The following is a 47,409-nucleotide window of genomic DNA, read 5'->3' as shown; positions in this document are numbered from 1 at the left end:
GTGAGAGGTCGGGGGTTAGTCACCCCCTCCTACTCGATTGGCATGCACCAAAGACCAGACGATGCAAGGATAATAGAATCAAAAAAACAGTTGCCTTAGCAACCAATTTCTGATTATACTTTAAACAGTTGCCATGGCAACCAATATGTCTGAGGAGCTGATGGTCATGGTTCAGGATGCGTATTATTTGAAAAGTGATGCAAGACGGTTTGCCGAGTGGAACGGAAGCGATTCTTTGTCACTTGCCTACCAGAGCTTCTTGCAAGAGTCATTTGTCCCAGGAAATCTATCCAGGAAGCAAAAGGCATTGATTGCAACGGCGGTTTCGATCGTGCTCGGTTCTGCGTATAGCATCCAATGTCAAGCCGATCGGGCAAAAGAGGAAGGCGCGACGAAAGAAGAACTAACCGAAGCGATGTTTGTGGCTACCAATGTAAAAGCGGGCGCTGCGGCCAGCCATGGCGTCAATATGCTGAATGCATACGATGGGCAGGGTGGAGAGGAATTGTACCGGTCGTCATATCTCCGGCGCCTCAACGAGTTTTTTGTAATCAATAAGAAAAATGCGCAATCCTTCATGCATTTTCATCATACGGCCATGAGCGAAGGAGTCCTTTCGGCTAAAGACAAAGAGCTGATTGCGATTGCTTGCGCGCATACGACCAGATGCCCTTATTGCATCGAAGTACATGTCCGGGCAGCAAAAGAGGCAGGGGTAGAAAAGGAAGCGATCAGTGAAGCTGTTTTCGTGGCGATTGCCGTTCACGCAGAAGCATCGCACATACACCTGCAAAGTGCCCTGGAGCTTTTTCAAATGTAAGCATGCAAGGAGAATAATGAGTACAGGCTGTATGTAATGGTATAGTAGGAGTAATACCGAGTAGCAAGGAGCGTTCATGCATGTCACAAGAGCAAGCAGCCCGCGAGCAGTTGCTGAGGGATTTTACCCTCGAGCAAGGGGTTCCGTATAAGGTGTACCGTACGTGGAGGCTGATCCGGCAAGTGTTTTTCAGTTTGGCGCAACAAAAAGGGTATGATCTGAATCCCGAACAATTTTTCCTGTTGATTCGCTTGCATGAAAAAGACGGCATTTCGCAAGTGGAGCTTGGAGATAATCTGTTCAAGGATAAGGCCAATATTAAAAGGATTCTGGATGCGCTGGAGAAGAAGTCCTACATCGAGCGCACCTCCGATCCGGATGACAAAAGAAAGCACAAAATCTTCCTCACTCCCTTTGGCCGTGAAGTCTTGGGCCAGATCATCCCCATCGTAGCGAATGTCCGCGAGAATCTGTATGCGGGAATGGAGGAAACTGAAGTCTCACAACTTTTCCATCTTTTAGAGAAAATTGATAAAAATATTTTGCTACACTACGCGGATGCATTCCCTTCTGGGGAAGCAGACAAAAAAACGTCACGCAATCACGCGTGACATTTTTTCTTCCACGTAAGAAGGATTCGGCTGCATCATGAAAAAGCTTCAACCGAGCTTTTTTTAATCTTTCGACTTGTATACGCTTACTTTTCGCTTTGCGGTGCATACATCAATGCTCTTTCCAGAGTCACCCGATTTTTTTCGGAAATCTCCTTGCGTCGCGGGATGACAGGCAGATCCGCGAGGTTATCAAACAAGCGCGCAGGTAGCTGTTCCTCGCTTTTGTCCTGCCAACGCTGCAGCCACTCGGCAGGAAGGGGCCTATCGCTCAGCGGCTGATCGGTCATTTCCGACCAGAGCAGCGTCCAGGCACGTGGTACGACGCGCCAAATATCGTAGCCGCCACCACCGACAGCGATCCATCGGCCCTGACACCATTCATGGGCCAGCTGATGAGCCAAGCGGGGGATTTGCTGGTAGATCTGCATCGAACAGGAAAGATGGGTCAGCGGGTCGTAAGCATGGGCATCACAGCCGTTTTGCGTCAGGATGACATCCGGTTTGAAGCCGCGGATCAGCTTGGGAAGCAAGTCACGATAGACCTCGAGAAACGATTCATCCTCCGTAAAAGCGTCCAGCGGGACATTGACCGAATAGCCGTAGCCTTGCCCTGTTCCACGCTCGGTAATCTCGCCAGTGCCGGGGAATAAAAATTTGCCCGTTTCATGGATCGAGACGGTGAGAACGTTGGGATCGTCATAAAACGCCCACTGTACGCCATCCCCGTGATGGGCATCCGTATCGATGTAAAGGACGCGGGCATTCCATTTTTTCCGCAGGTAGGCGATCGCAATCGAGCAATCGTTGTATACGCAAAAACCGGAAGCACGACCGTTAAACGCGTGATGAAGACCGCCGGCAGGGTTGAACGCATGCTCCGCCTCCCCATTCATCACGAGATCGACCGCTTGCAGCGACCCGCCCACGATCAGGGAAGAGGCCTCATGCATGTTGGGAAAACAGGGAACATCCTCCGTTCCGAGCCCATAGCTCGCAGATTGGGGCAGCAGCTGTTTGCTGTGTCCTTGCTTGCGAACCGTCTCCAGATACTGGCGATCATGGACAAGAGCGATTTCATCGTCGGTCGCGTAGCGCGGAGGGGTGACATCTTCCTTCCGAAGCAAGCCGAGTGCTTGCATCAGGTCGTAGGTCAAGAGCAGCCGCCGTTGGTTAAAGGGATGCTCGTCATGAAAATAGTAGGTAGCATAGTCTGGCGAATAGATCAGACGCGAGCGACGGCTCAAGACTGGACGCCTCCTTCTGTAGGAGCAACCACATGAAACCCATGCTCGCGCAGCTTGGCGACCAGCGGACGGGTGTCGATGGTCTGGACGCGGAACAGCAAAATTTTATGTCCAGGCTCTGCGGTGGGAGTGATCACCATGCTGCATACGTTGACGCCAGCCTCACGAAACACGCCGCTTACCTCGGCCAGTGTGCCGGCACGGTCTTCGACTTTTACCTCCAGTACTGAGCTAGGCCGATTGACGCCGAATAATTCCACCAGACAGTTTAATATATCCGACTCCGTGACAATCCCGACCAGACGGCCGCCTTCCAAGACCGGTAGTGACCCCACTTTGTAATCGTATATGGTCTTGGCAGCATCTTGAATGAAATCAAGGGGATGAGCCGTAATGACCTCTCGCTTCATAATGGCGCTAACACTCTTTTTCAAGACCTCGCTGTCGTCATCATGAGCCAGGAGCGATGAGGGGAGGGCGTCGCGTAAATCCCGGTCGGAGACGATTCCGACAAGCTTATCGCCAGCCAAGACGGGTAGGTGGCGAATACGATTTCCCCTTAGCAATTGCAGCGCATCTCCAATCGTTGTCTCTGCAGCGACGGTTACGACCCGCCTGCGCATGATCTCTTCGATTCGCATGAAATCCTCTCCTTAATAGAAAAAGCGATTCTGGAACCGCATCGCATCAAAAGCCGCGATACTCTCTGACGGGACTCTTTTGCCGATCCGGGCCATCAGGCAATTGGCGGGATGGGAGCAAATCTCAGGATCATCAGTAGCCATCCAGCTCAGACCAACACTTCCCATCACCTTTTCCATCACCTTTCGATACTCCCACACATCCAGTCCGGTACCTTTTAAGTCCCAATGCCAGTAATATTCGGTCGTGATGACGATATAATCTTCCAACGCATCATCAAGAAAGGCGACATGGAGCAGTTGCTTGGCAACTCCGCCAGCCCGGACTTTCGCGCTGACTTCGATGCCGCCGAGTTCCAGCAGATCCTCCATCTGCGCCTGCGACCACCGTTCCATCGGATCCGGATGCAGGAACGTGGCGTAGCCGAGAACCAGATCGCCATCCCGGGCGAGAATAATTCTGCCTTCCGGTAATCCTGCAATTTCAACGAGTGCTTTCTGCTGTTGATCCGGAGGACGAAACGCTTTCAGCCCCTCGTCAAACCGCATCGCGGCCAGCTGCTCTGGCTGGACAGGCCCTTCGATCACCAGAGTTCTTCCAGCAACCGCGATCTCGCGTTGATAAAACTGCTTCTTGTGAATCATAAGGTGAATCCACCTCGTTTTAGTCAGTCATATTACTTACCATTATAACGGACTGAGTATCGATTCAGCCGCGATTGATATGACAAATTTTTGCCGGGTGCGTGGACGGAGCTAAACGACAAAAAAAACCACACGGCGCAAACATGCCGTGTGGGGGAAGGAAAGGCTTAATCAGCTGATATTCCGTTGAGCTGCTGGCCTTGCGGAGATTCGCCATAGCTGTTTACCGCAGTGACATAATACCAGCCATTCTGGTCTAGCACTTGATGGGTGTACTTGTTATCCGTGACGGTTTCTAATAGCACAAAGCCATTGACCGGATCCGGGGTGTAGTAGACTTTGTAGCCGATTATCTGTTCATCGGAAGGATTCTCCTTCCACTGCAGCCTGATGCCGCCGTCAACCTTCTTCAGCCTGAGATTCTGGACAGTGGAGGGTGCAGACGCTTGCGGTTCCGAGCCAGATGTTGATGAATCTCCAGGTTCTTCTTGTCCATCAACCTCGGGTGTCGGCGTCAGGTCCCCGGCCGGATTGCCAGGTAGCGTTTCCGGAATCGTCCAGCTGCTTGTGCCTGCTGTAGAGGCGATGGCAGATGGGGAGGATTCCTGACCGGCAACATCCACCGCAGTGATGTAATAGCCTGATTCAGTCGGTGATGCGGCATTATCCGTGAACGTTAAGGTCAGTGGATCTTTGACGGTTGCGAGATGCACAAATCCATTCTCTACGCTTGCACGATAGATGCGATAGCCCAGGAGATCGGGCTCCGCTCCGGATTGCCAGGTAAGCACGATATTGTTTCCGGTGCGGCTGATGGCGATGTTTGTCGGAGCCGCCGGCGCACCCGGCTGATCCGTGCGGGGATCTTCCGTTTCCGGCAGGCGCTGATCCCAGTCGGGAGGTCTAGTCCCTGCCTTGCTGTTCTTGCTCTTGATCTGTTCCGTCGTAAGCGTCAGCGGCTCCGGACTCTTGAAGAAAATGCCTTCCGAGACGAAATCCGCTGGCGTGGACTCTTTCGCCAGATAACGGTTATCGCCTACGACGACCACCCTGGCCTTTTGGTGGGTGTCGTCTGTTTTCGTCGGGATAAATTGACGATTGAACAGATCCGTTATCAAATGATTCGCTTGCTTAGACAGCTCGCTGGGCAACAGGCCAGACTTGCTGTCAACAGTCATCGTCGTAATCCCTTCCGGCTTCTGAAACGTTGCCGTTGGTGAAGAGAGATCCGGCCTTTTCTCGATGACCTGCTGCATGACTTTCCCCCATACCGCCATCGGTCGGTATTTCTCCGAATCGGGCATTGGGTAAGGCTCGTCAAACCCAACCCAGACGCCCATGGAAAGCTCTGGCGTATAGCCTACGAAGACAAGGTCGTTGGAACCGTTTGTCGTTCCGGTTTTCCCAGCGACATCGATGCTTCGTGGCACGTACTTGCGAATATGCGCACCAGTACCCGCGTTGACAACCGTACGCATCATATCGGTGATGAGGTAAGCGGTTTGCTCGCTGAATACAGGGACAGGCTGAACCTCATGCTGGTAGATCACTTTCCCCGTGCTGTCCTCGATTCGCTCGATCATATAGGCATCGATGAAGGAACCGTGGTTGGCAAACGTTCCGTAAGCGTTGGTAAGCTCTTCGGTCGTCAAGCCGTAGCTGAGACCGCCGATCGCACCGGTCGCCGCATAGTTGTCGCTCTCGACGAGGGTGGTGATCCCCATTTTCTTCACGTATTCTAGCGCGGTTGGAATGCCGACTTTCAAATACGTCTTGATGGCAGGGACATTCCATGATTGCCGCAATGCTTCACGAGCGCTGATGATCCCGTGATACTTGTAGTCCCAGTTAACCGGCAGATGGCTTCCTTGTGTGCCGTCAGCAAGCAAAAGCGGTGAGTCATCGATCGGTGAACCCGGCTGCAGAATCCCAAGCTCCAGCGCCGGAGCGTAGGCGGCAATCGGCTTCATCGAGGAGCCAGGCTGACGCGGCGCAGTCGCATGGTTGGTCTGCTCCACATTAAAATCACGTCCGCCAATCATTCCTAAAATGGCGCCGGTCTTGTTTTGAATCAGCATGGAACCGACTTCTTCCAGTGCATTTTCGATCTTTTCCGTTTTGCCGTTGGAGCGGCGTACCGTATAGGTTCGGTTTTTCCCAAAGTTTTTGGGATCGCTCGCGACTCCGGTCATGATCTGCTGAACGTCCTTGTCGATGGTCGTGTAAATCTTGTAACCATTGCGCAGGATTTCGCGGCGCTGATCCTCGAGCAGCTGACGGTATTCATTCTTGCCGACAGTCGACTTGTCGCGCCCTTCTTGTTCCAGCTGCGTATCGACCAACGCGGTAGCGGCACGCTCCTCGATCTCCATCATGAGATGGTCGACGGTTCGGGTCGATGGCGGTTTGGCCAATGCCATCTTCAAATCGGCATGGAGCGCTTCGTCATACTGGGCTTGGCTGATGAAGCGGTTTTCCATCATCCGGTCCAGCACCATCTTTTGCCGTTCTTTTCCGCGTTCATAGCCGGCCTTGGAAAACGGATTATAATTTCCAGGGTTTTGAATCATTCCGGCCAGATAAGAGGCTTCACCAAGCGAGATATCCTTTACATCCTTGTCGAAAATTCCTTTGGCTGCCGCTTGGACACCATAAATATTGGAGCCGCTGGCGCTTTTTCCGAAATAGATTTCGTTCATGTACGCTTCCAGGATCTGATCCTTGGAAAACATCCGCTCGATTCGCAAGGCTGTAAAGATTTCCTTTGCTTTCCGTTTGTGGCTCACTTCCGGTGACAGAATCGTCAGCTTCACGAGCTGCTGCGTCAGCGTACTCCCCCCGGTCACGACGGGCTGATTCGTAAAATCCTGATAAGCCCCGCGCAGGGTAGAAGTCGGCGACACACCCTTGTGCGTGAAAAAATTCCGGTCTTCAGTCGCGATGATCGCATTGATGAGATGAGGAGAAACATCCGCGCGTTTCACCAGGCGGCGATCTTCATCGGGTGTACGCATCTGGGCAAGCAGGGTGTTGTCCTTGTAATAGACAAAGCCCGTCAAGTCAAAGCTGAAAATCTTCTTATGTATCTCGTCATAGCTGCGTACAGGCTCGTCCCGTACGAGAGAGGCGACATATCCAGTCAGGATGCCTCCAGCAGCAAAGATGCCCATACCTCCAAACAACAGCGCCACTTTCAGAAGCAGAAAAAATGCACTTCTCCGATTTTTGCGGCGACGTTTCGTTTTGGAAGAATCCGAGGCAGGCGATTGGTTGTTTGTCATATAGAGTACGACCCCCCATTTATCGACCCAATTATACCATATCTGCCAAAGGCGGGATACAAGAACTGACAAGTGGAGAGGCGTCCAATTGACACGGCTGTGACGAGTATGTTACAAATAAGGCTAGTATGTGAAAATGAAGAAATTGGCATGGAAAGATGAGAGTAGCGGGGCATGATGCAGGGTATGGAAAGAGAGCTGGTGGTCGGTGAAAACCAGCGCTAGTGCTTGCGTGAAATACACATCTCGAGCTGCCGGGTGATGCCGGACGGAACAGGCCGTTATCCTGACGAGCGGAAAAGGCGCTTTCTTGCCTTTTCAACTAGGGTGGTACCGCGAGAAACATCTCGTCCCTATTGGGGATGGGATTTTTTTTATGCCATTTTGACGAAGAAAAAGGAGTGGAAACAGGCATGGAACAAGAAAAGAAGTACACACTGACCCCGGAGCAAACCAAGGAAGTTGAGCGTCAACTCTCCATTTTGCGCCGCGGCACGGTAGAGATCATTCCAGAAGAAGAGCTGCGCAAAAAGCTGGAACGCTTTGTCGTGACAGGAAAACCGCTGAAAATCAAGCTAGGACTGGACCCATCCGCACCGGATATCCATGTGGGACACACGGTTGTGCTGCAAAAAATGCGCCAGTTCCAAGAGTTGGGACATCATATCCAGCTCTTGATCGGGGACTTTACCGGTCGAATCGGCGACCCTACCGGAAAATCGGAAACGCGCAAGCAATTGAGCGAAGAGCAAATCCAGATCAACGCGAAAAGCTATGTCGAGCAGTTCGGCAAAGTGCTGGATACGGAAAAAGTGGAGGTTGTCTTCAACTCCACCTGGCTCGCTCCGATGACGTTCGCGGATGTCGTGCAGCTGGCTGCGAAAACGACTGTGGCACGCATGATGGAACGTGATGACTTTGAGAAACGGTTCAAGAATGAACAGCCGATCTCGGTCCATGAATTCTTCTATCCGCTCATGCAAGGCTACGATTCCGTCGCGCTCGAGTGTGACGTGGAGCTGGGCGGAACAGACCAAAAGTTCAATCTGCTGATGGGCCGCCAGCTGCAAAAAGAATACGGCCAAGAGCAGCAAGTGGTAATGATGATGCCGCTGCTCGAAGGTCTTGATGGTGTGCAGAAAATGTCCAAGAGTCTGGGCAACTACATCGGTGTCAATGAACCGCCGAATGAGATCTATGGCAAATCCATGTCCATTCCGGATGAACTGATGATGCGTTATTACGAATTGGCGACGGATCTTTCGCAGGAAGAAATCGAGGAGCTGCGCAAAGGCCTGGTGGACGGTACGGTCCATCCGCGCGATGTGAAAATGAAGCTGGCCAAGACTTTTGTCCGCATGTTCCACGGCGAAGCGGAAGCGGAAGAAGCCGAGAACTATTTCAAGACGGTGTTCCAGCAGCGGGCGCTGCCTACCGATCTGCCGGAAGTCACGCTTGAAAAGTCGGCTTATGAAAATGGGGAGGCCAACATCGTCAATCTGATCTTTGATTTGAAGCTGGCTGATTCGAAAGGCGATGCGCGCCGCAGTGTGCAGCAAGGCGCCGTCAAGGTCAATGAAGAGAAAGTCGCGGATATCAATGCAAATGTAACGCTTGCTGAAGACATGGTCGTGCAGGTAGGGAAGCGAAAGTTCGCGAAAATCAAGCTGAGCTAAAAGGAAACAGGGCACATGCAAAAGAAAGTCCGTATCTCTTTTTACATGGAGATGCGGACTTTCTTTACATATTTTCCCTCCGCGTTATAATATACAAAAACCATTCTGCAAGGGAGCGGATCGCATGAAAGCATTGATTGATGCCTATTTGCAAGGGGAAGAGCGGCTGCGGGCAGCCATCGCAGGACTGACGGAGGAAGAGCTGCGCTTCAAGCCGGCGCCGGGGAAATGGAGCATCCATGAGATTATCGTCCATGTTGCGGATGCCGAAATCGTCGGGGTTCAGCGCATGAAAAAAGTGCTGGCAGAGGAGCGCCCCTTACTGACTTCCTACGACCAGGATCGATGGGCCAATACGCTGCATTATGACAAGCAAGATCGTGAGCAGAGCTTCATGTTGTTCAAATTGCTGCGAGAGGGCATGCGGCCGATTCTCGAGCAGGTGACGGATGAACAGGGGCAGCGCATCGGGCTTCATGATGAAGCGGGGGAACTGAGCTTTCGCCAATTGCTGGAGCGCTATGTCAACCATGTCGAAGAACATTTGGCCCAAATTGAACATGTCAAAAACGCCTGCCAGCAAAGCAAGGCGTAAGCAAGTACGTATGTAGAAAAAACCTAATCGTTCAGAAAACTCTGTAACCGTTCTTTTGCCAGATGCTCATCTCCGTTAATTTCAAAGAGGATGCTCAGATGACTCTTCTCGGGCAATGACAGCCTTGTTGCATGGTAGAGCTTTGGCTTTTCCGACTGAAGGGTAATCATGACCTCTGAGATGGGGGGCGTGATCACACGGATACGGAGCAGTCGGTGCAGATGAATGGCCAATTGTCGAATCAACGGAAGTTCGTCTGTATTCGGCATTTCCATAATCGTATGGATGAGCTCTTTCACTTCCATTTTCTTTTCCGTGATCGGATCCATAATGGAGTCTTTCATTTTTTATCGCCTCTATGCCAGATTCTGAGTCTTCGCTTTACTTCTATCGTTATATCATACTCTAGTGACAATTTGAATGGGAAAGCAGGAATTTTGATGCAATTTGCAGATTTTTGTCTACTAGATGGGCTTTCTCCTGCTGGATGTGGCCAAATGGGATGAATGGGAAGAAACCAAGGCTAACGTGGAGAATACTCTTGGCCAGTGCGGCTGCAGCAGGGATGCTGCTCATTGCTTTACTCGCTCACTCAATCTGGACGTACTCATCCATCAATCAACTGGAGAAAACGGATGCGGCCATCGTGCTGGGGGCTGCTGTCTGGGGGGATCAGCCATCTCCCGTACTCCGTGAGCGGCTTCATCACGCGATCTGGCTGTATCAGCAAGGCTATGTGGAACATTTGATTTTTACCGGAGGAACAGGAGAGTTACAGGCCTACGCGGAAGCCGAAGTGGCGAGGAACTATGCGCTTGCGCATCAAGTGCCGGAGGATGCCATTCAAATCGAGACCAAATCCACGATTACGGAAGAGAACTTGCAGTATGCCTTGGACATTGCGCATGCACATGGCTGGAAAAGCTTTACGATCGTGAGTGATCCCTTGCATATGAAGCGTTCGATGATGATGGCGGAGGATATGGGGATGAAGGCCTTTGCTTCGCCGACTCCTACGACGGTCTATCGAAGCTGGCGCACGACTTTGCCCTTTTTTGCGCGAGAAATTTTCTTTACGGCGGGATATATCCTGACCAAGCCATTCCGTTGAGAAACGAAAAAAAGGTAGAGACCAAAACGGCCTCTACCTTTTTTGCTATGATTAACGGCTGTAGTACTCAACGATGAGTTTCTCGTTGATTTCAGCTGGCATCTCTTCACGGTCTGGCAGACGAGTGTAAGTACCTTCGAGTTTGTTGTCATCGAAAGATACGTAGTTTGGCAGGAACGTGCGAGCTTCCACGGATTCTTTTACGATAGCCAGGTTGCGGGATTTCTCACGCAGGCTGATCACATCACCTGGTTGTACGCGGTAGGAAGGAATGTTTACCTTCTTGCCGTTTACGAGGAAGTGGCCATGGTTAACCAATTGGCGAGCTGCTGGACGAGTAGGAGCAAAGCCCATACGATATACCAAGTTGTCCAGACGGGACTCGAGCAATTTCATGAAGTTTTCGCCGTGTACGCCTTGCATTTTGGAAGATTGATCGAACGTGCGGCGGAATTGTTTTTCGTTAATGCCAAACATATGGCGCAATTTTTGCTTCTCTTGCAACTGGATACCGTACTCAGACAGTTTGCGGCGGTTGCTGTGGCCGTGTTGTCCTGGTGGGAAGTTGCGTTTGATGTCTTTGCCTGTACCGTCCAAAGAGATACCGAGGCGGCGAGCCAGTTTGTGACGAGGTCCTGTGTAACGTGACATGGATTCATTTCTCCTTTAAATTAGATTCGCAGGTGTTTACTTCCAGAAGGGTAGTTCCATCTTTCCCTACACGAACTTCGGACGGTAGCGTTTCCGCATCGTGCTCCTCATGGGTATTCAGCCGCTGCCCATCAAGGGATGTAACTAAGAGGGTTCACCTTCTGTTTTTACCTACAATCGTTTGCTACCCTGCACACATACAGTCAATAATATATGAATTCCTAGCAAAAAGTCAATAACCGTTGCTAGTATAGATTTCGTTCATTCTGCAATTCTGACCGTTTTTCCAGAAACTTCACAAAGGAAAGAGCCGCCTCTGCCCGCGAGACCTTCGCTTTCGGATGGAAGGCATGACCGTCCGGCTGCATGATTCCGATTGTCGTCACGATGATGATCGCGCCCCTTTCCTTGGCATCCTTGAGATCGGTCAAGTCGGATTGGAACATCTCATCATATGCAGAAAGCTGCTTCAGACCGAGTGCGCGTACAATCATATCAGCCAGTTCTTCTCGGCTAATCGGTTCGTCAGGTTTCAGGGAGGAAGAGGACTTATCCAGGAGTCCGCGATCGACGGCAGCTTCTACAGATGCGAAATACGGAGAGCTTTTGGAAACATCCGCATAGGAAGCTGTGCGCAGCGCATAGGCACCCGGATTAATGCGCCCCTGATTCATCGAGACCATGAGCATTTCGATCATTTCACCGCGGGTAATCGCCCGATCAGGCAAGATTTTTCCGTCAATCAGGGAAAGAGCGTCGTATTCGTACATGAGAAGCAAAGCCTGCTCCGCTTGATGTCCGCGGATATCGGATGGAGCCGGACGGTGCAGCTCAACGGTTTTCCCGTCGGCCTCACTCCGCCATTCGCCTGTAACCGCATCAAAGCTGTATGGCTGCTCAAACGGTTCATCCGATAGACCAATTTGGCTTCACGCGCAGGTATGGTGGCGGTGCCGCTTTTGGCAGAACTGGCCAGCGCAGGATCAATCTGTTCAAACTGATAGACAAGCTCCACTTCCGATTCTTTCAGCCATGCATCGATGGCTTCTTGCTCGGAAAGGTGCTTTTCCAGCTTAGCGGGATAGCTTTCCTTGCCGATGTCGACATAATACGTAAGGAGCTCGCCTGTGATCGCATCGAAGGCTATCGAGGCATTGCCGGTCGCCGCGGGTACGCCGTTTACCAAGCGCTGGAACTGGTAGGTGAGCCGCGGGGAACGGGGATCCATGATTTCGCCGTCCGCTGTATCGATCAGGGCAAAGGAAGAAGCAAGCGATGGTGTCCACCTGCGCAAGCTTTCAATGGCTTTCACCTTGAGATCATCCTTGGTCCAGCGAGGTTTGGCATTTTCCGACAGGGCTCTGATCTCCTTGGAATATTGAAAGACATCCCCGTTGCTCGCATCAATCGTCAAGATCAAGAAGCTGGGGGAAATGCCTGAATTTTTCGCCCGAAATTCAAGATTCCAGATCTTCTTGTTGCCTCTGAAGTCTTTGTCGCTGTAATTGGCGCCCTGCAGCTCATATAAGGAAAGGTCAAACAGCTTTTGGGCATAGCGTACGGCTTCGTCCTGGCCAAGCGGTTTTCCCTGATAGAGGGCGGGCAGCGGTGTTGTGCTGACCGGAATCGGCTCAGAGCGTGTGTCCAATGGCTTGAACGACTGCGTCAAGGGCTTGCCGGTACCCGCATCGATCAAAAACGTGAAAGGATTACGGTAGGTAAGAAACGGCTTTTGCTCTGCATGATCTCCGTTTTCCCAAGGCAGCAAATAGGAGAGTTTCGCATTTGCATGGGTCCGGAATTGCGCGGCTGCCTGAGCTGCTGAGAGTGAGCTGCCTGCTTTGGAAAAGGTGATCCGGTCATTCCATTCCGTCTGCATATTGATAATTTTTCCACTGCTGTCCACGGTAATGTCGATATAGTTTTCCGGGAGCAAAATGCCGTTTACCACGCGTACGTAGTGAAAATTATAGGAAGTTTGCGAGGTGAGCGGCGTCTTTGGCGTAGGTTGTGAGCGATTGTAAAGCTTCACTTCGGACCGTTTCGAAGCCAGTGATGCGGTCATGAAACGCTCCGCTGCCTTTTGTGCCTCCTCGCGGGTAATGACAGAGGCATAGGCGGTCGGTTTTGGTGTCTGCTCATAATGGGAATAAGCGGTAAGCTCCCCTTTGTCCGCATGGATGCTGGCATTGATGGTGATCGCATCCTCATTCCCGCGCTCTCCCTTTTTGCGCCAGCTGAAGGACCATTCCGGAAACGGACGCCATACCTCCATGCTGCGGAAGGAACTGTTTATCAACTCCGCATCGGCGGGGATCGGCAAAATGCGTGTTGCGATTTGTAAAGCTTGCTCTTTTGTTAATTTTGCATTCACCGCAGCCGTTGCGGCAGTATAAGCAGCGACGGATTTGGCGTCAACCGCTGCTGGGTATACAGGCAGCAGCAGACTGGCCGATAATAGCATGAAGCACGATTGTCTAGGGATAAATCTCATGGTCGGGTCCCTCCGTGAACGTTGAATGTTTACCTGCTGTGACGACGAAGATGGCAGAGATGTTTCAGTGCTGAGCATCAAATCTGCTAAAAAAGAGAAAACTCGTGTGATAATGGATATGGTTCGCGAAGAAGATTATGGCATGATGAACAGATATCATTTATAATTGTACTTATCGAGTCTAGCTGGGGGGAGGGAATCTACACATTATGGAGACCATCCTCTTTTTAATTCGCCATGGTGAAACCGAATGGAATCTGGCAAGACGAATTCAAGGACACAGCGATATCCAATTGAACGAATTGGGGAAAGAGCAAGCCAAAAAATTGGCCGCATGGTATCAGAATCATCATTTTGATGCCATTTACTCGAGTGATTTGTCACGTGCTCATCGTACAGCTTTGCCTTTGGCTTCCTTACACGGACTTGAAGTGCAGAGACTTTCTGCTCTGCGCGAACGGTGCTATGGGGATTGGGAAGGACTTACATACGAAGAGATACGTGAGCGATTCCAAGATGTTGATCCTGAACAATCGATTTACGGCATCGAACCTTTTGTGAAGATGCAACAAAGAGCCGATGCTGTATTGACGGATATAGCCTCCCGCCATCCTGGACAAACTGTTGCAGTTGTCAGTCATGGCGGTTTCATTAATTCGTTTCTTCACTGGATCACCGAAGGAAAGCAAGGAACAGGAATATCCCGGATCGATAACACGGGAGTGAGTTTGCTCCGCTTTGAAAGCGATCGTTGGGAAGTTCTGAAGGTAAACGACACAGCGCATCTACAATCATGAATAAAGGAGAGGGATTTATTACGTGGCGAGTAAAATGCTGGGTAAATTAGAGACTGTTTTTTCCTACATGGCCCACTTTTTTCTGCAATCATGGCCCGAACATCGCCCAGGATTCCTTTTCTTGACAGATGATGAAGGATGCTTGCTAAAAGTCATACCCTTGCATATCGGTCAAAACTGGGGTCCACACTCCTTTTCCTGCCAAGAAGGAGAGCTGGTCAGAAATACTCCGGGATACGAAGCTGCCATTCAGAACGGAAAGATCGTCGTAACCGAATGGCGTGAAGACGATACAGACATTCTCTACGGGATCTATCCGATTTTGGAAGCGGATGGTACCGTGCGTGCCGTAGTTGGACTTTTGGCTCCGAAAGATGAGATTCATTTTGATCTCGCTTCCTATTTACATGGGCTGGAACCCTTGGTGCTCATGGGATACGATGCCTTCATACAGCATGCATCGAGCGAGATCGTCATGAACGTGAACAAATACGATAACGTCAGAAGCCTGATGAACAGTTTGATTCAGCAAATTTCTGCGGTCATCGATAAAGGATATTGCTCTGCTGTTATGCTTGGAAAAGATGGGACACTGCTATCGCAGGCGCGCTTTACCACGGAGGATCGGGAGAAGGACGAGACGCAACTGTCCCAGCTTCTTGGACGGTTGATGCATACGGTCATCAAACCGATGGTCCTGGATGATGAGCACCTGATTGTCTTCCCGATTTATTGCGAGGGACGTCCGCTTGCAGCGCTTCTGCTGCATCTGTCCCCGGAAGATCCACTTAGTAAATACGATGTTCGTGACGTTGCCTTTTTGCAGGAGGTAGGGGAACGGTGTAGCTACTCCATCCTGAGGGCCATCGTAGCAGATGAGCTGCGTCAGGATGCGCGCAAGAAAGACCTGCTTTATCAATTAACGAAGAAAATCCAAGCATCCATTGATGTGAATGATGTTTTGGAAGAAATCATGAACAGCATCCACCAGCTCTATCCGTATCTGGATGCAGAGCTGTACCTGACCGTTGAAACCAACACCACGCTTCCCGTTAAGCCGCTGACCTTTCAACCGGGAGAAGCGGAAACGAGCACACAGGCTTATTTGGAAGGAAGATTGGTGATGGACAGGCTGGAGGTAGACGGCGAGCACAGGATCGTCATCGCAGCTCCTCTTCTCGGCAAGCAGGGGATCTATGGCGCTTTGCAGCTGACAACAAATGAGCTGGCAGCCATGAACGATCATGAAATGACCTACATCTCCAACCTGGCGGAAACTGCGGGAACCGCTTTTGAAAATGCGCAGCTGTATCAGCAATCGCGCAATTTGATCCGCGAGCTGCGTCTGATCAATCAAATGGCGCAGCAATTGAATCGGAGCTTGAATCTCGGCGAAATCCTGCAGTTTGTGACCAAGATGCTCCTGGAAACCTTTGAGGCGCAATACTGTGCCATTCTGCGTACGATTCCGGATTCAGATCGGCTCGAGGTCCTGCTGTCTTCCAATCCGGAGCATGTGGGAGCGACGGTTTCTTCGACGGAAGAGCCTTTTGCGGACATGTTCCGCAGCAAGCAAGCATTAATTTTGACACAGTCGGATATTGCTTCCATCGAGTTGATGCCGTATTCCTCCATGATGGGGGTTCCGCTGCTCCAGGACTCCAAAGTGAGCGGTGTTCTCCTCGTGGCCGATACGCGCCCGCATTTTTTCAGCTTTGATGATTACAAGCTGCTGGAGATTTTCGGGCAGCATACCAGCCTGGCGATTACGAATGCAATGCTCCATAACGAAGTGGAGCGCATGGTGATCACGGATAATTTAACGGGGCTCTACTCCCGCCGTTATCTGAATGAGCGGGTGCAAAAATCGTTGGAAGCGGATCCGTTTGGGTCCCTGATCCTGATCGATATCGATTACTTCAAAAAGATTAACGACACATACGGGCATCAGGTAGGGGACGAAGTGCTGGTCCAAGTATCCAATCTGATCCGCCGATGCATTCGTGAATCCGATATCGCGGCTAGATGGGGCGGGGAAGAGCTGGCCATTTATCTTCCACGGGTGGATATTCCCACTTCCTTGGCGATTGCGGAGCGTATTCGCACCAATGTGGAAGCAGAAACCGTGCCTGCCGTGACCATTTCCAGCGGTTTGGCCAAATGGGATCGGGATCAAAATCAAAACATGAGCGTGGAAATGCTGTTCCACGATGCAGATATCGCTCTTTATGACGCGAAGCATAGTGGACGCAATCAGGTGAGATTAGCGTAGGAAAAAAGGGGCATTATGCCCCTTTTTTCTGTATATATGCGAGAAAAGGAAAGGCAGGGAAGACCGATGCATGAACAGAACAAAACGACGCAGCTCGCACGCAGAGCTGCCGAAGGGATCTGGCAGTTCGAAATCCCGACGCCCTTTGCGGTGGGACCCGTCAATATTTACCTGATCGAGGGAGAGCATCCTACGCTGGTCGATGCCGGGCCGTTAACAGAAGCAGCCTGGCATGCGCTTGAGCAAGGACTGCAGGAAGCAGGCTATTCATTTGCTGATATCCGGCAAATCATTTTGACTCATCATCACGTGGATCATATCGGTTTGCTGGAAAAAGTGAGAATGGCCTCGGGGGCTATCGTGTATGCCCATCCGCAAGCCGCGCCGTATGTTGCCCAGGACAAAGATTTTTTCAGTTTTCACGATCAATTTTTCCTCGATTTGTATCGGGCATGCGGCGTACCGGAAGAGAAGCTGCTGATCATCCAAAAGTACCATCAAAAGATGCTGACCTTCGCCGAACCGAGCCGGATCGATGGCCATTTGAAGCATGAAGCGGCCGTTCCCAATCTGGATGAATGGCAGGTTCTCTATACGCCCGGCCACTCGCAAAGTCACGTCTCCTTTTACCGGGAAAAAGACAAGTGCATGATCGCTGGAGACCATATCATCAAAAACATCTCTTCCAATGCGTTTATCGAGCCGCCGCGCAATCGGTCTTATACACGTCCGCTCACGCTTGTCCAGTATCGGACCGCCTTGGAGATGTGCGCCAGCAAAGAAATCGAGCTGATCTTGCCAGGTCATGGCGAGCCCGTGACGCAGCATCGGGAATTGATCGCGCAGCGCCTGCAGCGAAATTGGGAACGCACGAATACGCTGCGCCAATTTCTGCGCGATGGGGCGAAGACTGCGTATGAATTGACGGCCCTGTTATTTCCCAAGATTTATGAAAAGGAATTGCCGCTTACGCTGTCGGAGACCTTGGGACATATTGATCTGCTCCTGATCGTGCATCAGCTGGAAACGCAAGAACGCGACGGCGTGATCTACTACTCCTTGTAACGCCTGGCTATAGCGGAATAAGCCTTTTCTTCCTCGGAAAACCTAACGGGGAGGAGGAGGGAAATGAATGAAACGGATATCTCGTGCCCTAATCAGTTCGTGTCTTCTGTTGGTGCTTACCGCTGCTGCGGGATGTACGAGGGATAATGCCCAGCAATCCGCGGCAGGGAGTTTTGAACAAGTACGTGACCGTTTTTTTGCCCAGCAAGCCTATGAATTTCATGGGAAAACCAGTCTCCTCGCTGGAAATACAGCGAATGGAAACTTGGTGAATTTCTCTGGCGTAAAGCAAGGAAACCAAACGGCGATGACCGTCTCGCTATCCGTTCCTGAGAAAAATCAGGTCAATACGCTGTCGCTGCTTTCCAAGAATCAGCAGCTGTATGCCAAGTTCAATGAAAGGGAATCCTGGCAATCGGTTGAGGGCGACCCGTCCTTCCAGCAGGAGTTTGCCAACTGGGATCCTGTTTTCAGCTTTGAACAGATGGACAGCATGCGCACCAAAGTCATCCCGCTGGCTGACAATAACAAGGAAGACGGGCGAAAGTCATTTCGCGTTTTGCTGGATTCCAACAAGCTAAAATCATGGCTTGCTGAACAGATGAGGGCGCAAAGCAAAGGGGGCGGCAGCAGGATCCAATCTACCCGGGCCCATGCTCCGAACCTGAAGGCCGCGATGCTCCTCTCGGAAAGCCAATGGTACAGAAGGCCGGAAGGAGCCCGCATCCAGTCTTCAGAGCAAAAGAACAAAATCAATGAGATTATCGATCGGATGGAAGTAGAAGCGGAGTACACGGTCTATTACGATGAGAAGCGAATGCTGCCGACGAATGTCATCATGAATATCCGCTCGGAGTATGATATGCAAAACCAGCGGGTCTTCGAGCATTCCAAAGTAGAAACCTATTTGAATAACTATGGCCGCAAAAATGCAAGACAGCCATAGACAAAAATGATAAAAGCGCTCATCCGCAGGTTGGATGAAGCGCTTTTTCATTTCCACGCATCCAGCTCCACACGCATGCTCACTGGAAAATGGTCAGAGCGGCCAAAAGACGGTGCGTACGCATAAAGATCATGCAAATGCGGAGACAAAAATATATGATCGATGGTCCCATAAGTCACCTTCCCGCTGATTGTCACCAGGCGCTGCTTCCGTTTGAAGAGCGGGTCCTGAAGCAGCGTGCGGATGGGCGTAAACAAAGGGTCATCGGCTCGTGTATTAAAATCGCCCATGAAGACGACGGGTTTTCCGGTGTAGTCCTCCAAGTAATCATATAAAAATTCAAATTGTTTGATGCGTTCTGACTTTTTAAGACCTAGGTGTGTCGTAAATACGATGAGCTTCTGCCCGCCGAGATCCATTTCGACCTGCAGCAGGCTGCGAGGCTCCAGCAGGTAGGGTAGATCCACGGAGGTGGAGGAAAGAATCGGATAACGACTTAATAAGGCGTTTCCATACGTACCGACCAGAAAGTTGATGGCTGGTGCGAACACGTAGTTCATGCCCAGCTTTTCCGCAATGATTTTCGCCTGATCGCCAAAATCGGATCGAGGAAGACCATTGTCCACCTCTTGCAAGGCGATAATGTCCGCGTTGGTCATGCGAAGCTCGTCCGCTATTGCCACCGGATCGGCCTCGCCAGCATCGTCGCGGGCACCACGAATATTATATGTAACCAGGGTGAGCGTCTTATCGTCTTTAGGGGGAGGTGAGGGCAGCATGGCAGTTTTAGACTCAATCCGTCCTTGAATGAGGAAGACAGCCCCCAGAATCATGAAAAGTGCCAGCGTGAAAACGGTTTTTTTCTTCATGAAGTCCTCCTCTCATCTCTCTTCATCATACTTCTTTGCGATGGGGAGGAATACTGGAAAACACTGTCGAATTTACCGGATAGACCGCTTTTTTTGCCAGGTAATCTGTACTATAATGTATGGATGTGAGCCAGTTGGCTGTCTGATTTTCCTCGCAGAGGAGTGAAAATCGTGAGTGAACAGGAACAAGGGAAGTCTGCGCAGCAAACCAGACAGCGAATACTGGAAGCTGCCGCCAAACTGTTTGATGCCAATGGATACGATGGTACCTCTGTTCGCCAGATCGCCGTGGAGGCCAAGGTGAATCTCGCTTTGATTTCCTATCACTTTCAAGGGAAGCAAGGCGTCCTCGAGGTGCTGATCGCTCATTATTACGAGACGTTTTTTCGGCTGCTTGCGGAAGAAGCAACCCGCCAAGATGACAGTCAGACATGGATGGACAAGCTTCTCCATGTGGTGCGTCTCTATGTGTATTTCCAACGTGATCATTCTGCGATTACCCGTCTGATTCAGCGCGAGCTAAGTGTGGAAACCATGCTTGCGCGGGAAGTCATGACGCTCTATATTCATCGCTGGAAACATGAATTTGCAGTCATTATGGAAGAGGGAATGAACCAAGGGGAATTTGTGAGAGTTCCGGTTGACCAAGTGTTGCTGGCAATGTCCAGCTTACTGATATACCCCTATTTGAATCCGCAGTCTGTTCGTGAGGTCTACTATTTGGAACCAGCTTCCGATAGCTTCTGTGAATGGTTGATCGAATCCGTAACCGTGCTGCTGCGCTCCATCCTATTACCCTCTCAACCTTGAAAGTAGAAATTAAAGGGGATGTCCTACTGTGAAGAAGAAAATGTTGCTGCTGTGCATGGCCGGATTGCTTTGCTTTGCCAGTCCTGCGGGCGCTGTACCTTTCCCGGAAAAGACCGACGAAGTCGTTCAGGATAATGATGATTATTTATCAGATGAGGCCAAAACGCATTTCAACGAGTTTGCCAAGCAATTTACGGATGTGACGTATAAGCTGGTCGTGGTTGAAAGCACGCAGCCCGAAGCCCAGACACCAGATGAATACGCGCAAAAGCTGTATGACAATTATAATTTGAACGAAAATACGATGATGATCGTATTGGATATCAATTCGCAGCAAATCGGGGTCTACCCGGGAAAAGCGTTGGTCGAAAAAGGCGCCAAGCTGGAAATGCTGCATGAAAAGATCGTTTCCTTTTACGATCCATATCGGAATCAAAAGGAATACGCCAAAGGCATCGAGATGTTCATCACCGAGACCAATAACGAATTGACCCGCATCGCTTCCCAAGGCACAGCGGCGGGGGACAAGGCACCGGCTGCACCTGCAACCACGACCACAACGCAGACAGATGCAAATGGCAGTAAGCCATTCTGGCTGAGCCTGCCGTGGTGGCTGTATTTGATCGGGTTTTTGTTTATCGGCATGCTTGGCTTGCTGATCTATTCATTTATCCGCCGGCGTCAGGTCTTTGCATCGGTAGACCGTGTGGAAGACTGGAAAGATCAATTGGTAGAAAAACTGCACATGATCGAAGTGGATAAATCCTTGCGGAGATCATCCGGTACTACCGAAGAGCGTTACGTCCAGTTGGCCAATCGCAAGGAGCACATCCTGCGCGTGCGTGTCCCTGACGTGGAGATGATCATTTTGGAGGCGGAGGAAGCCTGCGACCGTTTTCGCTTTCAAATGGCGACTGGCCTGCTGGAGGAAGCAGAGGAGCTGCTTGAGCAGATTGAAACGGAAATGTCCGAGTTAAAAGCGGACATGACCATGGTTGTCCAAACCAAGAAGGAGAGCAAAGCGGTTCTGCCGGAGATTGGCAAGCTGTTTGAAACCGTTGGCCGCAAGCTGGATCATGCTCGCCTGGAATACGGTCTATCCTTTCATGAGCTGAAAACGAAGCACGATGAAGTCGAGCGGATGCGGGCAAGCGTCAAATCGGCCCAAGCGTCCGGGGATGATGTAAAAGCCTATGAGACGACGATAAATGCCCAAGCCATCCTCACTGAACTGGCGGAAGGATTGGAAAAAATACCTGCACTGGTGAAAACGGTTATGTTTGAAATGCCGGAAGAGTTGAAAGAGATGGAAGAAGGGATTGCGGCGGTTCTCGGAGACGGCTATGATCTTAGTCAAACCACATTGGATGCAGCCATGCTGCAAGCCCGTCAATTGCTGACAGCTGCCAAAACCGCTTTGGAGGAAGGGAATCTGGAAACGGCAGCCACCCATGCAAAGGCTTTCCGAGTCAAGCTGGATGGGACCTTTCAAAGCATAGAAGAAGCTGTGCTCAAACAAAGAGAAGCAGCGGCGCAAAAAGTCGAACCGGCTGAAATGCCGCAGATGGAAGCAGCGCTTGAGCAAGTGAAGGAATACGACCACCAACAAACAGGAGAAGGGCTCGCGTGGGCCGGAATGGCTGAGGCTGCTCCAGCAGCCGCGGCTGTGGTGGAACTTGCAGCTGAGGTGGTGCCGACAGAGGTTAAAGAAAGTAATAATGGCATGCTTCCTGAGGAAATGTATGAAGAGGAGTATCCGGAAGAAGATCCGGCTGCTTCTGATGGTAAGAAAATAGAGATTCCTGTGGATGATCGCCAGGAGCAATGGGCACAAAAGAAACGACAGTACGAAGAGCAGATGCGCCTCCAGCAGATGAGCAAGCCAGAAGAACCTGATGACGTATACGAACCTGATGACGTATACGAACCGGAAGAAGTGTACGCACCTGAAGCAGCGTACGAACCGGAAGAGGTGTACGATGAACCCGAGAACAGGTACGAACCGGAGGAAGAGTACGAGCTCGTCATACCAAGGCGTCAAGCTATGGAGGAAGAGGAACCAAGCAAGAATTACCTGCCGATCATTGAAACCGAGGATGACGTGCTCGATGAGCTTGAACGCATCTCCGGCGTCCTGGTGAAAGTGCGGCAGCAAATCAAGCGCAGCTATCTCCCCGGAATTCCCGACCAGCTGAAATATCATTTTGAACAATCGGTTCAGCTGTTGGCGACGATCAAGTCCACGATGGAGCAGTACCGCTATGAACTGGCTGAAGTAGCAGTATTGCTGGAAGAAGTAAATGAGTTTGTCATGGAGACGGAGAATTTGACGGAAAAAGTGATCGCCAACTGCCAGCTTGCGGAGGGAGCGATTCAGTACACCAACCGTTATCGCCGTCAAAATCGGGAAGTGAATGTATTGCTGCAAAAAGCGGAGCAAGCATTCCGCCAATTGTCTTTCCAAGAAGCGTATCAGTTGGCGGAAGAGGCCCGACTGCTCGTGGAAGGTGAGCCGGAAGAACCGGAAAGCCGCTGGATCTTGCGGAAGAAGAAAAAAGGATAGAGAGGGAACGCCATGGGATTCTCTTTGTTCCTGATGGCAATGGGGCTGCTCGTGATGTGGCAGCCCCGTACAGCCCGATGGAAGAAACGACTGCTGAAACACTTGCACGGTGACGAGAAACGGCTCAAGCAACGGGCCAATACGTTCTTCCTGTTGGGCTTTGCTTTTTTTCTGGCAGGACTCTCTTTGCTTTATCGCGTAACGACGCAATGAGAATTCTCATGAAGGAGAAATAGAAAAAGGGAGCGTCGTACGGACGACGCTCCAAAGGATAAAGATAAAGGGAGTAGAGGTGTGAGAATCAGCAACCTACTACTAGGGGGAGTAGGGTTCTGAAACACTCTTTACGAAAAAGAGCACCTAATCCAATCTTTCCCCATTTGCAAAAGGGATAAACATCGATTGCTCGATTTTTTTAAAAAAACTCTTTCTACCCGATAGAAAGAGTTTTTTGGTATTCACGGATTTTTCTATGAAAGACTCATCTGCTGCCGAGCAAGCTGCGCACTGTGCGTGCCAGCAACATATCCGGAGGAAAACGCAATCGTGATATTGTATCCGCCAGTATGCGCATGCACATCCATGACTTCCCCGGCAAAAAAGAGGCCGTTCATCAGCTTCGACTGCATTGTTTTCGGATCAATCTCTTTCACATGGACACCTCCGCCTGTAATGAAGGCTTCCTCCAGTGTGAGCGTACCGGTGATTGTCAGCGGAAACGCCTTGGCGAGCGCCGCTAACGTCTGCCATTTTTGCTTCGATAGATGACTCAGCGTCGTATCCTCAGGAATCTCGCTTTTCTCCAGGAGAAGCGGGATCAGCCTTTCGGGGAAAAAGCCCTTCAGGATATTCTTCACCGCTTTTTTCGGCTGCTCCTCAAACAATGACCAGCTTTCCCGGGCAATCTCCTCGACGGATCGGTCCGGCATCAGATCAATGTGCAAGGGGAGAGGCTTGTTCCCATTTCGGCGCATCGTGACCGATACATAATGCCCCAATCGCAAAGCGGCTGGTCCGGATATGCCAAAATGGGTGAAAATCATGTCGCCTTCCTGCACGGTTACCTTCTTGCCTTTCTCGGAATAAAGCGTAAGGGTCACATCGCGCAATGACAGTCCCATTAACGTTTTGTCACGAATGAAAGGATCGTTAGCCGTTAGCGGAACTTCCGTCGGGTACAGCTCCGTGATCGTATGTCCTGCCTCGCGGGCCCATTGATAGCCGTCTCCCGTTGAGCCGGTTTGCGGGACAGAGCTTCCCCCAACCGCAATCACGACACACGGCGCACTCAATGTGTTCCCGTTTTTCAAGCGTACACCGCGACATTGGCCATTCTCATACAAGACACGTTCTACAGGGCTGTTCAGCATGACCTCGACACCCTGCTGCTTCATTTTGCTGATCAGGGCATTGGCGACCGTGATGGCTTTATCGGTAACAGGGAACATGCGCCCGCGGTCTTCTTCTTTCAAGGCGACACCCAGCTTGTTGAAATAGCCGACGATGTCTTTATTGCTGAATTGAGCGAAGGCGCTATGCATAAAACGGCCGTTGCCGGGCATTTCCTTGATTAATTCATCCAGTTCTTTGGCGTTTGTGACATTGCAGCGGCCGCCGCCGGAGATGATCAGCTTGCGGCCCAGCTTTGCCCCTTTTTCGACCAGGCAGACCCGAGCCCCTTGGGCGGATGCGGCGATGGCAGCCATCAATCCGGATGGGCCGCCGCCAATCACGATGACGTCAAATGCGGTTGTATCCATATCCATTTCATCCTTATCTTTTCAGCGTATGGTGGTTGGTTCTTCCATCATAGCGAAAAATGGCGCAGGATGCTATCGATAGGTCTCGCTGCTCACCGTGCAGGCATCCAAACGCTTTTGATTCACCTGATAGCCGATTCCGGCTTGGGTGGGGACATGAATGAAGCCATTCTCGACGGTTACCTCCGGTTCGATGATATCCTCATGCCAATAACGATTGGAGCCGGAAGTGTCCCCTGGGAGGGTAAAGCCGGGAAGTGTGGTGATCGCCACATTATGGGCACGGCCGATTCCCGATTCCAGCATGCCGCCGCACCATACCGGGACTTGTCTTGCCTGGCACAGATCATGAATGGCTTTGGCATGACTCAAGCCGCCCACACGGCCCACTTTAATGTTGATGATCCGGCAGCTGCCCAAATCCAGTGCCTTGCGGGCATCTTCTACGGTATGAATGCTTTCATCGAGGCAGATCGGTGTCTGCAGCTGAGCCTGCAGCTGGGCATGATCGATGATATCGTCGGAAGCCAGCGGCTGCTCAATCATCATCAATCCATACTCATCCAGCCGCTTCAGCAGATGAGCGTCATCCAGCGTATAGGCAGAGTTGGCATCCGCCATCAACGGGATAGCACCAAATTCTTTGCGGATGGCGGCGATTACATCCACATCAAAGCCAGGCTTCACTTTTACCTTCATCCGTTGGTAGCCGGCTGACAAGTATTGCTCCACCTGTTTTAACATGTCGGCAATATTGTCCTGAATGCCAATGCTGACCCCGACAGCGATCTTCGTTTTGTCACCCCCTAGCGCTTGCGCCAGCGGGCTTCCCATACGTTTGGCATAAAGATCCCAGATAGCTCCCTCAAGGGCCGCTTTCGCCATCATGTTTTTACGGATATGTCCGTACAGCTCGATACAGTCATCGGGATGGGCGAATGTATGCCGCAGTGTCAGCGGAATCAGGAAATCCCGCAGCAGATGATGGTTGGTTTTCATGGTTTCTTCATTATAGAAGGGACTCACCATGGCCGTAGACTCACCGTAGCCCACGCGGCCATCTTCATCGTATGCTTCGATCAGGAGAAATTCTTTCTCGGTTGTCGTGCCAAAGCTGGTGGTGAACGGGGACTTCAAGGTCATGGACATATGACGCAATACGATCCGGACAATCTTCATTTCTCTCCCACTCCTTCAAGCGCAGCCATCGATTTGCTGAGCATATAATGGACAACCGGTTCTGTCTCGCTTCGCAGAACATCCACGACGGCATAGCCGGCAGAAAAGGCCTTCGTGAACAAGGTTCCCGTCTGCTCGCGCCAAGCGATGGCAGCGGACATGTCTGCTTTTTTCAAGTCTTGAAAACGGGAAGGGACGCTCACGAGGAGGGTTTCCGCATGGAATTCACTCGAAATAGCGGTTACCCGTGGATGGCCGTCCCCTCCGCAAGCATAGCTGAGCGCGGGCACTGCTTCCTCACCGTATGCGGCCTGTACACCGGGCTCTGTTTGTTTACAGATCACCCGTTTGCTCTCCAAAAACCATTCGACGAGAAAACGATCGGTGGGCAGCCCGCGATTCATGTCGTCCTCCAGATTGCCATAGCAGTTAGGCAGGTAGTGGCGGACAATCCCGCCAAGCTTGGCTATATTCAAATAAGCATTGACCGCTTCAAGCGGATCGTACGTCCAAGTAATGCACGTATGGCCCAAAAGCAACGCTTCGTCCCGCTGCAGCCATTTCATTTGCACGCCTAAGCCCTGCTTGCGGTATTCCGGCAGAAAGCCGAGCATATGGGAGCATAGATGCGGCTGTCCGTCCCGAAATCCGGGAAAGCTGTAGAGAAAGCCAATCATCCGTCCTTCATCAAAAGCCCCCAGGAACAGACCGCCAAATTTCTGCAGGGTCAGTGTCATATGCAGCGGGATCACAGAGGCTGGACTCCAGACGGCTGCTTCCAGCTCTTCCAATTGCTTTAGCTCTGATTTTTCAGTCAGTTTGCGCATTATGATCGACATTTTCGTTCACCTCGCGAAGTAGAAAGAATATAGCTACTATTCTGAGTTTGCAGCACACGCCTGTCAAGCGAACGGTTGCATTCATGAAAAGGGTGAACGATAATAAGAAAGGTAAAAAGGAGGAGATCGTATGGCCGATCCGTTTCAATTAGAGCTGTGGAAAAAACTGACTGAAGCACCGGGTGCTCCAGGTTTTGAAGGGCCTGTGCGAAGCATCATGCGTGAATACATATCGACATATAGCAATGAAGTGATTACCGATCATCTCGGCAGCATCTTTGGGATCAAGCGCGGACAGGAGAACGGACCGCGCATCATGGTGGCCGGACACATGGATGAAGTGGGCTTCATGGTCACACGCATTTCCGAAAAAGGGTTCATCTCTTTTCAAACGCTTGGCGGATGGTGGGGGCAGGTATTGCTTGCCCAACGCGTCCAGATCATTACGGCGGCAGGACCGATTGACGGGGTGATTGGCTCAATTCCTCCTCATTCCCTGAGTGAGGATCAGCGCACCCGCCCGATGGATATCAAAAACATGTACGTGGACATTGGCGCGGACAGCAAGGAAGAAGCGGAAAAGCTGGGCATTCGTCCGGGGCAACAAATCGTTCCGGTATGTCCGTTTACCCCGCTCGCCAGTGAGAAAAAGTATATGGCGAAAGCGTGGGACAATCGCTACGGCTGCAGTCTGGCAGTAGAACTGTTGAAGGAATTGACGGAGAATCCCCAGCATCCCAATGTGGTATATGCCGGTGCGACCGTACAGGAGGAAGTAGGGACAAGGGGAGCAAAGACATCCAGCCAGATGATCCAACCGGATGTATTCTTTGCCCTGGATGCCAGTCCGGCAGGCGATGTGCCAGGTTCGCGGGAAAGCTACGGCAAACTCGGCGGCGGTCTCCTGATGCGGATCTATGATCCATCGACGATCATGATGCCGGGGATGCGCGATTTTTTGGTGGATCTTTGCGAACGTGAAAACATTCCTTACCAGTATTTTGTGGCAAAAGGGGGAACTGATGCGAAAGAGGTGCAGCTACATGGCAAAGGCGTGCCAGCAGCGGTGATCGGGATTCCTGCACGCTACATTCACAGCCATGCAGCGATCATGCATGAGGATGACTATCTGGCGGCAAAGCGCTTGCTGTTTGCCGCGATCAAAAGCCTGGATCACAGTACGTTGAATACGATCCTGGGACGATAGGGGGCAGCACGATGCAATCGATTACCCTATATCGGCATGAGGAGGCGGGTGACGCCGTCCTTGAGTATAATTTTTATGATCATCAGTTTGCCCCGACGAATCTGGTAGTGCGCAAGGTGCTGATGGCGATGCTCTCATCGGTAAAAGAGCGCTTGACCCATCTGGAAGTGGAATACAATGACCGGATGCTTGCCGAAAAGTTTGGCAAACGGGCGAGCGAGCTGCTGCGCTTTCTGGGAGCAAGCAAGGAAAATGTACGGGAGAACAGGAGCGGCGAGGAAGTCATCAGCCGCACCTTTCAAGCTGAGCTGACTGCAGAGCGGTATGATTACTTTTACCTGCTCAAAGATGTCTCGGAATTATCGCATTATCGTTTACGCGAGCAGTCCTCGGACCGGGTCGTTTTCTACTTCAACCGCTATTTGCTGCTTCGCATTCCGCTTGCCGAGGAAGAGAAGCTGTATCAGCAGTTAAAAGAGCTGCAAGTGCCGACACAGGTAAAGGACATTTGAACCAGGTTCGGCTGATGGATAAAGCACCTCTGTCCCCGGTATACTAAGGCACAAAAGAGGGGTGCATATCATGAAGCAGCAGGACGAAATGCAGATGCCAGATTTTAAACAGTTGAACGATCGCGTGATTGCTCCGCCCTCCCAAGGGCCCTTTCTTCGCATTCGAACCAATCTGGACGAAGCTGCGAAAGACATCGAGAATAAGACTTCGATCCAATCCGACTGATCCTGTACGTAAAAACCCGGAGCTCGATAGCCCCGGGTTTTCTCATGCGCTTGTAGTTTTTTCCAGATCGTCTTCCATTTGTTCGAGCAGCAAATCCTCTACACGGGTGAGCTGATGGGCATGGAAGAAGCTGTCTTCGGTAATGCTTTGCAGAAAAGCCTCGACTACCTTCGGGCAAAATTGCGTCCCGGCGTTGGCTTGAATTTCCGCTGATGCTTTGGAAAAGGAGTATCCCCTGCGGTACGCCCGATTGGAGGTCATGGCATCGAAGGAGTCAGCGACAGCTGCAATCCGGGCGATGAGCGGGATTTCCTCCCCTTGCAGGCGATCAGGGTAGCCGCGCCCATCGAAGCGTTCATGATGCGATCTTGTAATGGTCAGGATCGCATTTACTTTGTCCTGATCGTATGAATCGCTTTCACTTTCCGCATACAGCTTCCGCAATAGCGCTTCACCACGGATCGGATGCGACTTGATCACTTCATATTCTTCCGGCGACAATTTTCCCGGCTTCATCAAGATCCTGTCTTCAATCCCGATTTTGCCGATATCATGGAGCAGTCCGCCTGTATAAATCACTTCCAGCATGTCTGAAGAGTAGTTCATTTTTTCCGCAATCTCGCGCATGTAAAAAGCGACGCGTTGCGAATGGCCGGAGGTGTACGCATCTCGTTCTTCCAGGGCGACGGCCAGTGTTTTTAAAATGCTTTGGTTGGTCTGAATCAGCCGCTCTCTCACGGAATTTGTGCGGCGCAAATCATGTTCCTTACGTTTGGCAGCAAGAAAAATAATAGCGGTAATGATATAGCTTCCCAATACCAATAGAGTTAGCTGCAGCTTGATTTTATCAAACGGCTGGTAAAAGTTTTCCTCGTAGCTGGACAATCCCACATACCAGTCCCATGCCGGAAAATAATGAACCACTGAAATTTTGGGACGTGCCTCTGTATCTGTGGGGTTTTGCCATAAATAAGATAGGGTTTGATGCGGTTGGCTAATCATTTCTTGGATGATGAAACGCCCCTCGGCATTGCGGGTATACAGCAAGTTGCTTCCTTCGGTTTCGGGGTGCATGACCATATTTCCCTTTGAGTCAAGGATAAACAGGTAGTCGCCAGGACCTAACGTCAGATCAACCGCGCTCAGATCACGTCTGCCATTGTTTTTCATCGGACCGGACAATACGTTTTTGATCTGGTCTTCGGCAGCTTCGACGTTGAGCAGACCTGATTCGACATCATGCTGATATTTGCTGATCAAGTGGATAACCGTGTTCATTTGACGATCGAGGGCTCGTATTCCAGCTTCACGGTATTGGATTTTGGCTTGCGAGTATCCGATGTATATGATTCCCGTGAAAAGGACCGGTAGCAAAATCAGAAAAATGGTAAACGCGACGGATCTCGTAGGAGAATGTGGCAATTTTGCTCTCGTCCTTTCTGAGAAGGATATTTATCTTGTTCTCATAATAGGCGAAATTCACAAAACGTTCAACACTTCTCGACTTTATCTGCGACGATTTTAAAAACCCGCATGGCTGGCAATGGTTTTGCCACATGCGGGTACCTACAAAAAACGACAAGTTCAATTACTCAGCAGGGCGATTGGGGCCCTCAAGCTTTTTATCGCCATACCCCGGGCGGTCATCCTGTACTCCTTTTGGCTGCCTGTTTACCTCTGAATGGTTTTGCATTTGCTGTCCTTTTTTTCGGTTCATTTTGCTTTCTCCTTTCGAATATTAAGTGAAGGCATTGTCGGCTCATGGGGTGAACCTTGCTTGTGCCTGGTCCGCGCATAATTGGCGAAGAGGCCCAAGATACTTGCGAAAAACAAGGCGGTAATGCCGTAGGAGATCCATGGAGCCTTGCTGCCTACGCCTCCAAGTCGTTCTACCATGCTTCCGCCCAGGCTTGTCCCAATCGCGCTGCCGATACCGGACACAAAGTTAGAAATGCCAAAGTAGACGCCCAGCCATTCCTCCTTGGCAAAGTATCCAACAAGGCTGTCCACTACTGGCATAAACAACATCTCGCCAATGATAAATAGAATGGAGGAGGCACTGAGCGTGAGAAAGCTGTCGGCCCAGCCCAGGGCAAACAGGCCAAGGCCCAGCATCAACGTACCAGCAACCAGCGAAACGTATGGATTGATCCGGCCCAGGATAAAACGGTAAAGCGTCCCTTGCAGCAAGACCACACTTAAGGAATTAATCGTTACAATCAGCCCTACCAGATTCTCGGTGTGCAGGACATGCTCTGCCCGCAATGGCATGACCAAGGCAAATTGGGCATAGAGAGCCCAGATGATCATGGTGATGATGGAGAACATCAGAAAGCTGCGGTGACGAAGGATCTGCCGGTATTCAGCGAAAGGGATGGACTGGCATTCTTCTCCTTGACATCGGTCATATGGAAGGGTAAAGCGGGCAACTGCCGCGAGAAGGAAGAAAAAGACAGAGGCTGCCCAAAACAGGCGCTGGTCAGCTAACGCCAGCCAGGTAATCAATATACCAGCCAGTATGATCCCGCTGTGCGCGACGATGCCGCGCCAGGAAAAGGCTTTTGTCCGTTCGTCCGCAGTGACCGTATCCGCAATCATCGCTTTGACCGTAGGGGCCAGCAAACCAAGACCAAGACCATTAATCGCAGAGAACAGCAGATACAGGATGTAGACGGGACTAAAAGCGTACCCCGTCATCGCGATCCCCTGCGTAATGGCTCCCGCTATCAGGGTCGTCCGTCTTCCGTAGCGATCCGCCAGCAGTCCGCCAAACAAACTCCCGATTTGATACGTAATGCTACCAATACCCAGTACGAAACCCACCTGGCTGAGGGAAAGCAGCCGTACCTTTTGCAAAAAGATGGGGAAAATCGGGATCACCAGATAGGAAGCCACGTGCATGAAAAAGACGACGGCCAAGAGAAACAGGTAGATACGGTTTTTGATCAGCGAGGAAGCCGTTTCGCTCAATCCTAGTACCTCCTTCACCGTGATGGTAGGTCACGTCTGCTTAGTATGGGGGAAAAAAGGGATCGCTTATGCGCTGTCATAGGCAGGTGCGGATTTTCTGTATCCAGCGGGCTACTATCCAAACACATTCGTCCTGTCCGACATATACCTATACTGTAAACGCTGGGCCATGCAGCGAGCAGGGACAAACGGCAAACTGTTGGGGGACAGGAGGGAAGGGGAATGTGGAGATTTTCAGACAACGAAGGATTTGAAATTGTCATATGGATTTTGCTGATTATTTTTCTTATCTCCATTTTCTTTGATGAAGGAATTGATTGAGCCAACAAGACGGGTCAGCAAGGGGGATACGCGATGCGGCCAATCCGAAGACTGAATCGCTATTATCGGGAAAACGCCGGTTTTCAGAAGTGGGTTCGGGCAAATGAAGCGTGGTTTCGGGAAAATCCGGAAGTGTTTCAGCAGTTGGTAAAAAATCCGAATATGCTCAGCATGTTCATGGATTTGATGGTGCTGAATGCGACGCGTATTCAACGCAAATTGCAACGTTCGGGACGAAGGAGATAATATAAGCGGCATGCTGTTCGGCATGCCGCTTTGCTCGTTTCCCAGAAAAACCTATTGGAGACTGTTTGCGTCCGTGACCGTTTTATCGTCTAGACGGTGATCATTTTCCATCGCGAGTGTTTGCGAGTGACGCTGGTCCCGTACTTTTTCCATCACCCGATCAAAATCCTGCAGCAATACCTGGGGTTTGTCCCCATGGTACTGCTCTCCACGCACAAAACGCTGCGCCATATCGAGAGCAAGATGAATCTTTTCCAAATCACTCAGTTCAAACATGACTGTACCCTCCTGTCATTGCTTGGACGTTGCACGCTGATCGGCTGCTTGTGCCCGTTTTTGCGCTTCCAGATCAGCCTCATCAGCCATTTCGGAACGATATTGGACATCCTCATTATGTCCGATGGGCAGCTTTTTTGTACCGGTTGTCTTGTTCGCCATGTAGCTCCCTCCTTCCATTGTAGTGTAAGAAGGTAGGGGCATTTTTATTTGTGAGCGGAAGCAGGCGCGATACGGTTCATCATATTTCGCGGACAAGGAGCGTAGGGATTAGCTATGAGGATTGCGAGCAGGGAGGCGGACGAGCGATGGGTGTCATCGACCAATTTTTCATCACGTTATTTGTTGCTTACGGGATTGTAGCGGGCGGTTCGATAGCAGGCGGATTTGGAGCCTTGTTTACGGAGCGTCCGGCGTTTTTGGCCATGTCCATTTTGGCGGATCAGTTGAAAATATGGGGATTGGTTGGGGCGCTCGGAGGCAGCTTTGATTCGTATATGCAAATTGAAAAAATATTTGTCGGAAACTTTTCTCCTGTTGCCAGACAGCTCATCATGATTTTCGCAGCATTCCTCGGGGCTACCGCAGGCTCTATTTCCATTCAATGGCTCGTCCAGGTTCGTTCTTGATGGAAGCCAAAAGTCGAAGCAAGGCGATCAAGCGGTATTTCGCCTTGTTTGTGCTGGGAATGGTTGCAGGAGGAACGGTTGTCCTGATCTGGCAGGGGAAAATAACGGAGAGCCTGATGAAGCAAAATCAGTACAAAAGCGCAGAAATCGTCCGATTGAATGAAGTGATCGAAGATATGAAGCAGCTGCAAAAAGTGGCCAGGAAAAAGCAGGAAACGACGATTGAGGAGGTCAAGGTGTTTGTCTTGCCGCCTCGACCGCATGAATTCATCGAAACAGCTGCGATTCGCCTGATTGAAAAGGAGCTGGACCCGCTGAAAGGCATGAAGACGCGAACGGTTGCGGATCTGCATGCCATTTTGCATGAATTGCTGTATCGGCGGGAGTATCTGGTGGATGGAAAAACGGTAGAGGTAAGGCTGAAGACCGCTTATATCTCCAGTGTGCTGGAAGTGTATGTAACCATTGAGCTGAAGCCAGAGGTTCCGTAGGCAATGAAAGTTGAAACGTATTTCTCCCTTCTTCGTATATGTGAGTAGGTGCACGAGCGCAATGCTTTTGCAATGATGAAGGAGGAGATACTTTTGTCCATGTTCAAAAAATTGCTGGCGAGCGTCGGGATCGGTTCGGCGCAGGTCGATGCCCGCCTTGCTAAAGATTCTCTCATGCCGGGTGAAATGGTTACTGGAGAGGTACATATCAGTGGTGGCGATATCAGCCAGGAGATTGATGAAATCTACATGTATGTCATCACCCATTATGAGCGCGAAACAAATGATACCAAAGTAAAAGAAGATTGCATCCTGCTCAAGCATCGGCTGTCGGAACGCTTTGTGCTGCAGCCAAAGGAGCAAAAGGCGATTCCGTTTTCATTCCGATTGCCGTATGAAACCCCGCTGACGATGGGCAGACAGCCTGTTTACCTGCGGACGGGGCTTGACATTAAAAATGCGGTCGATCCGGGCGACTCGGATTTTATCGAGGTTTTGCCGCATCCGTTGATGTCCAAAGTGCTGGAAGCTGTGAAGGAAATCGGCTTCCACATGTACAAAGTGGATTGTGAATACAATCGACAGCTGGGAAGAACATATCCGTTTGTCCAAGAGTTTGAGTTCCGGCCGAATGGCAAGTACAGAAGCCGTTTGGAAGAACTGGAGGTTGTCTTTTTCCTGCGTGAGAATGAGTGTGAAGTGTTGCTGCAGGTAGACAAGCGAGCACGCGGCCTCTTAGGTGCTTTTGAGGAAGCATTTAACCTGGATGAGCGGTACGTGCGATTCCGTATCAGCAATGCGGATCTTTCCCGTTCCACTAGCGAGATTGCGCACTCCATCGATCAACTGATTGATCGTGCCAGCCGCTAAGTGAAATATCCGTTTCGAAGAGAAAATCACCTGTTAAGGGTGATTTTTTTTTTGTATGTATGAAGCCATATTTTTCTGACAATACTGGTGCTAGATACATATCGAGGAGGAAAAATTTCCCATGAACTTATTGGAAAAAACAAGAAAAATCAATGTCATGCTGCAAAAAACGATGGGGGGAAGCGGTGTCACATATCCGGATCTCGCCAAGCTGCTTTCAGATGTGATCTCGTCCAACGTGTACATTATTACAGCGGATGGAAGCCTGTTGGGAAGCGGATTTTCGCAGGAATTTACTTTACAGGAAGAAGGCAGATTCACCAGCCTCTTGCCCGAGGGTTATCACGAGCGTTTGATGAAGGTGGAACAATCGCTGGCCAATGAAGGCGTGACAAGCCCCTTTAGCATGGTGCCTCGTGAATGGCACAATCTGTTCCCGCAAATGGTCACGACCATCGTGCCGATCAATGCGGGCGGAAGCCGGTTGGGAACATTGGTATTGCTCAGAGCGTTCGGTCACTTTGAGACAGAAGACCTGATTCTCGCGGAAATCGGTGCAACGGTGATCGGGATGAAAATCGTCCGTCATCGAACCGATCAAATCGAAAACGAAGTGCGTGACAAAACGTTTGCAAAAATCGCGCTCTCTTCCCTTAGCTACAGTGAACAAATCGCGATTGAGAAAATCATGGAGCAGCTGGATGCCAAGGAAGGTTTGCTCGTAGCCAGCCAATTGGCAGATCAGGCAGGATTGACCCGTTCCGTGATCGTGAATGCGCTGCGCAAACTGGCAAGTGCCGGGGTGCTCGAGTCACGCTCTCTCGGAATGAAAGGTACGTATATCCGTGTCCTGAACGACAAGTTCCATGCCGAATTGCAAAAGCTGAAATCCTCTTGATAAATAAAGTCGATCCTTGGCTTGATGATAGGATCGACTTTTCATTTTGGTTCATTTTGAAACATAACTGTTGAATAAATTTAGAAAATGGATTATATTCCCTTTAGATTGAAAAAAATGGGGGATAACGATGCTTCTCTTATGGAAACAATCAAGCTTTCGTCTATATTGGCTTGGTCTGTTCCTTTCCGGGCTTGGGGATCAGTTTGGATGGTTGGCGTTAAGCTGGTTTGTGATGAAAAAAACAGGCTCACCGCTGGCCATGGGAGGAGTCGTGTTCACCTATTTTCTTTCCCAAGTGGCTGCCGCCTTGGTGGCGGGTGTGCTACTTGACCGTTTTGACCGGAGAAAACTGATCATCTTTGACAATCTCTTCAGGGGAAGCATCTACGTCATCATCGTATTGCTGCTTCAGACAAATGCGCCCTTATGGATGCTCTATGCGTGCATCACCATAGCCGGGCTGCTTGCCCCGCTTAGCAATACAGGAGCCCAGACGATGCTGCCACGTCTTGTACAGGACAAAGATTTACTGCTAAAGGCAAACGGCATGATGGAAACGAATTGGCAAATCGCTTATTTGCTCGGTCCGGCTGCGGCAGGCGTGCTTGTATCATGGGTAGGTGAAGCGATGGTACTTATTATCGATGCAGCAAGCTTCTTTCTTTGCGCGGTCTGCTTTTGGTTTTTGCCTTCTGACGATGCCGGAGAGGGCGGGAGCAAGCACCAAAAAGAGAGCCGGTGGACCAGCTCTCTTCTTGATTCCTTGCAGACAGATTTTCGAACCGGCTTCCACTATCTATTTGCCAATCCGTTGTTGCTTTCACTCATTTTGCTTACCTTTCTGTTCAACATGGCATATGGGCCGATTGAGGTGGGCTTGCCATTGTACGTAACGTCTGTCTTACAGGATGAAGCCACTTCCCTCGGCCTCTTATGGATGGCGTTCGCTTTCGGATCGCTCGGGGGCTCTCTGTTTTTCTCGTTGGTCAATTGGAGGGTGCCTACCGGTTACTCACTGGGATCGATCATCGCGTTATGGGGAGTCACGACGCTTCCGCTGGGCTTGTCCCATCGCCTGGATCTGGGCATGATATCCATGGCCTTGGCAGGTATGACCTTTGCACCGTTTGGGGTGTTGTACCGGACATACCTGCAGAGACAGATCCCGCAGGAACTCATGGGAAGGGTGTTGACCTCGATTCGGACGATTACCGGTTTGGGCTTGCCGGTCGGTTCATTTCTGACTGGATGGCTCATTCCGTGGATCGGCATTAACCAGCTGTTTTTGGCTGCCGCATTCTTTTCCATGGTCGCTGGTGCGTTTGCGTTATTTGCTTTGCGAGGAATTCGCCCTTAGAGTGCCTTTACTTTCGATTAATCAAGGGGGCAAAGAAACGCTTGGCCGCTTCAGGCATGACCAGATACGCTTTTGCTAACAAATGCAGCCGGGTCGGGAGGGCGACTTCCTCCCGCCTTTTTTCTGCCGCACGGACGATACTGCGGGCAGTCTGTTCCGCCGTGAGCAGAAAGGAGCCTACATTTTTTCGGTATTGTCCGGTCGCATCGGCATGATCAAGAAAGGGTGTGTCGATGGGACCGGGCATCGCACAAGTGATGTGAACGCCGCTGCCCCGCAGTTCATGCCGCAAGCCCTCGCTGAACCGGATTACCGCTGCTTTGCTGGCTGCATACACCGCTGCTTTTGCTGTAGCGACATGTCCCGCCAGTGATGCAATCTGGATGATCCGGCCGGAGCGAGCTTCCACCATCATGGGTAAAAAAGCTCGTGTCACATACAGCATGCCCATGAGATTCGTATCGATGGTTTGACGGATATCCTCGAGGTTCATCTTCAAAAAGGGTGCGAAACTCGCGGTACCAGCATTATTGTAGAGAAAATCGCAGCGTTCAAATTGGATGTGAACCCATGCTGCAAAACGTCTGACCGCTTCATTATCGCAGACGTCTAGCGGATACGTATGAAGCATGGGAGGCGAACCAAGACTTTGCTTGATTTCCTCCAAACGTCCTTGATGGCGGCCGGTAATGATCACTTGATCTCCTTTTTTCAGATGGAGCGCTGTGATGGCTCGTCCCAACCCGCCAGCACCACCGGTAATAATAACGATACGCTGTTGGCTATCCATTTTATCCCTCCTCTCGTCTGACGATTGTCGATCATGCGTAGCCCAACTTGGTTGCCAATCCCTTGGCAGGCATCGTATAAGGAGCACTTCACTGGTGAAGGATAGCTCTAGGAGGTGATCCCATGAAACCTGTGGTGAAATGTAGTGTAGCAAACTGTAGTTACTGGGGCGAAGGTAACAACTGTAACGCCGACATGATCATGGTGGAAATTGACAGCCATGCCAAAGCGAATTTCGATACAGAGTTCGCAGGCGAGTACGGGTATGACACGAAGCACAAAGATGCAGCAAAGACTTCATCTGCCACCTGTTGTCACACCTTCAAACCAAAAGAGTAACCCGGGATCTCGTAAAAAAGACGTATCTGTCAAAAGATACGTCTTTTTTGGTAAATCAGAAAGTATCAACATTCCAGTTTACATCATTGCAACTAAAGCTCCGCCAAAGACTTGGCTGCGCAAAGTTTTACGAACATCACGGTTTCATTTCCATTTCCTTGACAATCGCGGCCACTTCGTCCCAGGAATAAATCCGGCGAACCAATGCAGGGAGCTCTCCTTGGTTATAAGGTGTATCGAAAAGAAGCACGGGGATGCCCAATTCTTCCGATAATTGCAAGGCGTTTTCCCGGCGGTCCTCCAGAAAGAGATCGACGTTCCACCTTTTCGCCGCAGACAATTTGTCATGTGATCCGATCAGTTCAATGTGGTGATACGGAATTGCATAGCGTTCAAACCATTGCAACGTAACGTCCCGATGCTTGTCCTCTCTGGCGCTGATGTAGACCAACTGATGGAGCTGCTGTTGATGCCAAGTCTGCAGGACCATGTCAGCCATTCCATGTACAGGCGCTTCCCTGTAAAGCCGGGGGCCATATTCGTCCAACCAATCCACGAATTCCTCATCGCTGATATTGTATACGCGTGCCAGATTGTATTCCCGACATTCCGCGTACGCCAAATTCTTGCCAAAGGCTTCGTTCATTAATGGCACAATACTGCCGGGATCAGTCACTGTACCGTCAATATCAATGCCAATCGTTAGGGATTTCTCGCGTTTCATCCTCTCGCCTCCAGTTTAAATTGTACACTGAAAACAGAGAATAAGGCTACTTCCTTCACCACAATCACTTTGTGAAAAGGGGTCTGATCACACATGACGTACGATCCAAAGACACGTATGAATGATGATCCGAAGGAAGCTGCGAACGCCAGCAACATGAATGATGGGAAATCGGATACCGAGCTGGCGGCTGACACGTGGATGGGGGCAGTTCTGAATCCGGACGTGAGCAAGTCAACGGACCCGAACAAGTCAAATGACGTGAACAAGTCAAATGATCCGAACAAGTCTAATGACACGAGCATGTCTACGGAACAAGGAAACGACCGAATTGCCTACGACCCTTACACGATGACAGAGAGTTACCAAAGCGGCAACACATCTGACGACGGTTCGGCCGCGCAAGCTTCATCTGGTCAAGGACAGATGCAAGCCAACACGGGTAACGCAGGGGGCTACCAAGAAGATAAGCCGGTTGTCAAACGAATGATCGTGGATGACAACGTCGCCGATTGGGAAAGCGGGACCAAGTATGAGGTAGCGGCTGAGGTGAGCCCGACCTATGCGGAAATCAAGCCGCGCTCGCCGGTTTCAGAACCGACCACGGAAAACAACCCTGGCGGCGGCATGGGGTTGACAGCCCTGGGTCTGTCCATTCTTTCGCTGTTTCTGTTCCCTTATCTGCTCGCACCGATTGGCATGATTGTGGGTTACCTGGCCATGCGCAGAGGCGCCCGCACATTGGGGATATGGGCGATGGTCATTGGCGCAATCGCGATATTGGGAGCGATGGTGATCTACCCGTATTTTGTCGCCAGATAGCGAAAAAGCAAGCGTTTGCCTCCCCCTATGCGGGGAGGCTTTTTTCATTTCGGTTGATAAAAGGAGGAGTGGAAAGGAGTCAGGGCAGCAATCACAGCTTCACAGAAGACATTTGCCCGGACAATCCGGTTGTTGGTCAATAAACCGTAGGCTCCTCCTCTTTGATTGCTTCCTTCCATTCCTGCCAGTTCATCAATCACGGTTCGCAGTTCGATTTGTTCCTTTTTTACACGTTCCCCGATGTGAAAGGGAATCGGAAAAGCGAGGCCTTTCCCGATCGAAAGCTGTTGACCATCCCAAGCCGCACAGATGGAGATCAGATACCACATCTCTGTATAGACGTCGTCATATGTAAGGCCGCCCTCCAGTCCGAGGCCAATTGTCGCTTCGGGCACTTGCGCGAGGGCTTGTTTGGCTCGGTGAATGGCGCCACGGATCGTTTCATCTTCCGAAAGAGGCTGATCTGCTACTCCAGAAGGGACGGACAAGCAGATCGGCTCCATGCCGGTAGCCAGCTCGACCGCCTTTCGTTTTGCTTGATTGGTGGTTCCTAATGCATAGCGCACCATGTTTTGCTATTCCCCTTTTTTCTTGTCAAGATTACCTCTCAGTATATCATTCTATGGTAAAATGTTTGCATATCTGGCCAACAGGAAGCCAAATAATGCGGAAAAGAAAGAGGACGTACCATGAAATTTACCAAAATGCATGGATTGGGAAATGATTATGTATATGTCAATGCATTTGCTGAAAATTTGACAGACGTTGATCTTCCGGAACTTGCCAGACGGGTAAGCGATCGGAATTTCGGGATCGGAGGCGACGGCTTGATTCTGATCATGCCATCTGACCAAGCCGATTTTCGCATGCGGGTGTTCAACAACGATGGCAGTGAAGCGAAAAACTGCGGAAATGGATTGCGCTGTGTCAGCAAATACGTATATGATCACGGCTTGACGACCAAGACAACGTTCACGGTGGAGACATTGGGAGGAATCGTGGTTCCAGTCGTCGAGATCGGTCCGGATGGCAAGGTGATCCGGGTGACGATTGATATGGGCGAGCCCCGCTTGGAGCGTGCAAGCATCCCGATGACCGGGGAAGGCGCATCTCCCTTTATTGAGCAGCCGATTTCAGCCAATGGTCGTACCTTTACCATGACGGCTGTTTCCATGGGAAATCCTCATGCCGTCCTGTTTGTGGATCGCGTAGATGAGCAGGAAGTGGTAGAATACGGACCACTGATTGAAAAACATGAATGGTTTCCGGAGCGGGCAAACGTTGAGTTTATTGAGATCCTGAATCGGAATGAAATTCTGTTTCGGGTATGGGAGCGGGGGACTGGAGTGACCCTGGCTTGCGGGACAGGGGCTTGCGCTGCTACCGTTGCGGCAATTTTAAGCGGGAAGACTGACCGTACCGTCACCGTACATTTGAAAGGCGGCGACTTGGGGATAGAGTGGCGCCAGAGCGATAATCGCGTATATATGACCGGGCCTGCTGCGGAAGTGTTCCATGGCGAATATCTGGAGCCGCTGCCTACGAATAGGTAACTTGGCTTCGCCTAATCTTTGGCGGAGTTAGTTGCACGTAAAAAATTCTGATCGATCGAGAAAAACCCCTTCATCGATAAGGGGTTTTTCTCATTTTCGTGTTTATTGGATTCCAGCTGCTACTTTGATCGCTGCCTGATGGCTTGGATCAATTTGGCTGTCTTTATGACGCAGGCTGTTCAGGAAATGGATGTCGAAATGGCCGTCAAAATTGTTGTCCTTGATGTAATCGATATCATGCGGCATGGAGGCCATCGAAGCGGCGAGACGTCGCCCATCCACTTCCACGATGACCGGGCGGACTGCCCAGGAGTAATTCCCGCCCCAGATTTCTTTGATGATGGCGGAATCAGCAGCTGTCAGTGGCTCAGTGTCCGAGTGGAAAGCGCCGATGGTTCTTTTTACTTTAAACTGTTTACCGGTTTTAAAATCGGTCACAGTCGCTTCCGCATTAATCGGAAACACATATTGAGCTCCTGTAAACCAGTCGAGATATTCCCCATATTTGCTGCTAGGAGTGTCCAGCTCAGGAACATGGTGTACCGGGATTTTGACAATCTGGCCGATAGAGAGATACGCATTGCTGCCAAGATTGTTCACTTGCAAAAATTCGGTCATCGGAATGCCGTGATCAATCGAAATGGACCAGCCCGTATCTCCTTGCTGCACTTTGTAATCAATCATTTCTACCCATGGTTTGTCGGAATCCTGCTCCGGCTGCGTAACTGGCTCGGGTTCAGGCGCTGGCTGTTCAACCGCGGTTTCCGCATCCGCAGGAGGTGCTTCAGGGGTGGTGACTGCATTTTCTTCCGGTTGTACCGTTGCTGGCGCTTCCGGCTGCTCCGGTGCAGTCGTTGCCGGAGCTGTTGCAGATGGCTCAGATGCTGTCGGGGCCGTTGGGGAAGGGCTTGTCCCACTTTGCGGAATGATCAGCACTTGGCCGATATTCAAGCTGTACGACGTTAATTTATTGGCATCCACGATGGCCTGGATGCTCACTTTAAAGCGATCCGCGATTTTCCACAGAACATCTCCGCTCACTACGGTATACGTGTTAGTTTGTCCGGTAGTTGGCGTGGTAGCTGTAGTTGTAGTTGTAGTTGTAGTTGGCTGCGCAGTCGGAGCAGGGATCACCAGTTTTTGCCCGATAGTAAGCTCAAAGGCCGTCAGTTTATTCGCATCCACGATGGACTGGATGCTGACCTTGAATCGATCTGCGACTTTCCAGAGCACATCTCCGCTGACTACGGTGTACAATGTCCCACCCGCAGGAACTTCAGGTGTAGAAGAACCTACAGTCGTGGATGGGGCAGAAGTCGTTTCGGGAATCAATATTTTCTCACCGACAAGCAGACTGTCACGTGTCATTTGATTGATTTCTTGAATCTTCGCAATGGTTGTTTGGAAGCGAGTGGCTACCTTCCACAAGGTATCACCGCTTTGCACGGTATAAATGGCAGATTTCGGAGGGATATACAAAGTGGAACCGACAAAAAGGACATCACTCGTTAAATGATTCGAAATTTTCAGATGTTCAATGGTAACATTATACTTCGAAGCCAGTTTCCCCAGCGTATCACCGGATTGGACGGTGATTGTTTGGGCAAATGCGATCGAGCTTGGCAACAATAGAGCACTGGTGAGTAGTGTAGGCAGTACAATGCGTTTCCATGATGTTTTCGAAAACATGTGACTCCTCCTTGGATGCGAAAACTGGATGTTTAATGGCTTTATTGTAAAGGGAGGAGAAACATTCTTTCATTGGATAAAAACATCCACCGCTCCCGTCCTTTTCCAGTGATGAGAAGAAAGTAGGGGAAGCTAGGCTTTGAAAAATAGGACAATCGTCTCTACTTTTATCGCGCAAACTGCCGATTGCAGGCAAAAGAAAAAGGTAGCAATCAGCTGGAAAATTCCACTGATTCCTACCCCGTGTCTCGACAAAATAAGCGCAAAGTCTTAGGCTCCTTTTTTACCCATTATAGACTTCTGTCAGGTATACATCGGTCTCGATCCGTTCAAACTGGCTGTTTTTCTTCTGCATGCTGTCCAGCTCTTTTTTCAGTCGCTTGATTTCATCTTCCATTCTCTTGATCTTTTCTTGAACCGGCATTGTGTTCATGGCTTCCCTTCTCCTTTGTCTGTAAATTATATCTGAATTTAATGACAATTCTAACAAGTGAGCCTAAAGCTGTAAATACTCGATTATCGATGTAAGCGCTTCCTTTGTTAAATGTTTTGTGACAGGAATTCCCCGCTTATTTTAGGCGTTCCTCACCCGGGAGAAGGAAACGCTAAGAGAAAACAGTTTTTCGACTGAACGTTATGGAAAACACCGGGTACTTTCAGTTATGATGAAAGATAGGCTGTATTTCGACAGGATGGAAGGTGTCTTATTTGATTTACCTCGATAACAGCGCCACAACACAACCAGACCCTCAAGTCACGGATGTGGTTAAGCGTGCTATGGAAGAATATTACGGCAACCCTTCGTCTCTACATAAATTGGGAGTCGACGCCGAAAACGTCTTAAAACAGGCCAGGAGTGTAGTGGCCCAAGCCTTGCGCTGCAAACCGGCGGAGATCATTTTTACCTCCGGGGGTACAGAAAGCAACAATACCGCACTCAAAGGAGTCGCGCTTCAATATCAGTCCAGAGGCAAGCATATCATCACCTCACAAATCGAACACCCCAGTGTCTATGACGTTTGCAGGCAATTGGAGGATTTTGGGTTCCGCATCACGTACTTACCCGTGGATGCGGATGGCCGAGTATCCCTGGAGGACGTGAAAGCCGCGATTCAGTCCGATACGATATTGGTTTCACTCATGCACGTCAATAATGAATTAGGGACGCTGCAGCCTGTAAAAGGCGTCGGAGAGTACTTGAAGCAATTTCCCAAGATCCTGTTCCATGTGGACGCTGTGCAAAGCTTTGGCAAAATGGCGATCGCTCCTCGTGAATACGGGATTGATTTGCTGAGCATTTCGGCCCACAAGTTTCATGGTCCCCGAGGAATCGGAATTCTTTATAAGAGGGAAGGAATCCAGCTCCAGCCACTGCTGATGGGTGGCGGACAGGAAGCGGGTATTCGTTCTGGTACCGAAAATATTCCGGCGATCGCCGGGTTGGCCAAAGCGGTTCGATTGCTTGAGCAAAGAGGGACACAGGAGACGGTGCGGATGGCCGCGATGATCAGCCGCTTGCGGGAAGGCGTAGCAATGATCCCCGGCTGTGTCGTGAATACCCCGGAATACGGAATCGCTCCGCATATCCTCAATTTTTCCGTGCCGGGTGCGAAAGCGGAGGTGCTGGTGCATGCTTTGGAAGAACGAGGTTTTTTCGTTTCGACGAAATCAGCCTGCTCCTCCAAACTCAATGAACCCAGTCGTGTCTTGATGGCAACAGGCATGGATCGGGCTCGGGCCTTGTCCGCAGTTCGGATCAGCGTAAGCCATCAGAATACGATGGAAGAGATCGAACAGTTTGTCGCAGCTTTTGGAGAGACGGTGGAACAGATCCGCCCTTATATGAATGTGTAAAGGATGACTAACATGAACTATGATCATATTCTCATACGCTACGGTGAACTTGCCTTAAAAGGGAAAAACCGTGACGCCTTTGAAAATACATTGATGCGCAATGTGCGGATCATGCTCAAGGATTTTCCGGAAATCCGGGTGAGCCGCAATTACGGCCGGATGTATGTGCAGCTGAATGGCGCCGATGCACAGCCCATCCTTGAAATTTTGCAGCGTGTCTTTGGCATTTCCTCGATAAGTCCGGTTGTTAAAACCAAGCAGACGGAGGAGGCCATCAAGGAAACGGCTTTGCAGGTGATCAGCGCGATCCAGCCTCAGCCACGTACCTTCCGGGTGGAGACAAGAAGAGCGGACAAACGCTACAACATCCCCTCCATGGAAGTGAGCCGGAGAGTTGGGGGATATATCCTGCGTCAGCTGGAAGGCATCAAGGTGGATCTGCATCAGCCAGAGGCCGTGGTAAATATCGAGATACGTACGGAAGGGACGTTTATCAGCAGTCAGACGCTGCCAGGCCCAGGCGGTTTGCCGGTAGGCGCAAGCGGCAAGGTACTGCTGCTGCTCTCCGGAGGTATCGACAGTCCGGTCGCGGGATGGATGATGCTAAAACGCGGCGTTACCTTGGAAGCGATTCACTTCCACAGCTATCCGTTCACCAGTGAGCGCTCCTTGGAGAAAGTGCGCGATCTCGCGTATAAGCTCACTCGCTACGGAGGAAAAATTAGGCTCCATGTCGTTCCGTTTACGGAAATCCAGACAGCGATCCGGGACAATTGCCCGGAAGACTATCTGATCACGATCATGCGCCGCTTTATGATGCGGATTTCAGAACGCATTGCGGCCCAAACCAATGCACTGGCCCTGGCGAGTGGGGAAAGTCTTGGACAGGTGGCCTCGCAGACGTTGGAAAGCATGAATACCATTAATAGCGTCATCAATATCCCGATATTACGACCTTTGATCGGAATGGATAAGGTAGAAATTACCGAGATCGCGAGAAAGATTGATACCTTTGATTTATCGATTCTTCCATATGAAGATTGCTGCACCATCTTTACCCCGAAAAGTCCGGTGACGCGACCAAAACCGGAGATCGCGGCCAATTTTGAAGCCGTTCTGGATATCGAGACATTGGTGGAAAATGCAGTGAAAGGCACTGTTGTCGAGCCGATTATCGGCGGCAAGAGAGAAGCTGCGGTTGTCGATCTTTTCTAAGAGGGAATGGGGAGGAGAAAGCTGTGATTATCCGGTTTGAACGAAATGGCAAGAACAAGCATGGGTGGATGGTTGAGGAAGAAAACAAGGTTCGCGTGATTGAGGGCGACATCTATAAGCGGGATGGCGGAAAGCCAGTGATGACCGGCTTGGAAGTGCCGCTTAGTGAGGTCAAGCTTCTTTCGCCCAGCGCGCCCAGTAAAGTAGTATGCATTGGAATCAATTATGAGGACCATATCAAAGAGATGGGAAGCGATGTACCCGCAGAGCCATTGATGTTTCTGAAGCCGTCCACGACGGTGATTGGTCCTGGTGACGCCATTGTTTATCCGTCGGCAACACAAAATCTCCATTATGAAGGAGAATTGGCGGTCGTCATCAAAAAAGAAGCACGTAACATTACTGCAGCAGAGGCCGAAGACTATATCCTCGGTTTTACCTGCGCGCTGGATATCACCGCCCGTGACCTCCAACAGCAAGACGGTCAATGGACCCGAGCGAAAGGCTTTGATACGTTTTGTCCGCTCGGTCCGGCCATCGCGGCAAAAGTCGATTATCAAAACCTCCGGATTGTTACGAAAGTGAATGGGGAGATCCGCCAAGACGGATCGACTAGTCAGATGATCTTTTCCGTTCCGCAATTACTTGAAGCCGTGACTTCCGTCATGACACTGCTTCCCGGTGATGTGGTGCTGACGGGCACGCCAGCCGGTGTCGGTCCGCTTCAGCCGGGTGATGAGGTGTCCGTTACGATCGAAGGGATTGGTACACTGACGAATAAGGTTGTAAGTAAATAAGGAAAAACACAAAATCCCTCTTGCCGGTATCGGAGCAAGAGGGATTTTTTTGAAAAGGATGGTTGGTCCTTTCTTGAGATCATAAAGGTTCTTCGTTAAGATTCGGATCGTCATGGGTCGGATGGGATGCCGGTTCCTGTCTAGATAAATCTTGGTGAAAATTGCGGTTCTCGTACGCCATGTTGGATATGACATGCTGACCTTCTTCCCAGCCCGTTGCTTTTCCAAGACGCGCTTCATTTGTAGGCGCGCCATAAGGACCTTCGGGAAATTCCTCTGGAATGATTTCATTTCGCTGGGATTCTACGGTGGAAAGCTCACTGGAATATTCATTTTTATATTCCTGATAAGTTGGTTTCGGTTTTTTTTTACCCCACATGTGGATATGCACCTTCCTTTACTGTTTTTGATAGTATGAAAAGGTGCCTGCTGCAATATACTTTTGGAAAAAATAGGAGCCTTGTTTTCTATTGACTTGTTAAAAGAAAAGTTGTAAATTTTAATACTGCTAAACTTATATTTGAACAAAGCATGAATCCTTTTATCTTGGATGGGGTAAATTAAGTTAGCAAATGACTCTTGACTTAATTATATGATTTTTGTTATATTACTCCTTGTCAGTTGATCGATAGTAGCAACCAAGAATTAACACTTGCTTCTTGTTCGCTGGCATGGTATGATCGAAAAGTCGCCTTGAGGGGCGGGCGGAAAATGTTCTTTGAAAACTGAACAGCAAAAGCGTGAAACGA

At 50.4% G+C, this 47,409-nt stretch carries 50 protein-coding genes and 1 other annotated feature; of the genes, 27 read left to right on the top strand and 23 right to left on the bottom strand.

Annotated elements, in window-relative coordinates:
- Positions 1-166 precede the first annotated feature (166 nt).
- Both EIZ37_RS22595 and EIZ37_RS22590 read left to right on the top strand, forming a co-directional pair.
- On the top strand, positions 167-820 hold the full coding sequence (locus EIZ37_RS22595; RefSeq protein ID WP_167569090.1) for a carboxymuconolactone decarboxylase family protein: 654 nt from the start codon (positions 167-169) through the stop codon (positions 818-820).
- Positions 821-900: 80 nt separating this feature from the next.
- Positions 901-1,431, top strand: coding sequence for a MarR family winged helix-turn-helix transcriptional regulator (locus EIZ37_RS22590; protein ID WP_134687027.1), 531 nt, complete (start codon positions 901-903; stop codon positions 1,429-1,431).
- 86 nt (positions 1,432-1,517) lie between these two features.
- Here the strand turns inward: EIZ37_RS22590 and EIZ37_RS22585 are convergent, their stop codons facing one another.
- The 4 genes from EIZ37_RS22585 to EIZ37_RS22570 all read right to left on the bottom strand — a co-directional run bounded on the left by EIZ37_RS22585 (position 1,518) and on the right by EIZ37_RS22570 (position 7,245).
- A complete protein-coding gene (locus tag EIZ37_RS22585; protein WP_134687026.1) occupies positions 1,518-2,678 on the bottom strand; it encodes an acetoin utilization protein AcuC in 1,161 nt (386 codons plus the stop codon).
- On the bottom strand, positions 2,675-3,319 hold the full coding sequence (locus tag EIZ37_RS22580) for a CBS and ACT domain-containing protein (protein ID WP_134687025.1): 645 nt from the start codon (positions 3,317-3,319) through the stop codon (positions 2,675-2,677). The genes EIZ37_RS22585 and EIZ37_RS22580 overlap by 4 nt, the downstream gene beginning before the upstream one ends.
- 12 nt (positions 3,320-3,331) lie before the next feature.
- Entirely contained in the window at positions 3,332-3,964 is a 633-nt protein-coding gene (locus EIZ37_RS22575; protein WP_134687024.1) for an N-acetyltransferase, read from the bottom strand.
- A 167-nt stretch (positions 3,965-4,131) separates the two neighbouring features.
- The gene (locus tag EIZ37_RS22570; RefSeq protein WP_134687023.1) at positions 4,132-7,245 is read right to left on the bottom strand and encodes a transglycosylase domain-containing protein; all 3,114 of its coding nucleotides are present in this window, start codon (positions 7,243-7,245) and stop codon (positions 4,132-4,134) included.
- Between the two features lie 142 nt (positions 7,246-7,387).
- Positions 7,388-7,603, top strand: a binding site (T-box leader).
- Positions 7,604-7,658: 55 nt separating this feature from the next.
- On the opposite strand from EIZ37_RS22570, the gene tyrS reads away from it, so the two are divergent.
- The gene (tyrS, locus tag EIZ37_RS22565) at positions 7,659-8,921 is read left to right on the top strand and encodes a tyrosine--tRNA ligase (RefSeq protein ID WP_134687022.1); all 1,263 of its coding nucleotides are present in this window, start codon (positions 7,659-7,661) and stop codon (positions 8,919-8,921) included.
- A gap of 124 nt (positions 8,922-9,045) precedes the next feature.
- A complete protein-coding gene (locus EIZ37_RS22560; protein WP_134687021.1) occupies positions 9,046-9,516 on the top strand; it encodes a DinB family protein in 471 nt (156 codons plus the stop codon).
- A 23-nt stretch (positions 9,517-9,539) separates the two neighbouring features.
- On the opposite strand, the gene EIZ37_RS22555 is transcribed toward EIZ37_RS22560, so the two are convergent.
- Entirely contained in the window at positions 9,540-9,860 is a 321-nt protein-coding gene (locus tag EIZ37_RS22555) for a hypothetical protein (RefSeq protein ID WP_134687020.1), read from the bottom strand.
- A gap of 158 nt (positions 9,861-10,018) precedes the next feature.
- Here EIZ37_RS22555 and EIZ37_RS22550 point away from each other — a divergent pair, with 158 nt between their 5' ends.
- Positions 10,019-10,627, top strand: a complete 609-nt coding sequence (locus EIZ37_RS22550) for a YdcF family protein (protein ID WP_134687019.1) — start codon at positions 10,019-10,021, stop codon at positions 10,625-10,627.
- Positions 10,628-10,678: 51 nt separating this feature from the next.
- Here the strand turns inward: EIZ37_RS22550 and rpsD are convergent, their stop codons facing one another.
- The 3 genes from rpsD to EIZ37_RS22530 all read right to left on the bottom strand — a co-directional run bounded on the left by rpsD (position 10,679) and on the right by EIZ37_RS22530 (position 13,772).
- Positions 10,679-11,278, bottom strand: coding sequence for a 30S ribosomal protein S4 (gene rpsD / locus EIZ37_RS22545; RefSeq protein WP_134687018.1), 600 nt, complete (start codon positions 11,276-11,278; stop codon positions 10,679-10,681).
- A gap of 245 nt (positions 11,279-11,523) precedes the next feature.
- A complete protein-coding gene (locus EIZ37_RS22535; RefSeq protein ID WP_134687017.1) occupies positions 11,524-12,048 on the bottom strand; it encodes an S-layer homology domain-containing protein in 525 nt (174 codons plus the stop codon).
- Complete coding sequence (locus EIZ37_RS22530; RefSeq protein WP_134687016.1) at positions 12,021-13,772, bottom strand: YcdB/YcdC domain-containing protein; 1,752 nt, start codon at positions 13,770-13,772, stop codon at positions 12,021-12,023. The genes EIZ37_RS22535 and EIZ37_RS22530 overlap by 28 nt, the downstream gene beginning before the upstream one ends.
- A 209-nt stretch (positions 13,773-13,981) precedes the next feature.
- Here EIZ37_RS22530 and EIZ37_RS22525 point away from each other — a divergent pair, with 209 nt between their 5' ends.
- The 4 genes from EIZ37_RS22525 (at position 13,982) to EIZ37_RS22510 (ending at position 18,852) form a co-directional block, all read left to right on the top strand.
- Positions 13,982-14,569 carry a histidine phosphatase family protein gene (locus EIZ37_RS22525; RefSeq protein WP_134687015.1) on the top strand — a complete coding sequence of 196 codons (588 nt, stop codon included), beginning with the start codon at positions 13,982-13,984 and terminating at the stop codon, positions 14,567-14,569.
- 121 nt (positions 14,570-14,690) lie between these two features.
- Positions 14,691-16,841 (top strand): sensor domain-containing diguanylate cyclase, encoded by a 2,151-nt coding sequence (locus tag EIZ37_RS22520; protein ID WP_235828166.1) that lies wholly within the window; start codon positions 14,691-14,693, stop codon positions 16,839-16,841.
- Positions 16,842-16,907: 66 nt separating this feature from the next.
- On the top strand, positions 16,908-17,906 hold the full coding sequence (locus EIZ37_RS22515) for an MBL fold metallo-hydrolase (RefSeq protein ID WP_134687013.1): 999 nt from the start codon (positions 16,908-16,910) through the stop codon (positions 17,904-17,906).
- A gap of 67 nt (positions 17,907-17,973) precedes the next feature.
- Positions 17,974-18,852, top strand: coding sequence for a hypothetical protein (locus tag EIZ37_RS22510; RefSeq protein ID WP_134687012.1), 879 nt, complete (start codon positions 17,974-17,976; stop codon positions 18,850-18,852).
- A 47-nt stretch (positions 18,853-18,899) separates the two neighbouring features.
- On the opposite strand, the gene EIZ37_RS22505 is transcribed toward EIZ37_RS22510, so the two are convergent.
- Entirely contained in the window at positions 18,900-19,721 is an 822-nt protein-coding gene (locus EIZ37_RS22505) for an endonuclease/exonuclease/phosphatase family protein (RefSeq protein WP_134687011.1), read from the bottom strand.
- A 171-nt stretch (positions 19,722-19,892) separates the two neighbouring features.
- Here EIZ37_RS22505 and refZ point away from each other — a divergent pair, with 171 nt between their 5' ends.
- The 3 genes from refZ to EIZ37_RS22490 are packed head-to-tail and all read left to right on the top strand — an operon-like array spanning position 19,893 to position 23,307.
- Entirely contained in the window at positions 19,893-20,531 is a 639-nt protein-coding gene (refZ, locus tag EIZ37_RS22500) for a forespore capture DNA-binding protein RefZ (protein WP_134687010.1), read from the top strand.
- Between the two features lie 28 nt (positions 20,532-20,559).
- Positions 20,560-23,094, top strand: a complete 2,535-nt coding sequence (locus EIZ37_RS22495; protein ID WP_134687009.1) for a septation ring formation regulator EzrA — start codon at positions 20,560-20,562, stop codon at positions 23,092-23,094.
- A 12-nt stretch (positions 23,095-23,106) separates the two neighbouring features.
- Positions 23,107-23,307 (top strand): hypothetical protein, encoded by a 201-nt coding sequence (locus EIZ37_RS22490; RefSeq protein WP_134687008.1) that lies wholly within the window; start codon positions 23,107-23,109, stop codon positions 23,305-23,307.
- A 257-nt stretch (positions 23,308-23,564) separates the two neighbouring features.
- On the opposite strand, the gene EIZ37_RS22485 is transcribed toward EIZ37_RS22490, so the two are convergent.
- The 3 genes from EIZ37_RS22485 to EIZ37_RS22475 form a co-directional block, all read right to left on the bottom strand.
- Positions 23,565-24,854 carry a BaiN/RdsA family NAD(P)/FAD-dependent oxidoreductase gene (locus EIZ37_RS22485; protein WP_134687007.1) on the bottom strand — a complete coding sequence of 430 codons (1,290 nt, stop codon included), beginning with the start codon at positions 24,852-24,854 and terminating at the stop codon, positions 23,565-23,567.
- Between the two features lie 72 nt (positions 24,855-24,926).
- Complete coding sequence (gene menC, locus EIZ37_RS22480; protein ID WP_134687006.1) at positions 24,927-26,033, bottom strand: o-succinylbenzoate synthase; 1,107 nt, start codon at positions 26,031-26,033, stop codon at positions 24,927-24,929.
- Complete coding sequence (locus EIZ37_RS22475) at positions 26,030-26,872, bottom strand: GNAT family N-acetyltransferase (RefSeq protein WP_134687005.1); 843 nt, start codon at positions 26,870-26,872, stop codon at positions 26,030-26,032. The genes menC and EIZ37_RS22475 overlap by 4 nt, the downstream gene beginning before the upstream one ends.
- 130 nt (positions 26,873-27,002) lie before the next feature.
- Between EIZ37_RS22475 and EIZ37_RS22470 the strand changes: the two genes are divergently transcribed.
- The 3 genes from EIZ37_RS22470 to EIZ37_RS26135 all read left to right on the top strand — a co-directional run bounded on the left by EIZ37_RS22470 (position 27,003) and on the right by EIZ37_RS26135 (position 28,817).
- Positions 27,003-28,079, top strand: a complete 1,077-nt coding sequence (locus EIZ37_RS22470) for a M42 family metallopeptidase (RefSeq protein ID WP_134687004.1) — start codon at positions 27,003-27,005, stop codon at positions 28,077-28,079.
- An 11-nt stretch (positions 28,080-28,090) separates the two neighbouring features.
- Entirely contained in the window at positions 28,091-28,591 is a 501-nt protein-coding gene (locus EIZ37_RS22465) for a hypothetical protein (protein ID WP_134687003.1), read from the top strand.
- A 70-nt stretch (positions 28,592-28,661) separates the two neighbouring features.
- Entirely contained in the window at positions 28,662-28,817 is a 156-nt protein-coding gene (locus tag EIZ37_RS26135) for a hypothetical protein (RefSeq protein WP_167569089.1), read from the top strand.
- A gap of 42 nt (positions 28,818-28,859) precedes the next feature.
- Here EIZ37_RS26135 and EIZ37_RS22460 read toward each other — a convergent pair whose 3' ends face one another.
- The 3 genes from EIZ37_RS22460 to EIZ37_RS22455 form a co-directional block, all read right to left on the bottom strand.
- Entirely contained in the window at positions 28,860-30,239 is a 1,380-nt protein-coding gene (locus EIZ37_RS22460; RefSeq protein WP_134687002.1) for a cache domain-containing protein, read from the bottom strand.
- A 166-nt stretch (positions 30,240-30,405) separates the two neighbouring features.
- Positions 30,406-30,534: a hypothetical protein gene (locus tag EIZ37_RS26595; protein WP_268898762.1), complete on the bottom strand. Its 129-nt coding sequence runs from the start codon at positions 30,532-30,534 to the stop codon at positions 30,406-30,408.
- Positions 30,531-31,787 carry an MFS transporter gene (locus EIZ37_RS22455; protein ID WP_134687001.1) on the bottom strand — a complete coding sequence of 419 codons (1,257 nt, stop codon included), beginning with the start codon at positions 31,785-31,787 and terminating at the stop codon, positions 30,531-30,533. The genes EIZ37_RS26595 and EIZ37_RS22455 overlap by 4 nt, the downstream gene beginning before the upstream one ends.
- 354 nt (positions 31,788-32,141) lie before the next feature.
- Here EIZ37_RS22455 and EIZ37_RS22450 point away from each other — a divergent pair, with 354 nt between their 5' ends.
- Positions 32,142-32,354: a hypothetical protein gene (locus EIZ37_RS22450; RefSeq protein WP_134687000.1), complete on the top strand. Its 213-nt coding sequence runs from the start codon at positions 32,142-32,144 to the stop codon at positions 32,352-32,354.
- Positions 32,355-32,405: 51 nt separating this feature from the next.
- Here EIZ37_RS22450 and EIZ37_RS22445 read toward each other — a convergent pair whose 3' ends face one another.
- Both EIZ37_RS22445 and EIZ37_RS22440 read right to left on the bottom strand, forming a co-directional pair.
- Positions 32,406-32,630 carry a hypothetical protein gene (locus tag EIZ37_RS22445; protein ID WP_134686999.1) on the bottom strand — a complete coding sequence of 75 codons (225 nt, stop codon included), beginning with the start codon at positions 32,628-32,630 and terminating at the stop codon, positions 32,406-32,408.
- Between the two features lie 15 nt (positions 32,631-32,645).
- A complete protein-coding gene (locus EIZ37_RS22440) occupies positions 32,646-32,792 on the bottom strand; it encodes a YfhD family protein (protein WP_134686998.1) in 147 nt (48 codons plus the stop codon).
- Between the two features lie 50 nt (positions 32,793-32,842).
- Between EIZ37_RS22440 and EIZ37_RS22435 the strand changes: the two genes are divergently transcribed.
- The 5 genes from EIZ37_RS22435 (at position 32,843) to EIZ37_RS22415 (ending at position 36,878) form a co-directional block, all read left to right on the top strand.
- Positions 32,843-33,259 (top strand): YtrH family sporulation protein, encoded by a 417-nt coding sequence (locus EIZ37_RS22435; RefSeq protein WP_235828164.1) that lies wholly within the window; start codon positions 32,843-32,845, stop codon positions 33,257-33,259.
- Positions 33,259-33,750 (top strand): hypothetical protein, encoded by a 492-nt coding sequence (locus EIZ37_RS22430; protein ID WP_134686997.1) that lies wholly within the window; start codon positions 33,259-33,261, stop codon positions 33,748-33,750. The genes EIZ37_RS22435 and EIZ37_RS22430 overlap by 1 nt, the downstream gene beginning before the upstream one ends.
- 93 nt (positions 33,751-33,843) lie before the next feature.
- Complete coding sequence (locus EIZ37_RS22425) at positions 33,844-34,620, top strand: sporulation protein (RefSeq protein ID WP_134686996.1); 777 nt, start codon at positions 33,844-33,846, stop codon at positions 34,618-34,620.
- 121 nt (positions 34,621-34,741) lie between these two features.
- Entirely contained in the window at positions 34,742-35,518 is a 777-nt protein-coding gene (codY, locus tag EIZ37_RS22420; RefSeq protein WP_134686995.1) for a GTP-sensing pleiotropic transcriptional regulator CodY, read from the top strand.
- Positions 35,519-35,648: 130 nt separating this feature from the next.
- Positions 35,649-36,878 carry an MFS transporter gene (locus tag EIZ37_RS22415; protein WP_134686994.1) on the top strand — a complete coding sequence of 410 codons (1,230 nt, stop codon included), beginning with the start codon at positions 35,649-35,651 and terminating at the stop codon, positions 36,876-36,878.
- A 7-nt stretch (positions 36,879-36,885) separates the two neighbouring features.
- Here EIZ37_RS22415 and EIZ37_RS22410 read toward each other — a convergent pair whose 3' ends face one another.
- Entirely contained in the window at positions 36,886-37,668 is a 783-nt protein-coding gene (locus EIZ37_RS22410) for an SDR family NAD(P)-dependent oxidoreductase (protein ID WP_134686993.1), read from the bottom strand.
- Positions 37,669-37,790: 122 nt separating this feature from the next.
- On the opposite strand from EIZ37_RS22410, the gene EIZ37_RS22405 reads away from it, so the two are divergent.
- The gene (locus EIZ37_RS22405) at positions 37,791-38,006 is read left to right on the top strand and encodes a DUF1540 domain-containing protein (protein WP_134686992.1); all 216 of its coding nucleotides are present in this window, start codon (positions 37,791-37,793) and stop codon (positions 38,004-38,006) included.
- A 136-nt stretch (positions 38,007-38,142) separates the two neighbouring features.
- On the opposite strand, the gene EIZ37_RS22400 is transcribed toward EIZ37_RS22405, so the two are convergent.
- A complete protein-coding gene (locus EIZ37_RS22400; protein WP_134686991.1) occupies positions 38,143-38,730 on the bottom strand; it encodes a hypothetical protein in 588 nt (195 codons plus the stop codon).
- 93 nt (positions 38,731-38,823) lie between these two features.
- Between EIZ37_RS22400 and EIZ37_RS22395 the strand changes: the two genes are divergently transcribed.
- Entirely contained in the window at positions 38,824-39,552 is a 729-nt protein-coding gene (locus EIZ37_RS22395) for an MFS transporter (protein ID WP_134686990.1), read from the top strand.
- A 44-nt stretch (positions 39,553-39,596) separates the two neighbouring features.
- Here EIZ37_RS22395 and EIZ37_RS22390 read toward each other — a convergent pair whose 3' ends face one another.
- Entirely contained in the window at positions 39,597-40,121 is a 525-nt protein-coding gene (locus EIZ37_RS22390) for a DUF84 family protein (RefSeq protein ID WP_134686989.1), read from the bottom strand.
- Positions 40,122-40,241: 120 nt separating this feature from the next.
- Here EIZ37_RS22390 and dapF point away from each other — a divergent pair, with 120 nt between their 5' ends.
- Positions 40,242-41,105: a diaminopimelate epimerase gene (gene dapF / locus EIZ37_RS22385; RefSeq protein ID WP_134686988.1), complete on the top strand. Its 864-nt coding sequence runs from the start codon at positions 40,242-40,244 to the stop codon at positions 41,103-41,105.
- Positions 41,106-41,207: 102 nt separating this feature from the next.
- Here dapF and EIZ37_RS22380 read toward each other — a convergent pair whose 3' ends face one another.
- Positions 41,208-42,794, bottom strand: coding sequence for a LysM peptidoglycan-binding domain-containing protein (locus EIZ37_RS22380; RefSeq protein ID WP_134686987.1), 1,587 nt, complete (start codon positions 42,792-42,794; stop codon positions 41,208-41,210).
- A gap of 283 nt (positions 42,795-43,077) precedes the next feature.
- On the bottom strand, positions 43,078-43,227 hold the full coding sequence (locus EIZ37_RS26130; RefSeq protein ID WP_167569088.1) for a hypothetical protein: 150 nt from the start codon (positions 43,225-43,227) through the stop codon (positions 43,078-43,080).
- Positions 43,228-43,502: 275 nt separating this feature from the next.
- On the opposite strand from EIZ37_RS26130, the gene EIZ37_RS22375 reads away from it, so the two are divergent.
- Genes EIZ37_RS22375 through EIZ37_RS22365 form a run of 3 tightly spaced genes read left to right on the top strand, consistent with a single transcriptional unit; the run spans position 43,503 to position 46,660 of the window.
- Positions 43,503-44,648 carry a cysteine desulfurase family protein gene (locus EIZ37_RS22375; protein WP_134687029.1) on the top strand — a complete coding sequence of 382 codons (1,146 nt, stop codon included), beginning with the start codon at positions 43,503-43,505 and terminating at the stop codon, positions 44,646-44,648.
- Positions 44,649-44,660: 12 nt separating this feature from the next.
- Positions 44,661-45,863 carry a tRNA uracil 4-sulfurtransferase ThiI gene (thiI, locus tag EIZ37_RS22370; RefSeq protein WP_134686986.1) on the top strand — a complete coding sequence of 401 codons (1,203 nt, stop codon included), beginning with the start codon at positions 44,661-44,663 and terminating at the stop codon, positions 45,861-45,863.
- A gap of 23 nt (positions 45,864-45,886) precedes the next feature.
- Positions 45,887-46,660, top strand: a complete 774-nt coding sequence (locus EIZ37_RS22365; RefSeq protein WP_134686985.1) for a fumarylacetoacetate hydrolase family protein — start codon at positions 45,887-45,889, stop codon at positions 46,658-46,660.
- Positions 46,661-46,739: 79 nt separating this feature from the next.
- On the opposite strand, the gene EIZ37_RS22360 is transcribed toward EIZ37_RS22365, so the two are convergent.
- Positions 46,740-47,039 carry a hypothetical protein gene (locus EIZ37_RS22360; protein WP_134686984.1) on the bottom strand — a complete coding sequence of 100 codons (300 nt, stop codon included), beginning with the start codon at positions 47,037-47,039 and terminating at the stop codon, positions 46,740-46,742.
- Positions 47,040-47,409: the final 370 nt, after the last annotated feature.

The sequence above is a fragment of the Brevibacillus migulae genome (genome assembly GCF_004521915.1).
Lineage (GTDB): Bacteria > Bacillota > Bacilli > Brevibacillales > Brevibacillaceae > Brevibacillus_F > Brevibacillus_F migulae.
The sequence above is the reverse complement of the archived record's forward strand: the minus strand, read 5'-3'. Positions and strand labels throughout refer to the sequence as shown.

Coding starts and splice junctions, on each gene's coding strand:
- EIZ37_RS22445 (WP_134686999.1), bottom strand. CDS start 32,630: ATGTTTGAACTGAGTGATTTGGAAAAGATTCATCTTGCTCTCGATATG.
- EIZ37_RS26595 (WP_268898762.1), bottom strand. CDS start 30,534: ATGAACCGAAAAAAAGGACAGCAAATGCAAAACCATTCAGAGGTAAAC.
- EIZ37_RS22505 (WP_134687011.1), bottom strand. CDS start 19,721: ATGAAGAAAAAAACCGTTTTCACGCTGGCACTTTTCATGATTCTGGGG.
- EIZ37_RS26135 (WP_167569089.1), top strand. CDS start 28,662: ATGAAGCAGCAGGACGAAATGCAGATGCCAGATTTTAAACAGTTGAAC.
- tyrS (WP_134687022.1), top strand. CDS start 7,659: ATGGAACAAGAAAAGAAGTACACACTGACCCCGGAGCAAACCAAGGAA.
- EIZ37_RS22595 (WP_167569090.1), top strand. CDS start 167: ATGGTTCAGGATGCGTATTATTTGAAAAGTGATGCAAGACGGTTTGCC.
- EIZ37_RS22405 (WP_134686992.1), top strand. CDS start 37,791: ATGAAACCTGTGGTGAAATGTAGTGTAGCAAACTGTAGTTACTGGGGC.
- EIZ37_RS22395 (WP_134686990.1), top strand. CDS start 38,824: ATGACGTACGATCCAAAGACACGTATGAATGATGATCCGAAGGAAGCT.
- EIZ37_RS22485 (WP_134687007.1), bottom strand. CDS start 24,854: ATGGATACAACCGCATTTGACGTCATCGTGATTGGCGGCGGCCCATCC.
- EIZ37_RS22415 (WP_134686994.1), top strand. CDS start 35,649: ATGCTTCTCTTATGGAAACAATCAAGCTTTCGTCTATATTGGCTTGGT.
- EIZ37_RS22490 (WP_134687008.1), top strand. CDS start 23,107: ATGGGATTCTCTTTGTTCCTGATGGCAATGGGGCTGCTCGTGATGTGG.
- EIZ37_RS22560 (WP_134687021.1), top strand. CDS start 9,046: ATGAAAGCATTGATTGATGCCTATTTGCAAGGGGAAGAGCGGCTGCGG.
- EIZ37_RS22440 (WP_134686998.1), bottom strand. CDS start 32,792: ATGGCGAACAAGACAACCGGTACAAAAAAGCTGCCCATCGGACATAAT.
- EIZ37_RS22570 (WP_134687023.1), bottom strand. CDS start 7,245: ATGACAAACAACCAATCGCCTGCCTCGGATTCTTCCAAAACGAAACGT.
- EIZ37_RS22590 (WP_134687027.1), top strand. CDS start 901: ATGTCACAAGAGCAAGCAGCCCGCGAGCAGTTGCTGAGGGATTTTACC.
- EIZ37_RS22475 (WP_134687005.1), bottom strand. CDS start 26,872: ATGTCGATCATAATGCGCAAACTGACTGAAAAATCAGAGCTAAAGCAA.
- EIZ37_RS22580 (WP_134687025.1), bottom strand. CDS start 3,319: ATGCGAATCGAAGAGATCATGCGCAGGCGGGTCGTAACCGTCGCTGCA.
- EIZ37_RS22450 (WP_134687000.1), top strand. CDS start 32,142: ATGCGGCCAATCCGAAGACTGAATCGCTATTATCGGGAAAACGCCGGT.
- EIZ37_RS22525 (WP_134687015.1), top strand. CDS start 13,982: ATGGAGACCATCCTCTTTTTAATTCGCCATGGTGAAACCGAATGGAAT.
- EIZ37_RS22410 (WP_134686993.1), bottom strand. CDS start 37,668: ATGGATAGCCAACAGCGTATCGTTATTATTACCGGTGGTGCTGGCGGG.
- rpsD (WP_134687018.1), bottom strand. CDS start 11,278: ATGTCACGTTACACAGGACCTCGTCACAAACTGGCTCGCCGCCTCGGT.
- EIZ37_RS22510 (WP_134687012.1), top strand. CDS start 17,974: ATGAAACGGATATCTCGTGCCCTAATCAGTTCGTGTCTTCTGTTGGTG.
- menC (WP_134687006.1), bottom strand. CDS start 26,033: ATGAAGATTGTCCGGATCGTATTGCGTCATATGTCCATGACCTTGAAG.
- dapF (WP_134686988.1), top strand. CDS start 40,242: ATGAAATTTACCAAAATGCATGGATTGGGAAATGATTATGTATATGTC.
- codY (WP_134686995.1), top strand. CDS start 34,742: ATGAACTTATTGGAAAAAACAAGAAAAATCAATGTCATGCTGCAAAAA.
- EIZ37_RS22360 (WP_134686984.1), bottom strand. CDS start 47,039: ATGTGGGGTAAAAAAAAACCGAAACCAACTTATCAGGAATATAAAAAT.
- EIZ37_RS22470 (WP_134687004.1), top strand. CDS start 27,003: ATGGCCGATCCGTTTCAATTAGAGCTGTGGAAAAAACTGACTGAAGCA.
- EIZ37_RS26130 (WP_167569088.1), bottom strand. CDS start 43,227: ATGAACACAATGCCGGTTCAAGAAAAGATCAAGAGAATGGAAGATGAA.
- EIZ37_RS22430 (WP_134686997.1), top strand. CDS start 33,259: ATGGAAGCCAAAAGTCGAAGCAAGGCGATCAAGCGGTATTTCGCCTTG.
- thiI (WP_134686986.1), top strand. CDS start 44,661: ATGAACTATGATCATATTCTCATACGCTACGGTGAACTTGCCTTAAAA.
- EIZ37_RS22465 (WP_134687003.1), top strand. CDS start 28,091: ATGCAATCGATTACCCTATATCGGCATGAGGAGGCGGGTGACGCCGTC.
- EIZ37_RS22550 (WP_134687019.1), top strand. CDS start 10,019: ATGAATGGGAAGAAACCAAGGCTAACGTGGAGAATACTCTTGGCCAGT.
- EIZ37_RS22400 (WP_134686991.1), bottom strand. CDS start 38,730: ATGAAACGCGAGAAATCCCTAACGATTGGCATTGATATTGACGGTACA.
- EIZ37_RS22390 (WP_134686989.1), bottom strand. CDS start 40,121: ATGGTGCGCTATGCATTAGGAACCACCAATCAAGCAAAACGAAAGGCG.
- EIZ37_RS22555 (WP_134687020.1), bottom strand. CDS start 9,860: ATGAAAGACTCCATTATGGATCCGATCACGGAAAAGAAAATGGAAGTG.
- EIZ37_RS22575 (WP_134687024.1), bottom strand. CDS start 3,964: ATGATTCACAAGAAGCAGTTTTATCAACGCGAGATCGCGGTTGCTGGA.
- EIZ37_RS22530 (WP_134687016.1), bottom strand. CDS start 13,772: ATGAGATTTATCCCTAGACAATCGTGCTTCATGCTATTATCGGCCAGT.
- EIZ37_RS22515 (WP_134687013.1), top strand. CDS start 16,908: ATGCATGAACAGAACAAAACGACGCAGCTCGCACGCAGAGCTGCCGAA.
- EIZ37_RS22380 (WP_134686987.1), bottom strand. CDS start 42,794: ATGTTTTCGAAAACATCATGGAAACGCATTGTACTGCCTACACTACTC.
- EIZ37_RS22535 (WP_134687017.1), bottom strand. CDS start 12,048: ATGTACGAATACGACGCTCTTTCCCTGATTGACGGAAAAATCTTGCCT.